We start from the raw sequence: 56,764 nt of genomic DNA, 5'->3' as shown, positions 1-56,764 counted from the left end.
CTGCTGACCTGCTTTTCCGGCTGGGTCAAATACTACTTTGATGTTACCAGTAGCTCCTGGGGCAACCGGCTCCTTAGGCCACTCAGGCACGGTACAACCGCAAGAAGCGGTGGCGTTCTCAATCACTAACGGCGATTTACCTGTGTTGGTGAACGTGAAGGTGTGCTCTACTTTTTTATCCTGCTTGATGGTACCAAAGTCAAACTCCGTTTCTTTGAACGTCATCACAGGCTTAGGCGCGTTAGGGTTCACCTGCTCGGCGCTGGCTACGTTAGGGTTGGTGGCCGGGTCATTGGTGGCAACCGTGCTTACAGGGGCAGTCTGCTCTGTAGTAGTGGTGGTAGATGTTTCAGTTTCCTGCTTTTTCTCACAACCGGCGGTCCAGAAACCGGCGCTCAGAAGCATTGCGATTACAAATTGCTTTTTCATATTACTAAGTGATTACAAGTTTGAAATAATGTGCTGCGCGAACTCTGAGGTAGAGGCCGTACCACCCAAATCACGGGTGCAGCAGTTTTTGTCTAATAAAGTCTTCTCTAAGGCGTCCTCAATGCTGTCTGCCTCTTTCTGCAAGCCCATGTGCTGAAGCATCATGATGCCTGAGCGCAACAGAGCCGTTGGGTTGGCCAAGCCTTGACCCGCAATGTCTGGGGCAGAGCCGTGCACCGCCTCAAAAATGGCCATGTCATCGCCTACGTTGGCACCAGATACCACGCCCAGACCGCCTACCAAACCGGCACACAGGTCAGACAGGATATCCCCGAACAAGTTAGTGGTCACCACCACTTGGAACTGCTCTGGCTTGGTCACCAGCTGCATGCACATGTTGTCAATGATCTTGTCATCCCACACCACGTTCGGGAATTCTTTAGACACATCAGCAGCGGCCTCCAGCATCAACCTACCGGCAGACTTTAAGATGTTGGCTTTGTGGGCCACGGTCACCTTTAATTTGTTCTTGTCTGCGTAAGCAAAGGCGGCGCGCACAATCTTGTGGCAACCCACTACCGTCACGCGGGCAACAGAGTCAGAGATACCCAGGCGCTCATCATACATCTCCAGACCGGCGTACAGCCCTTCCGTGTTTTCTCTGAACAAGACCAGATTCACGTTCTCAAAGCGGGTTTTTACACCTGCTGTGGTTTTGGCAGGACGCACGTTTGAGTACAAATCAAACTTCTGGCGCAGTTGCACATTTATGCTTTTGAAGCCTTTGCCCACCGGCGTGGTGATAGGGCCTTTCAAAGCGATTCTGGTACGCTCTAGGGAGTCAATCAACGTCTGCGGAATCAACTCACCCATGCTGTCAAAGGTGGTCTGTCCGGCGTTTTCTTCTTCCCAGGTAATAGGAACTTGTGCGGCTTTAAAGATCGCCTTTACGGCTTCTGTGATCTCAGGACCTATCCCGTCGCCGGGAATAAGGGTAACGGTTGTCATGGTCAAAGGCTTATACTTCTTTCTTACTGTTTATTTCGTTGATGAGCGTGTCCACGTCCTGCAAAAGGCGCTCTGCTTTGTCGCGGGCGTCTTTGATGACGCGCTGTCCTTCTGTCTTGGCGGCAGAGCCTTGCTCCTCGCGCCCGGCAATCAGGTCATTGGAAAGCTCCAGCAGGCGGGCACGGTATTTTTCTAGTTGAAAGCTGAGCTTGTCGCGGGTTTCGCGGCCTTTCTCAGGTGCAAATAAAATCCCCAGGATGGCACCCGTGGCGATTCCGGTGGAAAAGGCAATGATGGAGGTTGTTTTTTTGCCCATAGTAGTGGTTCTGGTTACAGGTTTTCTATAAAAGGGCGCTTGCGCGTTTTTGGCTTATTTTCAGAAAAATAGCTTAAAAACGGGTTGAATGCAAAGCCCGCTCCTCTTTGAACGCAAAAAACTGGTTCTTATTTGTTGTCTAGCAAACCACGACCCGATTTACGGATATCACCGCTGGCCGTTAACTGCTGTGACAGCTTGTCTAACACGCCGTTTACAAACTGCTTGCTCTTGGGCGTGCTGTATACTTTGGAGATCTCAATATACTCGTTGATAGTTACTTTCACGGGGATGCTTCTAAAGATATGCATCTCGCAAAGCGCCATTTTCAAGATGATTTTGTCCATCAATGCTACGCGCTCTACGTCCCAGTTCTGCACGCTCTCAGAGATCATGGCCTCATACTTGGCGTCATCCCGCAGGGTTTCATGGTACAATTCCTCAAAGAAGGCTTTGTCATCATCCCAGCTGGCAGAAAGGTCCAATAAGGCCAAGTGCTCATCTGTGCCTTCTTCTAGCATCTTAATGGACTTGTTCACCAGGCTCTTCACCACAGACTTGTTCTCTACCCAGTTCAGGTCCTGCTCCTCAAAGAGAGCTTGCAGGGGTTCGCTTTTGAAGATGATTTCCTTGTACAGATGCTTCAACAGCTCATGGTCCTGCTCATAGGTAGGCTCCACCAGCTCCAGATAGGCCAGCACTTGCTCGTCTTTCTTGATGCCGTTGCGGTAGATTTGGGTAATCACGTCCAGGTTGCCGGCCCAGCTCACGTTTCTTCTGATCACGCGCTGCTCCAGGAACTTGTTGTCCAGCAATTTGGCCAGGGCTTTGTTCTTCAACAAGCCACGCATGTCCGTGTCGGTGCGTTCTGTGAAACGGGTGGCGGCTTTCTTTTCTTCGCCCTCAATCAGATGCGTCACTTCCTGCATCACCAAAAGGGTCAGCAAATAGCGGTCATAGATTTCCTCGGCGGCAGACAGCATCTGGTTCCCGAAGAACTTGAGGTCTTTCTTAAGCGTGTTCTGGTAGAAGTTCACCGCGTCTTGGGCGGCGTTCAGGATTTCCTTGTCTTTCTCCTCGGTGTCAAACTTCTTGGTCTCATACCACTCCTTGAAGAGCAGTGTGGCGATTTGCTTTTTGCCTTCCAGCAGGTTTCTGTCTTGCGGCTCAATGGCCATCAAGTCTGGCGCGAACGTGTCTGCGATGCGATCCAGGGCCAGCAAATAGTCAGACCCTTCTGCCTGTACGTAGGCGTAAATGGCTTGCATGGCTTTGATGCGGAGTATTCTGCGGTTGAGCATGAGGATAAGGAAAGAACGTGGTGAACGTGAAAATAAGCGTAAAAGTTGGCAGGCACCCATTGGCCCGCTGCCAAGGCTTGGCGATAACCGCCAATTCTGCCGCAAAGGTCCGAACTAAGAGAGGAAGAAGCAAATGGTACTTCTTTTTAATTCTGAGTCTTCGGGAGAAAGCTTACAGAGTTCCCATTTATCATGGTTGATAGTGAGGCGCTTTTTGCCTGTTTTCTGGGAAATAGGCAAAAAACGGTTGTTGGCGCAGACGCTCGCAGGTCTTCCCAGACGCTACGAGTTTTAGAGTCACCGCAGATGGTTTGGCTGCCAAAGCAATGCGCAGGAGACAAGGCGGTGCCGTTGTCTCTACATGAACCTCAGAAATTCATGTGCGCCAGCGAGAAAAGGCATTGCAACTTCTCAACCAGCAGTCCGCCGGCCATTGACCGAGGGGAAGGAGCCTGGTCAATTTAAGTCTCTTTCCCCGAGGGAGAAAGTAACCACCTTTGGAGTAGCAGAGGCGTAAGCCCACAATGCAACGAGTCACTTCTCACGGTGCACCACTTTGAGCCCCCGCCCTGTCTGAGCGGTCAGCGAGTTCGGGGGCTCTTGATTCTTTTGGTTACTTTTCTCATCAAGGAGAAAAGTGACAAACGCGGGTAGAAAGTAATGAAAGTTGATGTTGGTAGTAAGGTGTTGGGAGTAAATAGCGCAATGCAATCCCCAGCAAAAGTAAACATCCCTCTACGCCCCCCTCAAGGGGAGAATCAACATTTGGTTAAGGAAGTTGAGGTGGAAAGAAAGAATCAAATAAAGTACGTCATCCCCCTACCCCCTTCAAAGGGGGACTATAAATCTATTGAAAAGAAAAAAGCGTTTTTGACCTGTTTCTCAGAAACGAAGCCAAAAACGCTTTCAATATATCATCGCCTGCAAGGGCGAAGGTAAGATTAGTAAGTTCTCTTGATTTTAGCCATGTCGTCAATACGCTTCTGGGCCAGCTCTGTGGCGGCTTTCTGCGTGTGCGTGCCGTCTGCCTCAGCCTTCGCGAAGATGTTCAACGTGGTGTTGTAGATCTGCTCTGTCTGCTGCATAGACCACTCGCGGTTCAGCTTTTTCACTTCTGAGTACACGTTGATGATACCACCCGCGTTGATCAAGAAGTCTGGTGCGTAGATCATGCCCTTCTGTACCAAAGCCGGGCCGTGCACGTTCTCATCCTGCAACTGGTTGTTGGCGCAGCCGGCAATGATCTGGCACTTCAGTCTAGAAAGTGTGTTGTCATTGATGGTAGCCCCCATGGCGCAAGGCGAATAGATGTCCACATCCAGGTCATAGATTTCATCCAAGCCCACTACGGTAGCACCGGTGGCCGAAGAAATACGCTGTAAACGCTCTTGGTCAATATCTGTGATGAACAACTGGGCACCTTCTTTTACCAGGTAGTCAATCAAATAACCACCTACGTGGCCAGTACCCTGTACAGAGATCTTCTTACCAGCTAGGCTGTCGTTGCCCCAGGCTTTCTTGGCCGAGGCTTTCATGCCCATGTAGGTACCGTAAGCCGTTACCGGAGACGGGTCACCGCTACCGCCTTGCGACTCTGGCAAACCAGCTACATGCTTGGTCTCCATGGCAATGTAACCCATGTCCAGGGTGGTCATGCCCATGTCCTCGGCGGTGATGTATTTACCGTTCAGGTTGTTCACAAAACGCCCGAACTTGCGCATCATAGCTTCGTTCTTGTCCTTCTTGGAGTCCCCGATGATGACAGCCTTACCACCGCCCAGGTTCAAACCAGAGATGGCAGACTTGAAGGTCATGCCGCGTGAAAGGCGCAAAACGTCGCGTAAAGCTTCGGCCTCAGAGGCATACGACCACATGCGGGTACCGCCCAACGCAGGCCCCAATACCGTGTTGTGGATACCAATGATGGCTTTCAGGCCGGTATCATGGTCATGGCAGAACACCACTTGCTCATGATCAAACTGGCCCATCTGGCTAAAAACCGAAGATTCCTGGCCCCCTGATATTTCTTTTATTTCAACCATAATTGTGAATAAAATGATTTACTTCCATAACCTGCGGAAAACGGCTCCCAGATTTAGTACTTTTGCCGCAAAAGTAGGCATATCTTTTTACTACAACAAGGAAAACCCTAACATCTGTTAGCCTCGTAGTAAAACTTAAAATTATACCGTGAAATCACTCCGCTACCTCAATAAATATTTGCTCAAGTACAAATTCCGGTTTTTCTGGGGAATTGTGTTTGTGATTGTCTCCAACGTCTTTGCCATCATTCCGGCGCAGGTGGTTCGGCACGCCTTTGACCTGGTGCGCGAGGGCATCAACCTGCACCAGCTCCACGAGGGCTTCGGCCAGCAGGAAACGGTGTATGACAGCTTTGCGCGCAGTACCTTGTTCTACGGAGCGGTGATTGTAGCCATGGCCCTGCTCAGGGGAGTGTTCCTGTTTCTGATGCGCCAGACCATCATTGTGATGAGCCGCTTGATTGAGAATGACCTCAAGAACGAAATCTTCGCGCATTACCAGACTTTGCCGCTGAGCTTCTACCGCAAGAATAACACCGGCGACCTGATGGCCAGAATCTCTGAGGACGTGGGCCGCGTGCGCATGTACATAGGGCCGGCCATCATGTACGGCATCAACTTGGTGGCTTTGTTCCTGATGGTGATTCCGTACATGCTCTCGGTGAACGTGAAGCTGACGCTGTACACGCTCTTGCCCCTGCCTATTTTGAGCGTGAGCATATACTACGTCAACAACATCATCGAGCGTAAGTCTGACGAGATTCAGAAAAGCCTGAGCGGTATCACCACCTTTGTGCAGGAGGCGTTCTCGGGCATTAGGGTATTGAAGTCCTTTGTGCGCGAGCAGGACTCGCACGCCAACTTCACCAAGGCCAGCGATACCTACCGCGACAAGTCCCTGGAGCTTAACTTCGTCAACTCACTGTTCTTCCCGCTCATTCTGTTTTTGATTGGCTTGAGTACCATCATCACTGTCTGGCTGGGTGGTAAAGAGGTGATTAACGGAAGCATCACACCCGGGGTAATCGCTGAGTTCCTTATTTACGTGAACATGCTCACCTGGCCGGTGACGGCCTTGGGCTGGACTACCAGCTTGGTACAACGCGCCGCCGCTTCTCAGCAACGCATCAATGAGTTTTTGAACACCAAGACAGACATCCTTTCAGGACCGATTGAAGAGAAAGACATTACGGGTTCCATTACCTTTGAAGACGTAGATTTCACCTACCCAGACACTGGCATTTACGCCTTAAAGAAACTGTCCTTCCAGATTAACCCTGGCGAGACGCTGGCCGTGATTGGCAACACCGGCTCGGGGAAAAGCACCATTGCCGCTTTGCTGTGCCGCTTGTATGACGCCACCGGTGGCCGTATTCTGGTGGACGGCGAAGACATTAAACAGTACAATCTTTCTACCCTGCGCAGTCAGATTGGGTACGTGCCGCAGGACGTGTTTTTGTTCTCAGACTCCATCAGAAACAACATCGGGTTTGGGGTAGAGGCGCTGTCTGAGGAGAAGATGCTACAGGCCGCCAAGGACGCCGATGTCTACGAGAACATCATGCGCTTCCCGCAGCAGTTTGACACCGTTTTAGGCGAGCGCGGCATCACCTTGTCTGGCGGCCAGAAACAACGCGTTTCCATCGCTCGTGCTCTGGCCCGTGAGCCTAAGATTCTGATTCTGGACGATTCGCTCTCGGCGGTAGACACCAAAACCGAGAATGCCATCCTGAACAGCCTGCAGCGCGTCATGCACAATCGCACGTCTATCATCATTTCGCACCGCGTGAGCTCTGTGAAATTGGCAGATAAGATTCTAGTGCTGGACGACGGCGTAGTGGTGCAGCACGGCAGCCATGATGAGCTGATGGCCGACACCGACGGATTGTACCGGGCCCTGTATGAACGCCAGCTCCAGACCGAAGACATAGAATAACCCGTCGTTTTTGGCCTGTTTTGGTGAAAACAGGCCAAAAACGAATAAGCCACACCTAACCAATTCTCCTGTAATCCTTTAGAAAAGACTTTGCTTGAAAACTTGTGCCTAGCAGGCATTGCGAATGTGATTTTTTGCTCCTTTCTTTGGCTTTTGTCAGGACTCTTTCTTGAACAATCTACAAAAACCATCTAATCTTGCTTTCTCTATGTATTCAGCTACGTACCGCGTATTTGCGTTGGCATTGACCTGCTTGAGTCTATGCTTTTTAACGGCTTGTCCCTCAGATGATCCAGAGCCTACTCCCGAGGTTGATGACAGTCTGCACCTGGCCTTCAAAACCCCAGACTGGGAACGCAAGATTGACTGCACGCATTTAGATTTGCCTTCTATGCAGCATAATGCCACCACGTATTACACGTTTGCCTCTTCCGCATCCACCAGAAACTCGTTTTTCATCTCCTTCCCCAAAGACAGTTCCGCTATGGTTGCCGCTGGTAACCTGAAGCAGTATTCCATTAAAAATTTTGGAGACGTCTCGGGCCCATTCCAGTTCTCTTTCAAGGTGCCCGTAACCGAAGGCAGCAGCACCTATCTGGTGAGTCAGGAGGGTTTCTCTGCGCAGGAGTTCAATGAGATTACCGCCATCAAGTACGTGGGTGCCTCTGGCTCTGAGGCCATCTTTCAGCTGAAAGGCAAGTACCAGTTGTCTGCTCTTGAGCTGAACAGCAACGGCGTGAAGAAAAACATCTCTGGCACGTACCACTTTAAGGTGAGAACCACCAGAAAGTAAAAGGCGGCGTATCTTCAATTGAACGTTTATGGGTATGCCCGCTGAAAGTACCAGCCAATAATTTTTAAGCCACTCCTACTTTTGCTGCATCCTATTTTTCACTTTCTTTGCAATAGATACTAGTAATCGGGATGTAGCGTAGCCTGGTATCGCGCCAGCATGGGGTGCTGGAGGTCGCAGGTTCAAATCCTGCCATTCCGACTGAACACAGAAAAGCCCTCGGTTCTTTTTAGAGCCGAGGGCTTTTGCATTGATAGAAGTATCGTTTTCGGGCTGTTTCCTGGAAAACAGCCCGAAAACGATAGCTTATGATTTCTTTTTGAGGACTACTTTTTCTGCGTGCTTGGCTACCATGCGGTTGTAGAGTTCGCGCAGGTCGTTGTACTCTTTGGCGTTGAAAACTGGCTTGTTGATGTTGAGCTTGCTCATGATCTGTAGCTTGCCCTCTGTAACCTGCACTATATAGCTGAACTTGGCAGAATTGTCTGGCAAAGACACATTGATGGCTTTGGGCATTTCCTCTACCTCATAGCCAGCTGGCAAGGTATAAGTAAAGACGTACGTTTCATCTACCGGCGTCGCGAAGTCAATGGGGAACAAGCGAGTAGCTGATTTAAACGGATTCTGCTGGGTGGCATGGTTCAACATGGGAGACACGTACAGCAAACTTACCGGTTGCGTCTCTCCTACTCTATGGAGTTTATAGCTGGCCTTCAGGTCTGTGTCGTTCTTTTCCAGGTTCACCAAGCTTATCTCCTGGCGGGTCCACTCTGGGTCTTGAGAAGTCAGCTTTTTGAGATAGCTTTCCTGGCCTTGCTCTCTGATGTGGGCGCGCATTTGGTGGGCGGCCAGCCCTCCGTAAGACTCTTCCATCTTGCCTATTACCTCGCCGGTTGGTTTGATTTCCATGTGGGCAGACACCAGTTGTACGTTGCGCTCATTGTTCTTCAACGCCATCCATTTGCCGGCCGGCAGACTGGTCACCCAGCCCTGTCCGTTGAGGCAGCGGTACGGAAGAACACCAAACGGCAGATTACGTTCTGTGGCATCTAGCAGGTACGTGGTCTCGCCTACCTTCACAGCGGCAATCACATAGTTAAACTTGCTGAGCATGGGCATGTTGACGGCAGGATAGCCGTGACTACGGGTACTCACCAACATGGGCTTGGCATCTATTCCCGCTTCGCGCAGCATGGCTGTCAGCAATAAGTTAATATCTGCCGATGAGCCTGTGCGTGCCTCATGGGCTTTTTTGATGCTCTCAGAAAAGATCCTGTGCTTGCCGTCCCAGGTCATCTGCTTTTTAACGTAGGCCTCAATGCTTTTTACTTTAGACAGCAGGTCTGGGCTGTTAGCCGATGCTTCTTCCACGGCCTTTTTAAAGATGGCGGTGTTTTGCAACTGCATTCCAAACTCCTCTTCCTTCTGAAGCTCAGTGGCTAACCCTTCCCAAGTGCCTGCCATATAGGTAGGCTGCTCATCTGGGTATTGGATTTTTGTCAAGGTGAACTCCAATTGGGACAGGTAGTCACCTACACTGGTCATGTAGGGTTCATCTGTAAAAGCGGGCACGTCTTTCATCACCCAACGGTACTGGGCAATTTTATAGGTGGCAGATCCCCATTTCTCTGAGGTGATCTTATCTGATTGCTGTTGCGAGGTGTAGGCAATGGCCTGGCTAATCACCTTCATGTCTTCTATGTGAAACTTCTGGAACCCGTGCAAAAGGTGAGTGTATTCATAGAAGGGCATCATGTTCACGCGATACTCGCTCCAAGCCACCGGAATAGTGTTCTGGAACGTCCAGTCGCGCAGGTTAGAGATATAATCAGACTTGAGGGTGTAAGCTACCTCAATGACAGAACCTACTTTTACATTAGGCATGGCCAGTTTCTTGACATACCAGTTGATGTCTTCTTTCTCTTCAAAGACAGCTTTCTCATCTAGCTTCACCTTGACGACTTTGCCCCCTTCCAGGTTATAGGTAAAGCCCTTCAAGTCTAGCACCTCTTCTTTGTTGTTAAAGTCTTTGCGGTAAAAGGGAATGCTGATGTTGGCTTGGTCCAGTCCGGCTTTCTTCAAAATCTTAATGCGCAACAGCCGTCTCAACTGCACTTGCGTGCCTTTGGTATACAGAAAGGAAGAGTGGCCATAGTCATACAGCACCACAGCGGCCGCGCTGGTGTCTGGGGCGTATACTTTCATGTTCAACTCCTCGGCGGTGGTCTGCCCCATTTTTAGCGGGTCTTGGCTGAAGCCCAAGCCAGGCAAGCCTGCCAACAAGAGAAGAAGCAGGTATTTATTAAGTAGTGGTCTGATGCTGGTAACCTTTGGTTTCATGGGGAAATTGCTGCTACATAAAAAATCCTCCTCTGGCAGCAAGGGCGCACTAGAGGAGGTACTTTGTCGTTTTCGGGCTATTTTCTAGAAAACAGCCCGAAAACGACCATTAAAGAATTAAGAAGGGGTGGCCGCCAAGACTACCTGCTGCTGGTCTGCCTTGGAGACTTGCTTTAAGAAATTGACCAGTTCCTGGTATTTGCCCGGCGCCTGGCGGCTTTTGTGCATGGTCAATTCCCGCACGTACACCAATCGGCCGCCTTTTATGCTCACTTGTGATTTGTACTCACCAAACACAGAAGAAATCTTTACAGGCTGCGGAACGCTTTCTGGCAGGTAGCCCGCCGGTATCTCATACTCCACGGTGTCTGTGTCATAGAAAGGCTCGCGCCAAACCACATCCTGCTTTCTATTTTCGGTAACAGGCGGCACAAAGGTCCAGCGGTTCATGAGATTGGGGGTGATGAACAGGCGCTTGCCGCTCACCGAAGCCACTCTGGGCAGGTCCAATTGCAACGTCTCCTTCATCTTAGGCGACCTGGATTTCTCAGTCTGGCTCAGGGTAAACTTCTTGATCTCAAAGGCCGGAATATCAGTGTTCTTGTAAAGCCATTTGAGCTGTTCCTCTGGGCTGTAATGATGCGTCATGGTTTTGCGGTGCTCATGCTGGCTGCCAGAGAACAACGTGGTTGCTTCTGCCACTCCACCGCCCTGCGCATTCAGTTTTACCTTTACACTTCTATACTGCCCGTTGTCTTTTGCGTCAAACTGGGGAGTTCTCACCAAGACGCCCCCTTCTGGCTTCACCAACAGCGCATACCTGTCTCCGGTGAAAGTACCGGTGTACCCGGCGTCTTCGGTTTGGCTGGTGCACTCCAGCCACAGGGTGTCTTTGGCAGTGGGCACGCAAAGCACCACATGGTTGAATTGGTTGCTAGGAAAGTCATTGATGATGGGCAACTCGCCTTCGCCTCCTCTTATGACCGCGTAGTAGCTAGTAACACCGGCCGCCTCTAGCAGAGACTTGGTGTAATTACTTAGTGCTTTGCAGTCTCCGTAGCCTTTAGAGTCCACTGTAGTCGCCTCAAAAGGCTGCCAGCCGCCTATCCCCAATTGGATACCCACATAGCGCGTCTTATTCTGCATGTAGTTATAGGCAGCTTCCGCTTTGGCTAGCGGGTCTGACAAAGCCGCTGTAAGGTTCTTGATTTCCTGCTTGGTGGCTTCTGGCAATATGTCCCTCCCTGCATTTAGCTGAGTAAGCCACTTCCCGAAGTCTGACCACGTGTTCATGTTTCCCTTATACCCGTGCACTTCAAAATCTGAGGGCGCCGTCACTACCATAGGAATCAGATCACGGTAGCCCATGCTCATGGGTTCTACCTCTAAGGGCGTGATGTTCTTCATGGTCCAGCTGTAGAGTTTTCTCCCGTTGGTCTGCGCCGTCTCTACTTTTGCCGGCAGGTTGAGCTCCCGGTAGCGCAACGGCATATCTGCGGGCATGGACACTTGAAAATACGAGTGCTCCACAGAGGTTTTATCTGTGCTTATGGCATACCACGTAGGATAGAACAGCAGGTTGTTGGTACTCGTCTGGTATTCAAACTCCACTGTATATGGGTAAGAAGGCAGGGAGAGCTTGACCACTTTCATGCGGTTGTCATCAAACAGAGTCCCTTCGCTCACGGCGCTTACGTCTGTAATGTCAGAGGCTTTCAAGGTTTTCACTTTCTTGCCCATCATGTCATACACCGCGCCCTTGATGTAATCTATCTTGGTGAGCTTATCATACCCCACGGCTAAACTTGCATGGCCATTGCCATTCTCATTTAGGATAGTGACCACCTGCCGCACTTTCTGCGAGGCAGACTGCGGCGAGTGGACGGTAAAAATCACATCATCTGCGCGCACCACCGCGTTGGCGTCTTTTTTAAGCGAGGCGTCAATGGTCAAGGCAGAATACGAAGGCTCTCCGGCACTGGCGGAGGTACAGGAAAGTACCACCACCCCAACAGCTAATATCCAGTTTTTCATAAATTCTGGGAAAACACCCTAAAAACGGTTTTTAGATTTTCTTTTTAAGCACAATCTGCTCTGCGTGCTTGGCTACAATCTGAGAGTAGAATTGTTTAAGCGCCTCATACTCCTGGGCATAGAAGATTGGACGAGAGATGGTCACTTTGCTCATCACCTGTACCTTGTTGCCCGTCTGCTGCAGCATGTAGGTAAACTTACCCCCGTTGTCAGGCAAGGACATCATCACACCCTTAGGCATTTCTTCCACTACATAGCCTTCTGGAATGGTGAAGTTACACACGTACACTTCTTCTGTGCCATGGCCAAAGTCCACTGGGTACTTGCGCTCTGTGTGTTTGAATGGGTTCTCCTGTCTAGCCTTCAAGAGCATAGGGTTCACATAAATGATATCCTTGGCTTGGCCGTCACCGGTGCTGGTGATTTCATATTCCAGGGAAATTGGCTTTTGTATCTGGGCAAGGTCTTTTAAGACAGGCTTCTTGCGTTCAAACTGGTTTTGAGCGTTCACAAGTTTCTCCATGTACTTTGCTTCACCTGCCTCTTTCACGGCGGTGCGCATGTTCACGGCCAACAGGCCACTGCTTGACTCCTGTACTTTTCCGCTCATGATTCCTGTAGGCAAAATGCTCAGTTCTGCGTTCAACAGCTCTGTAGACTTGCCCTGTGGTACCAATGGAATCCAGGAGCCTTGGTCTTTGGCTACCAACCAACCCTGCCCGTTCAAGCAATGCTTAGGCAGTTGGCCCAAAGGCATGAAAGGATCTGTAGCATCCAACAGCAAATCACCTTTCGGCGTTTTCACAAAGGCTACCACATAGTTAAACTTGTTAAGCATGGGTGCATGGGTAGGTACTCTGCCGTGGTCACGCGTGCTCAGCACAATTGGGTAGGACTCCAGGCCAGCGTCACGCAACATAGCCACCAGCATGAGGTTAATGTCTGCAGCGTTTCCAGATTTAATTTCGAAGGCCTTGCGTAAAGTGTTGGTAGCCAGAACACCGCCTTTGCCATTCCACTTTACATTCTTCTTTACGTAGTCATAGATGGTGTTCACCTTCTCCAAGGTATCTTTTACAGACTGCAATGACGCCACTTCATTTTTGAAGTAACCAGTGCGGTTCAATTGCGCGCCAAACCGGTCTTCTAGCAAGAACTCGTCCGTGAGTTTGTTCCAATTACCGGCTACCCGCTTTGCCATCTCATACGGATACCTGATCCACTCCAACTCAAACTCAATTTTAGCGATATAGTCTTGAATAGTGGTAATGTAAGACTCTGCCGTAATAGCAGGCACATCTTTCATGACCCACCTATGGTTCACAGTCCGTACATTTTCACTGCTAGAAGTAGTATTGCTGCTTACGCCAATGTTTCCACCAGATGATTCCCGTTGCGTAGTAGTGACAGTCATGGATCCGGGCAGCACCTCATTCACCACCATTGGCTCATAACCCTGCACGAAATTTTTGTATTCATAATATTCAGGAATGGAGGCACGGTATTCACTATGCACCACCGGTATAGAGCCCTGAAAAGTCCAGTCTCTAAAATTAAAGATGAAGTCTGAGGATATGGCGTAAGATATATCAAGAACAGAGCCCTCCTTTACTGCTGGCAGAGTGAATTTCTTGTTGTACCAGTTCTCACTTTCCTTCTCATCAAAGATGGCGCTGTTGTCCATCTTTACTTTCACTACCTGGTTATTCTCCAGATTATATGTGGTGGCCTTAATATTCAATACCAGCTCTTTACTGCTTGAGGACTGCTGATAGTACGGCACGGTAATATTAGCCATTTCATAACCGGCCTTTTTCAAGACTTTGATACGCATCACCCGCTCAAAATTCAGTTTCATGCTATTATTAACTACGGTAAAGTATGACCTTCCATAGTCTGCCAAGATCACCGCGGCGGCGCTGGTGTCTTTGGCGTAGGAAGTCATCTTAAGTTCTTCTTCGGTCACTTTCCCATATTTCACGGGAGCGTCCTGGGCTTGGACTAGGGCACTGCCTAAAAGACAAAGCACCAACAAGATGCCGCGAAACGGCAAAAGGGTAGAAATACGCATACTAGAGGGTTTAGATAGAATGGTAAAGAGTAATGGTATAAAAGCTAAATAATTGATTGATAACAGTAAAAATGAAATGGTAAGTCTTAAAAGGATTTATTCTTGAATTTAAATCTAGCGTACCCAAAGGATAGGAAACCAGGCGAAGATTAGAAGTGGGATAGGTGTGGAATAACTTACAGACAGAGCACAATGTACACCCTGACCGAAAACTCCTCTAAAATTAATGGAATTCAATAGTAAAATACTAAACCAACGTAATAAAAATGCGCCGTCAGCTTTTGCAGGATACGTTTCATCTCCTTTTGCCTATAGTTGTTTAAGCCACTGCAGCTCCGCCAGGCACCTATTTGGCAGGGCTATCTGAATTAATTATGATGCATAGATTGTAGAGAACCTTGAAGACTAACCACTTGCTTGCCACTTAATAACTAAGTCTTCTGAACTACTTCCCTGCACCAAGCAGTCCCGTTTTCGGCCTATTTTCTGGAAACAGCCTAAAAACGAAGCGTAAACGTAGTCCCCTTCCCCAGTTCTGAACTCACCGTCAACGTGCCTTTGTGTAAGCGCATAATCTGCTTGGACAAACTCAAGCCAATGCCCGAGCCGGTGGATTTGGTGGTGTAAAATGGCAGGAAAATCTGCTCCTGGGCCTCCTCAGAGATTCCCATGCCATTGTCTGAGACCTGCAACACTGTACGGCTGTCTGAGTCTTGGAAGGCTTCCAGCTGTAGGGTTTTGTTGGGTTGGTCGGCCAGGGCGTGGATGGCGTTGCGCACCAGGTTGATGAGCACCTGCTCCAGCAGTTCCCGGTCAGCGAGCACGGTTAAGTTAGTTGGGCGGCAATTGACAATGAACAGGATGTTCTCATGGGCCACCTCCTCCTGGAACAGCAACTGCAACTGCCTGAACATTTCATCTACGCTGAACAACGCTTTTTTAGGCGTGGGCACGCGGGCCAGGCTCCGGAAGTCGTTCACGAAGCGCACCAGGCCCTGGCTGCGCTTCTCAATGGTTTGCAGGGCCATGCCCATGTCTTCGGTTTCTTCGCGCTCCAGACAGATTTGGTTGCCGGGCTGGGCCTCCAGGTAATCCTGTACATCGGCGGCTACGCTTCCGGCCAAAGAGGCTATGGGCGTCACCGAGTTCATGATTTCATGCGTGAGTACGCGAATCAGGTTCTGCCAGGCCTCCATCTCCTTGTCCTCCAGCTCCCGCTGAATGTTCTGGATGGACACCAACCGGAAGTCCTCCCCGCGCAAGACCAAATCCACGGCAAACAGAGAAACAGGCACGCGCTCTTTGCCGTGTGGCAGTTTGAGCACCGCACTCTGACCCGCGGGGAGCGTGAGGAGTTGCTCGGCTAATTGAGATGAAACCGCGCGCAGATGCTCTACATGCTCCAGCCTGGGCACTTGCAACAAGCGCTTGGCGGCGTTGTTCATGAGCTGGACTTCGCCGGATTTCTTAAACGTGAGAATACCTATGCCAATGTGTTGCACCACCGTCTGGAAGTAGTGCGTGGTGGCTTCTTTCTCTGAGCGGATGTCCTTGAATTTCTTGATGACCTCGTTGTAGCTTTTGTAGAGCTCGTCAAACTTCTCTCCCTCTCCCCGGCTGGTGAAGACCTCTGTGAAGTCATCGTATTTGATGGTGTTTAGAAATTTGACTAGGCGGTTGGTGGTGCGCTCCAGAAACACAATGAGCGCCACGGTCTGCGCGGCAATCAATAGGCCCACAAAGACTTGGGTACTTACCAAGGAAGCGTCAAAGCCAATCTTGAAAAACACAAACACGGTGGCCACCAGCAATAGCACGCGGGCCACGATCTGAAACCGGAAGTTCCTAAAGCCCATACTTCTCCAGTCTTCTGTAAAGCGAGGCGCGGGAGAGGCCCAGCTCTTTGGCGGCCTTGGAGATGTTGCCATCATACTTGCTCATGGCCTTGACCACCGTGGCTTTCTCTACTTCGTCCAGGTTGTGCGTCTGCGAAGCAGTTTCTGTATTTAGTATATGCTGTTGTACCTGCAAAAAGAAAAAATCCTGCGGTTGCAACACATGGTTCTCTGAGATGATGGACGCCCGCTCCAGCACGTGTTCCAGCTCCCGAATGTTGCCTGGCCAGTCATAACGCTTGAGCCTGTCAAGCGCCGACTCTGACAGGGATTTGGCCGGCTGTTTGTATTTCTGGGCGTAGCGTTGCAGGAAATGGTCTACCAGCAATGGCAAATCCTCCAGGCGGTTGCGCAACGGCGGTAAGTGCAGTTCTATGGTATTGATGCGGTACAGCAAATCCTGCCTAAACTGTCCCTGTGCCACCATCTGCTGTAAGGGCATGTTGGTGGCGCAAATCAACCGCACGTCAATGGGAATGGGTTGTCCGGTGCCCACGCGTATCACCTCACGGCGTTGCAAAACGGTAAGTAGTTTGGCTTGCATGGCTAGGGACAGGTTGCCAATCTCGTCCAGAAACAGGGTACCGCCGTTAGCCATTTCAAAGCGGCCCACGCGGTCTTCCTTTGCGTCTGTAAATGCGCCTTTCTTGTGTCCGAATAATTCGCTTTCAAATAAAGTCTCTGTCACCGCACCCATGTCTACCGTAATGAACACTTTTTCTGCGCGGGCAGATTCTTGGTGCAGGGCGCGGGCGATGACCTCTTTCCCGGTACCGTTTTCGCCCAGGAGCAAGACATCGGCATCGGTTTTGGCCACGCGGTGCATGAGGTGCAATAGCTGTTGCATGGCCGGGCTTTTACCGGTCACCAAATCCACACTCTGGTTCAATTGAGAGGCCAGCGCCGAATTGGTTTTCTTGAGCGAGGAGATTTCTTTGTAGGAGCTTTTAAGTCTTGATGCTGCAGTGAGGGTGGCAATCAGTTTTTCGTTCTGCCAAGGCTTGAGCACAAAATCAGTGGCGCCTTCTTTGAGGGCGCGCACGGCCATCTCCACATCGCCAAACGCGGTAATCATAATCACCACGGCGCTGGGGTCGCGGGCCAGAATCTCCTTGAGCCAGAAGAAGCCCTCATTGCCGCTGGAAATATCCTCGGTGAAGTTCATGTCAAGCAGAATCAGGTCATAGGTATCATGATTAAGCAGGAACGGAATCTTGCGCGGGTCTTTCTCAATGAGCACCTGCTGGGCGTGCTTTTTCAAAAGCATCTTGGCAGAGAACAGCACGTCCTCGTTGTCATCTATAATCAGGATTTTGCCTAAGGTTGGTTGCACGATGATTGGGCTTGAGTTTGCAGAACGCTACACCTAAACTGTGCCAGAAGATAGAAAATACCCTATATGCCTGCTGGCAAGGTGAATGTACAAAATAAGCCCGCAACGTGTGTCCGACGCTGAACAAAAAAGTGTCCGCTGGTGAACAGTTAAGTTGTCTGCCTGAATGAGGAAAAGAGAAAGCCGTCATTCGTTTTTGGCCTGTTTCTTGGGAAAGAGGACGAAAACGGAGAGCGGCTCTTTGCAAATTACAAGTTGTTACTTCTTTTGGTTAGGCAGGGACTGCCAGAGCACGTTCATTACCCACCACTTGCCGTCTTCCTTCACCAGATGGATGTAGTCAATGCCCCAGACGGCGGTCACCTTGGCAGAGGCGGTTTTGTCGCAGATGTCCAGAATCTGCACAGTTTGCACCGAGTTGGCATTGGCTTGTTTTCCATCCTTGTTCCAACGCTTGGCCAAGCTAATCAAAGCCGGAAACGGCATTTCTAGTTGTTGTGAATAGGTTTGATTGGCCTGCGAAAAAGAGAAGCCTCGCTTCTGCAACTTCGGGTGGACGCTACGGTAGGCGATGGTGGTATCTGCCTTGTAAAACGCCTGAATGTAATCCATGCACGCGGCCTGCACGCCCGCTTTGTCTTGCTCTGTAGAAACGCACTGCGCCCAGCCCAGGGTAGTAGCTAGAAGAAACGTCATTGATAGGAATAGCTTTTTCATAAGGACAGGTTTTCTCTAAAGTAGCAAAAGAGACAGAAGAGTTGCACGGCCTGCATCTGGAAATTAAAAAGCCCGCCAAGGAGATGCTCGTTTTTGGCTTGTTTCTAAGAAATCAGGCCGAAAATAGAGGAGGATAACTTTACTTAGGTTGCGCCGAGGTGGTAGCGTATTGATAAGGCTTGCCAATGAGTTGCACTTCAAACTCGGTGCGGACGCCTTTGAGGCTGAGCATGGTGCTGTCCATGGAATAAGGCGGGTTCTTGAGTAGACTGTACGCCCGCTGTGAAATCACGAAGCTGTTGTTCACTTCCTTGGTGGCGGCCTGCAGTCGGGCGGCAATGTTGACGGGGTAGCCCATCACAGTGAGGTTGTTGTTCAGCCCGATGCCCACATTCCCGTAAATGACCTTGCCCACGTGCACGCCAATGCCCACCTCAAAGTTGTGGTTGAAGTAGGGGCGCATATAGGTGTTGTTGAAGATTTTGACGTCTTCCAGAATCTTGAGGCCCGCCAGCACCGCAGACTCGGTGGCTTTCTTGATTTTAGTATCCATCCCGAAGACCGCGTACAAACCATCGCCGGCGGTGTCTATGATTCTGCCGTCATATTGCTCAATGGCATTGCGCGTGAGGCTGAACATACGGCGCATGATATGGATGACGTCAAAAGGCAAATGCGCCTCAATGAAAGGCGTGAAATTGCGGATGTCAATGAAAAACAAGGCCATTTTCCGGCGCACGCCCGTCACCTCGGTGATGTTGTCTTGCTCTCCGTTGAGGAAGATGAAGCGGTCTGCGTCGTCTTTGATAAGGCGTTGCACCTGCACGTCTGGCCCCGTGACCTGCACTTGGCAGGCCAGGCGCACATTTTTGGGGAAGTGGCGCACCGCCCTGATGGCTAGCTCCGCATCGGTTTCCGGAGTCAGGTGGTCTGCGCCGGCCAGCACCAGCACCCGGCAAGTGGTGCACTGCCCTTTTCCGCCGCAGGCGTGATAGTGCGGAATGCCCGCCGCCAGAGACGCATCCAGCAAAGACTGCCCTTCTGCCACCGACACCAATTTCTCTCCTTTGAAATCAACGTGACAGGACATAACGCACGGGTTAAGTTTTACGATGTTTTACGGCTTTATCAGATATTGGTATTCGGGGTGCTTTTTGAGATAAGATGCCATGTACGGGCACAAGGGCACCAGTTGCAGATTCTCTGCGGCAATGTAGTCCAGCACGTGCCTGGTCATGGCGCCGGCAATGCCTCGGCCTTCCAGTTCCTGGGGCACTTCGGTGTGGAGCACGGTGATGACACCCGGCCGAAGCTTGTAGGTAATAAAAGCCGTGCGCCCTTCCACTTCGGTCTCAAAGCGATGGGCCGCTTCGTTGTTGGTGATGGTCAAGTCCATAAGATTAGCTGACTGTGGCCGGTGACAGAATTTCTTTGGCCAAGTTAATCTCTTCCTGCAGAATGGTGTGCGGACGGCCTTTGTAGATTTTCTGGGTCACCTTCGCGCCCATCTTCTCCATAATGGCCACCGTCTCCTCCACCCTGCTTACGGGCACGTGTGGGTCTGGGTCTCCAGTGGTGATGAGGACCGGCGTCCCGGCGAAATCTCCCTGGTAGTTACTTGTCTCCAGTTGCTGGCCAATCAAGCCGCCGGTAAACAAAAGCAATCCTCCGTAGCGCTTGGCGTGGCGGGTGGCGTATTCAGAGGAAAGACACGCGCCCTGCGAGAAGCCTAGCAGGTAGATGTTTTCGCTCTTCACGCCTTGTGTTAGCAGACCGTTCACCAAGGTGTCCAGTTGCTCTAAGGCGGAGTCTAAGGCCGGTTGATTTTGCTCTGAAGGCGCCATGAAACTGTAGGGATACCAACTGTGCTGGGTGGCCTGCGGGGCGAACAACGCGAACTCCTCTACCGGCAGATGATTGGCCAGTTCCAGAATGCTTTGCGCGGTGGCGCCCCGGCCATGGACCATCACCAGCACTTTGCTGTCTGGGGTCAAAGGCTTGCCGGCAGTGATGACGTTCTTTTGATGCGTGTACATAGCGGTGTAATGTAATAGATGCTAAAGCTAATCTTTCAAGGTGACAAATATGGAATGACGGACCTGGGGCAACAGGTTCCTGGTCTTGTGGCCTTTGCCGGTGGTGTCTTCCATGAGCAGAATCTCGCCGGCCTTGAATTGTTTCTTCTCGCCCAGAGAGGTTTCTATCTCAATTTCGCCGTCCAAGAGAATGATGTACTGCCGGGCCGGCGCGGTATGGAAATCATAGTCATAACCGGGCACCACTTTCCTGAAACTGATGGTCTCTACCTGCTCGGGCTCGGACAGGAAGCCAATGTCACCCGCGTGGCGCAAAGGCTTGGACACCTCGGCAAACCGACTGTCGCCGTTTTGGTCTGCGTACACGCGGGTGATTTTAAAATCTTCCATCTTAGTCGAGTTTCGGCAACACGGCCTCAATTTTTGCCCGGCTGGCTTCGTACTGCGGAGGCAACAACAGGCTGGAACCTAGTTTATCCCACTCCTCGTCAATGCCAAAACCCGGGTTGTCTGTGGCTATCTCAAACAACACCCCGCCCGGCTCTCTGAAGTAAAGCGAATAGAAGTAGTTGCGGTCAATCTTCTCAGTGATATTATGGCCGGCGGCGGCTATCTTCTTTCTAAATTCCATCAAGGTGGCCTCGTCCTTCACCCGGAACGCGATGTGGTGGTTGGTCCCAGCCCCGCCAATGCCTCTGGCCTCATTGGGCAGTTCCACCAAATCAATGATGGCGGCGTGCTCCACGGCGTCCGTAATGTAACGGTAGCGGTTACCGCTTTTCTCCTGCAAGGTGTAACCAAAGATGTCCGTCAAAATAGCGGCGGTCGCTTTGATGTCCTTCAAGGTCAGGGTTACGCTGTGGAAACCTCTGGTGGCCACCTCGGAACTCACCTCATCGGTGGTCCAGGGCGTGCGGTTATCCTGGTTTTTAGGGATGACCAGCTCCAGTTTGAGGCCGTCCGGGTCCAGGAAGGTCAGGTACTTCTCCCCGAACTTCTCCGAAGGTTTGTTGTAGATGACGTTGTGGTCTTCAAAACGCTTCATCCAGAAGTCAAAGCTTCCCTCGGGCACCGAGTAGCCGATATTGGTGGCCATGCCGGTACCGGCGCTTCCACGACGGGAGCCCTCATACGGAAAGAACGTGAGAATGGTGCCCGCGCTTCCTTTTTCATCACCGTAGTACAAGTGGTACGTACCGGGGTCGTCAAAATTGACGGTCTTTTTGAGCAGGCGTAAGCCTAGTGTTTTGGTGTAGAAATCAAGGTTATTTTTGGCCTTGTCGGCGATGGCCGTGATGTGGTGCAGGCCTAATATTCTGTTTTCCATAGTAGTAAATGCTCTTAGTGGTTGATGGGTGTTTCTATGAGCAGAAACCTGCTCTCTTGGGTAAAGATGAACTCCAGTTGCGCAGTGTCCCAGATGCCCAGGGCCTCGCGGTTGGTGAGTTGTTCCCCGTTCACCTCCAGCGTTCCGCTGATGTTGAAGAGGAACACCGCTTTGTTCACCGGGTTGAAGGCATAACTAGCCGTTTGACCGGCCTCAAAGTAGCCCAGCGACAGCTTCGCGTTTTGGTTAATCCAGCAGTGGCCGGTGCCTTCCTCCTGGCTCACGATGCTGACCAGTTGGTTTTTGCGTTGCTCTTCTGGAAAATGCCGGCGCTGGTAGCGGGGTGTGATGTTCTGCAGTTTGGGCTCAATCCAGATTTGCAGGAAATTGACCTGGTCTGCGCCCACGTTGTGTTCTTCATGGCGCAAGCCACTGCCGGCGCTCATAATCTGCACCCAGTCTTGGTGCACCGTCTCTTTGTAGCCCAGTGAGTCAATATGGCTCATGGAGCCGGCCAACATCACAGAGATAATCTCCATGTTGGCGTGCGGGTGCAGCCCGAAGCCGTTTTCTGGTTGCACAAAGTCATCATTGAACGCCCGCAACAAGCCAAACCCAGCCCGCGCCGGATTGTGGTAGCCAGAGAAGCTGAACACAAAATTGCTCTTCAGCCAGCCCAGGTCTTTGACGCCTCTGTCGGCGGGGTTGAATCTTTCTACTTGCATGCGGTCGCTGTTTGGATGGTTGTACGGACGTAGGTTTGGTCTGATGTTCAGGCTTTTCCGTTTTTGGCCTGTTTTCTTAGAAACAGGCCAAAAACGAAGCCCGCTTGGTCTTAGGCTTGCTTCACCAATTGGATTTCAGCTTGCAGTTTAATCTCATCGCTCACTACTACGCTACCGGCCTCAGTTACGGCGTTCCAGGTCAAACCAAACTCCTTCCGGCTGATTTTGCCAGTCACGGTAAATCCGGCTTTGGTCTGGCCGTACGGGTCCACCACAATACCGCCGAACTCTACCTTTACGGTCACGGGTTTGGTGATGCCTTTGATGGTCAGGTCGCCGTGCAACAGGTAATCATCGTCGCTCACGCGCTCGTAGGTAGTGCCTTCAAATTTGATTTGGCCGTGAGTTTCGGCGTCAAAGAAATCAGCGGACTTCAAGTGCGTGTCGCGTTGCTCGTTGTTGGTGCTGATGGAGTTCACATCGGCGGTGAAGGTTACCTTATTGGCGCTGGTGAAGGTCTCATCTGCCGTCTCTGCCTCCACGTTGAAGCTCTGGAAATAACCGGTCACGGTGGTAATCATGAGGTGTTTCACTTTGAACTGAACCTCTGAGTGCATTGGGTCTACTGCCCATTTTGTAGTTGCCATAGTCGTGTGTTTTTATGTAGTTTTAAAAATCTCTTGTTGCTTTCGTCCTGATGAAAGAATAAACAAATGTATGTACATTTATTGTATATACAAGTGTAGGCATTTAAAAGTTTCAAAAGATTTCATTTTGGCTTGCAGAAAAGTGCTTTAAACTTTGGATTAGAATGTTAGCGATAGCCTCACAATGGCAACAAGCTCAAGGTTGGGAGTACTTGAAACTACATTTGTTGTCATCCTGAAAGGACCTTGTGAGCAAACTAGACAGGCCGTGGCCATGAAACAACCAGAATTCTCTTGAAGGATAGATTCTATCTTTTCTCTTGGCAACTGCTGTTACAACTTGCCCACAAGGTCCTTTCAGGATGACAATGGAGAGGGTGACACAAAAAGGAAGGTGACTTTAGAGGGAAAGTGATTGAAGAGGAAGGGTGATAGAAAAGACAATGTATAGCGCTTATTACCTTTTCATTTGAGTAGCTTATCCCAATGGGCAAGACCCAAAAATCCCTCTTCCCGTTTTTGGCCTAATTTCCGGAAAACAAGCCGAAAACGGTTTTCTTAGCTGTTCAATTGACCGGTGATGTGTTCAGGCGTGAACGTGAGAGTGTCCGCTGGCGCACACCCTCACAAAACGCACCTGCGTTTACCGCTGAATTTCAGAGGTTTACAAAAATGGCACAGCTATTGGATAAAAGAGAGTGACCCATTTTAGTCAACCCAAGTACCATGGACCGCATCATTGAGAAAAAACGCTGGACACCCAAGAAAATAGCCTTAATCACCTTGGCCGTGGGCGTGATAGCTTTCTTGACCTACTACCTGGCCATCGCAGACAACAGCTCCAAGCTGAACGTGGAGAGCCAGAAGATTACCATGGCCACCGTGAGCCAGGGTTCCTTTCAGGAATTCATCCCCATTGACGGCACGGTGCACCCCATCAAGACCATTGTGATACCGGCCGTAGAGGGCGGGACCGTAGAGGAGAAATACCTGGAGGGCGGCAAGCCCGTGAAACAAGGCGACCCAATCCTGAAGCTCAACAACAACCGCCTAGTCCTGGACTTCATGAACCAGGAAACGCTCATGAATGACCTCATCAACAACCTGCAGAATTCTAAGCTGAGCCTCCAGCAGAACAAATTCAACCTAAGAAGAAGACTGGCCACGCTGGCCGCGCAGGTAGACGCCGCCAAGGACCTGTACCAGCGCAACATCTCCCTGTATGAGGCCAAGGCCGTTTCTCAGCAGGAGTTCTTCAACTACAAGAGAGACTACGAGCGCCTCAAAGCCGAGTACCAGATTGAGCAAGAAAGCCAAAAGTTTGAGGAGAACAACGCCCGCCAGCAGATAGCGCAACTGGAGACCACCATCTCCCGCACCAGTAGAAACCTGCGGATGATGGAGGACAACCTTAAGAACCTGTACATCAAAGCGCCCATCTCGGGACAGCTGTCCTCCATTCAAGTAGAACTAGGCACGCCGGTGCAGGCGGGGCAAATCATCGGGCAGATAGATGACCTGAGCGGCTTCAAGGTGAAGGCCGAACTGGACCAGCACTACGTGAGCCGCGTGTTTGCCGGCCAGCGCGGGGAGTTCACCTACAACGGCCAGAGCTATCCGCTGGAGATTTCCCTAGTGTACTCAGAGGTGACCAACGGTAAATTTCCCGTGGACATGAAGTTCATCGGCAAGGTGCCCGAAGGTATCAGACGTGGCCAGACTTTACAGATACGGCTACAGCTTTCTGACCCGGCACCGGCGGTGCTGTTGTCACGCGGCGGATTTTACCAAAGCACCGGTGGGGCCTGGGTGTACGTGCTGGATGAGTCGGGTAAGTTTGCCACCAAGCGGGATATTAGGTTAGGCCGCCAGAACCCAGAATACTATGAGGTGTTGGATGGCCTGAAGCCCGGCGAGCAAGTGGTTATTTCCTCATATGACGCTTACAACAACACGGATAGACTGGAACTGAAGTAAACCCGTTTTTGGCCTGTTTTCCGTAAAATAGACCAAAAACGAAGTGAATTATTAGCAAGAGTAATCATCCCCCTACCCCCTTCAAAGGGGGACGAAAAAGAAAGAAAAACGAGTGCAAACGCGCTGTAACAAAGAACCATTAGCAATCAAGAATAGAGCTATGTTAAGAACTGTAAACCTTCAGAAAAAATACACCACTGATGAAGTGGAAACTACGGCACTGGTCAACGTGAACCTGCACGTGCGCAAAGGTGAGTTTGTGGCCATCATGGGACCCTCGGGCTGTGGTAAATCTACTTTGCTCAACATCATCGGTTTGCTGGACAACCCCAGCAGTGGCGAGTTCTACTTTCTGGAGCAGGAAATCTCCAAGTGCAATGAGCGCCAGCGGGCCAACCTACGCAAGAAGCACATTGGGTTTGTGTTCCAGAGCTTCAATTTGATTGATGAGCTGACGGTCTATGAAAACGTGGAACTGCCTTTGATTTACTTAAAGATTGGCAACGCCGAGCGCAAGCAGCGCGTGGAGCAGGCCCTGGAGCAGATGCAGATTGCCCACCGCAGAAACCACTTCCCGCAGCAACTATCAGGTGGTCAGCAACAGCGGGTAGCCATTGCCCGCGCCGTGATTTCTAAACCAGAACTGTTACTGGCGGATGAGCCGACGGGGAATCTGGACTCGGCGCACGGGCAGGAAGTGATGCAGCTTTTGAGCGGTTTGAATGAGCAGGGCACTACCATTGTGATGGTGACCCACTCCCCTTCAGACGCTGACTTTGCGCACCGCATTGTGAACCTGTTTGACGGACAGATTATCTCTGAGAATGTGAAAGAACTGGCTATTCTCTAAACCCTACCAGACATGTTAAAGAACTACTTTTTAGTGGCGGTGCGCACGTTGCACCGGCACCTCGGGTATACTATGCTCAATGTGATTGGGCTGGCACTAGGTATTACCTGCAGTCTGCTTATCTTTTTGGTAGTGCGTTATGAGCTGAGTTTCAATGCCCACCACAGCAAGGCAGAACGCATCTACCGCATCAACGTGGACAAGATGGCCCAGACTGGCCCTACCCATTCGTCGGGGACGCCCTATCCCATGTTGGCCACCTTCAAAACCACGTTACCTGAGCTAAAGCCTGCCACCCATGTGTACAACGAGGAAGGCGGTACGTTTGCCATCACCCCGAAAGACGGCAAAGGCGCCGTTAAAAAATTTAGGGAAGACAAGCAGATCCTGTTTGTAGAGCCAGCGTTCTTTGACCTGTTTGACATTGAGACGGCTGGGGTCAACGGCAAAGAGGCCATCAAGGACCTGCACACGATACTGCTTACTAAAACCTCTGCAGAAAAATTCTTCCCGGGGCAGAACGCGGTAGGCCAAGTCATTCGCATGAACAACCTCATTAATTTGAAGGTGACCGGCGTCATCCCAGACGCACCGGCCACCACAGACTTGCCTTATTCCATGTTGATTGACTATGAGTCATCCAAGAAAATCAACGCCTTCATGAATGACTCCTGGAACAGCACCAACAGCAACCAGCAGGTGTTTTTCGCGATGCCAGAGGGCGCCTCCATTAAACAAGCCGAAGACCGGTTAAATGAGGTGGTTGCCAAATACAGGCCGCGCCAGCCGGGTGAAAACGAACGCTATACTTTCCAGCCGTTGACAACCGTCCATTTTGATGAACGCTATGGCAATTTCACAGGGAGGACCGTAAGCAAAACCACGCTCTGGAGCCTTAGCCTCATTGGCTTGTTCCTTATTCTGGTGGCCTCTATCAACTTTGTGAACCTGGCAACGGCGCAGGCGTTGCGCCGGGCCAAAGAAGTGGGCATGCGCAAGGTGCTGGGCGCTAGCAGAACCCAATTGATGACGCAGTTTCTGGGAGAGACAGCCCTTATCACCTTATTGGCTGTCTTTCTCTCCATTGTGCTGGCTGAGCTCTTGATCCCCTTCTTAAATGAGCTCCTGGAAATCCAGATAGAGCTCCACATGGGCAACAGCCCAGATGTGCTTGGGTTCCTGCTATTGGTGTTGCTGGCCGTTACGTTTTTTGCAGGCTTCTACCCTGCCTTGGTCTTGTCTGGCTTCCAGCCTATCTCGGCGCTAAAGAGCAAAGTGGCCACGGCGCGCACGGCAGGTCTCTCCTTGCGCCAGGTGTTGGTGGTGTTGCAGTTCACCATCTGCCAGGTATTGATTATCTGCACAATCATTGTGCACAACCAGATGGAGTATTTCAGGTCTGCCTCTCTTGGCTTTGACAAGGAAGCCATTGTGACCATGCTGGTGCCTTCTGGCAAAGCCAAGGATTTGATGGCGCTGCGTCCGCAGCTAGAGGCGCACCCGGCTATTAAATCCACTTCTTTCGCCCTGGCCCCGCCTTCGTCTAACATTGACATGAACATGTCCCTGCGCTATGATGACTTCTCCATCAACCGCAATTTTGACGTGAACATGAAGCTAGCAGATGAGCACTACCTCAAGACGTTTAATATTCCCTTGATAGCGGGCCGCATGTATGAGAAGAATGACACCATGCAGGAGTTTGTGGTCAATGAAACGTTCCTGAAAAGAGTGGGCGAAACCAATCCGCAGAACGCCATAGGCAAGAAGCTACAGATTAACGGCGGCCAGACCGAAGGACCTATTGTGGGCGTCATCAAAGACTTTCACGTGACCTCGCTGCGCGAAGAGCTTTCTCCGGTGGCCATGAGCACATTCAGTCAGTTTTACTTTTATGTGAACGCTAAAATTGAGGCTAAAAACAGCAAGGCCGCACTGGCGCATTTGCAGAAAGTCTGGTCCACCGCCTACCCAGATGACGTGTTTGATTATGAGTTTCTGGATGATACCATCGCGCAGTTTTATGAGGAGGAGGCGCGCCAGTCCTACCTGTTCAAAATCTTCTCCGTCATTGCCATCTTGATTGGTTGCTTGGGCTTGTATGGGCTGGTGTCTTTCATGGTGACGCAGCGCACCAAGGAAGTGGGCGTGCGCAAAGTGCTGGGTGCTTCCTCGGCTAGCATTGTGGGTCTGTTCTCTAAAGACTTTACCAAGTTGGTGTTGGTGGCCTTTGTGATTGCCGCGCCGCTATCTTACTACTTCATGGAGAAGTGGTTGCAGGACTTTACCTACCGCATAGACATCAGTTACTGGGTGTTTTTAGCCGCCGGCGCACTGACGCTGTTGATTGCCTTGGCCACGGTGAGTGTACAAGCCTTGCGCGCGGCGTTAGCCAACCCGGTACGCGCCTTGAAAACCGAATAACCAAGCCTACATTCGCATGATTTAAAATTCCCTTTCATATCCTCTGGAAGGGAATTTTGCGTTCTAGGCCATATCGTGGTTTAAACAAATTGTAAACATTGGGCGCAAGCCCCATTATTCTCCTCAAACTTCTTACTTTTACAGAACCTCTGTACATTCCGTTTTCGGGCTGTTTTCTGAAAAAGAGGCTAAAAACGACATTGCTTCACTAGCACTTATATTCATCTCTATGAACAAAGAAACTTCTAGCTTTCTAAAAGGCAAGAAAAAACAACTACTGGAAGCCTGGATGGGCAATCAAATAAAAGACGCTGCCTTAAGAGATGATCTTATGAGTGTGTCTGAGTTACAGCAGCAGTCAGATGAATTGTTGACTTCGCTCCTGAAAGCTTTTACAAGCTCGCAGTCAGACAACATTGAGTCTGCCAGCTATGAAAACACGCAGGACCTCATCAATGAGATTTCTATCTCCAGGGCTCGTCAAGGTTTCTCACCGCGTGAGACCAGCGCCTATATCTTGAGTCTGAAAGAGGTGTTGAGCAATGCCTTGGTAGAGCAGTTCGCCTCTGATCCGTCTTCGCTGTACCAGGAGATTATCTCTGTGAACAAAATCATGGACAGCCTGAGCATAGTGGCCATGGAAACCTACATCAAGGGCCGCGAAGAGGTGATCATGCGCCAAACCAATGAAATGAGCGAAATCTCTACGCCGGTTATCCGCGTGTGGGAAGGCATTTTAGCCTTGCCTATCATTGGTACCCTAGACAGCGCCCGCACGCAAGTAGTGATGGAAGCCCTTCTAGAGGAGATTGTAGCCACGGGTAGCCGCATTGCCATCCTTGATATTTCTGGCGTACCCACGGTAGATTCACTGGTGGCACAGCACTTGATCAAGACCGTGAGCGCCGCTCGTTTAATGGGTGCCGAGTGTATCATCAGTGGTATTAGAGCAGAGATTGCCCAGACCATTGTGCACCTAGGTATTGACCTGACCAACATCTACACCAAAGCTTCTCTGGCCAGTGCCTTGAAAATGTCCTTCTCTATGTTGAACATTCAAGTGATGCGCGGTGCACAAGGTAGCCAAGTGGGCGGCAACAAGGGTTTCGGGTTTTAACAGCACGCGTTTATGGAAAGAATTCCTATTCTAAAAATGGGGGCCTTTCTGCTGGTCACCATTCAAGTGGACTTGTATGACCGGCTGGCCCTTACCCTGGAGAACGACCTCATCAACATGGTGAGCAAAACCGAAGCCAAAGGGGTACTGATTGATATTTCTGCCGTAAGTATAGTAGACTCCTTTATGGGCCGCATACTGGGCAACATTGCGTCTATGTCTAAGATTATGGACGCGGCTACGGTGGTGGTGGGCATGCAACCGGCGGTAGCCATTACGCTGGTAGAACTGGGGCTTACCCTTTCTGGTGTACACACTGCTTTGGACGTAGAGCAGGGCATGGAACTATTAAGCACTAAAATAGGCCACCACGATGCAGATGAAGAGGGCCTCTATGATAGTTTTATCTAAGGAGAAGCTTCCCATCCAGAAAGAACAGGATGTGATTCTGTTCAGGAACCGCATCAAAGAAATAGCCACCAAGATAGGCATGAGTCTGGTCAACCAGACCAAGCTCATGACGGCCGCCAGTGAGCTGGTACGCAACATGCTTAGGTACGGCGGCGGCGGCATCACCCATCTAGAAGTGGTGAGCCGCAATAGCATACCTGGCGTGCGCCTGTCGTTCATTGACGAGGGGCCCGGCATACAAGACATAACCTTAGCCATGAAAGATGGTTATTCAACTGGAAAGAGTTTAGGCTTGGGCTTACCGGGCGCCAAACGGCTTGTGAATGAATTTGACATCAAAAGCGAGCCTGGCAAAGGAACCACAGTCACCATAATCCGGTGGAAAAATGGACTTTAATTTTGACGCACACCAACATTTTCTGTTAGCAGACAGGAGCTTCCTCAACATTGTCAGGAGAGACATTGGCAAGGTAGCGGAGACTATTGGCTTTACGGAGGCTGAGATTGGCCGGGTAAACCTAGTGGTCACTGAAATGGCTACTAATTTACTTAAGCACGCCGGCGCAAAAGGCGGCGAGCTGTTGGTAAAACCCATCTGCGAAGAGAATGGAAAATCCTGCGGCATTGAGGTGCTATGCCTGGACAATGGCCCAGGCATGGCAGACCTGCAACGCATGATGGAAGACGGCGTGTCTACCTACGGCAGCATGGGCCAAGGGCTGGGCGCCATTAAACGACAGTCAGATTTCTTTGACATCTACTCTAAGCGTGAGTTGGGCGTTGTTGTCTTATCCCGCATTTACCGCAAAGGCAAAGCACCCAAATCTGCCGCCAGAGCCGAACATAAATTTCAGGTAGGGGCCGTGATGGTGCCCAAGCCCGGGGAGAAAGTGAGCGGAGACGGCTGGAGCATGCGGCTCTCCCAAGACGGTGCTTATTTGTTGATCTTAGATGGCCTGGGCCATGGGGAGAACGCCCATGAGGCGTCCAACCAAGGCATCAAGGCGTTTTTACAGCAACCCAAAGAATCTCCTTCTACCATGCTGCGGGAGATTCATGCCACCATTAAAAAGACCCGCGGCGCAGTGGGCGCCATCGCTAATTGGAACTCAGAGTCAGGCCAGTTGTTATTCTGCGGAGTGGGCAACATAAGCGGGCGTCTGTTCCAACCGGGCGCTACCAAAAACCTGCTTTCTTACAACGGCACGCTGGGCATGGCAGTCCCTACCACCATCCATGACCACCAGCATAACTGGAGCGGCCAAACCATGTTAGTGTTACACTCAGACGGCCTTAAAACACGTTGGGATTTCACTAAATATCCAGAACTCACGCGCCATGATCCAACACTGATAGCGGCCGTGCTGTATAAAGACAATACCCGCACCTTAGATGACTCGTTGGTGATAGTAGTACGCGCCACGGTATAACCTTAGCAATGAATCAACCCATCATTTCCATTAAACTGCAGAACGAACTGGACGTGGTACTAGCGTACAACCGCGCCATGCAGCTGTCACAGTTCACCGGCTTGCCCGTGGCGGGACAGACCAAGTTTGCCACGGCGGTCTCAGAGATTTGCCGCAACGTGATGGAACATGTGGGCGAAGGCCTCATCCGGTTCAGTGTTTTAGAGAGCAGAGGAATCCTGTTCCTGGAAGCCTACATTACAGACCGGGGCCGGGGCATTCCCAACCTCACTGAGATTCTGGACCGCCGGTTCACCCCTACTGGCAGCAAAGGGCAAGGCATTTACAGTTCGCGTAAACTGGTAGATATATTTCAGGTAGAGAGTGATTTTGAGCGGGGCACGCGGGTGCGTTTGCAGAAGCAGATTCCGGCCAACCACCCACCCATCAATCCGGCCATTCTCAAGGGATGGTCAGACTATTTCAACCTGGAGCCCGAGATCTCTCCCTACGCCGAGATTAAACGCCAGAACATGCAGCTCATTGAGCTTATGGAGCAGCTGCGCGTACGCACTATTGAGGCAGAGTACCAGTTGCAGCAAATCAGGCACCTAAACGAAGAACTGCAGACCTCCAACCAAGAGATCAATGCGCTCTTACTGGAACGTGACCACAAAAACTTGCAGCTACAGCGCGTCAACAAAACTCTGGATGAGTTTGCCCATACCATCACGCATGACTTAAAGGCCCCGCTGCAGAACCTCATCGGGCTCACAGAGGCCATGTCAGATTTCTTGACCGATGACTCTAAAGAAGAGGCAGAGGCCATCTTGCCCATGGTGCAACTGCAGATTACCCGCATGGACCACCTCATTAGAGACGTGCTGGAGTATTCGCTAACGGGCATGCAACAGATACCCCTCAAGCAGATTGATGTACAGGAACTGCTGGACAGCGTGCTTTCTGGTCTGGCCATACCAACAGCCTTTACGGTAGAGGTGGCCAAGGATTTGCCCATATTGGAAGCCGAGGAAATTTACCTGCGCCAGATCTTCAGCAACTTGGTGAGCAATGCCATCAAATACCATGACAAGGAAGTGGGGCATCTGAGCATTTCAGCGAAAGAACAGGCCGGCCGTTGGGAGTTTGTGGTGGCAGATGATGGGCCCGGCATCCTACCTGAGGACCAGGAGAAGATCTTCAATATGTTTGAGACTACCAGTGACGTCAACCACCCGGGCAGCACGGGCATTGGCCTGGCCATTGTCAAGAAGATTGTACAGGAGAAAAACGGCGCCGTTTGGGTAGAGTCTCATGGCAGAGGCACGGCCATGCACTTTACGTGGCCCCTGAACAAGGAGGCCTAAGGACTCAACACACCCTTATAAAAGCAGAAAACCGAGGATCATCTCCCCGGCTTTCTGCTTTTATAAGTCCACTTGTTTTTAGCGGTTGTAGTATTGAGACATGATGTCTTTGATGTCATTCTCTGTAAGCGCTTTAGAGAAATGCTTCTTCACGTGCTCATAGTTCTTAAGGCGCTCCAGGTCATAGAAACTAGCCGAAGACGTCAGCATCAAGATAATCATGCCTTTGCGGCGCTCTTGCTTGTGGTATTCATCTAGGAACTTAAAACCGTCCATTACGGGCATTTTAAGGTCCAAGAAGATCATGTCTGGGTATGGGTTCTGAGAACCTTCCTCTTCTGCCTCGCGCAGGTACTCTAAGGCTTCCACGCCATTCTTCTTAACCAGAATCTCTTTGGCAACCCCCAGCTTGAGCAGTAATCGCTTATTCACAAAGTTGGTTGTATCATCATCGTCTACCAACATGACCAAATCCAACGGCTCGTATTGACTATTCATAGCAAAGATTTATTACTTGGGGAAAGTGATAGCCCACGTATAATAGTGCAAATATAAGAAACTTATATGGGCTTTCTAAGGGCTCCTACTTCTGTGGCAGAAGATGGGTAAACGCTCTTCTATTGCCCAAGGTTTGATACCAAAGGAAAACCCACCCTACCACCTGCCAAACCATCCAGCGGCGCTGTTTTTGGCCTGTTTCCCAGAAATCAGGCCGAAAACGATTCTCTATTATCTTTAATACTCTTAACCACAGGGTAGCCATCCAATCCTCAGAATATAGCTACTTCAACATAGAACAGGCCATTTGCGTATGTACACAGAAGGAACGGCTTGGCAGCCATATTGCCTTGGGCCGTTCCTTCTTCCAATTTAACCGGTAAACCGCCATGGCTATAAATTTACAGCAGATAAGTGCCCGCCTTAATTTTTATATGCGCATTAAGGAATTGGATGTCTACCAGTTGAGCGTGCTCACGCAGACGCCCCCGGCCATGGTGGGGTGCATTGTGCAGGGAGAGGAATATTGCATGGATGACCTGCTGGCTTTTCTTAAGCAACTGCCAGACGTCAACTCCCGCTGGGTGATCTACGGCGAGGGCAACGTCTTTAAAGGCGAGGGAGAGGCACACCCAGAAGCCCACCTCAAGAAAGACCGGGCCGCTTACTTGACAGAGATGCAGAACCTATTGCACCAATTGGAAGAAATTGAGAAACACCAACAGGAGCAGACGCATTTAGACCAGCTCCGGAACCGCATCAGGGAGCTTACCAAACACATCTAGTTTTACCTTATTTCCTGAAAATCAGGCCAAAAACGACAGGGATTATTCTTGTACAGGCGTAGAAGTACGCAAACGGCTCTTGCCATGATCTGTAAGGTCCTGGTAAAGCTGGAAACCAAAAAGGCCCAATGCCAGTACAATAAAACCAAGCATGGCATACTGTCTGGGCGTTTTAACGGTACGTTGCTCTCCTGGAAGCTTCTTTTCTGAGAGCAGTACCGCCATCCACAAACTGCCCCATGCGGCGGCGGCCATGTAGTCATGGGTGAAGGCGTATTGTCCGGTTACTACCAGTAAAAGGACCAGCGCAAGGATCCGTCCAAATTTAGTATTCATTTGAGTTTTGAAAGGCGCGTTTTGCCGGTTTTGTACTGCTTTGTAGAACACCGGACAGGCGTGAGTGTGCAAGTAAGGAAAAAATAGGATGCTGCGTAGGGGTAGCACTATGGAATTTCCGTCTAACTAATACGGAGGACCTTTTTATGAAACACCGAAAGCTTAAATTACCGATGGAGTTGCAATACTGCAACCGGAATAAGTGGGGTTTTGTGGCAGGAGACAATCCGCCGTTGGTGTTGCAGCAGACGTTGCCACCCGTGGCCCCGCTGGCAGAGATCTATAATTTCTGCGGATACACGTTCTCTGAGAACTAAAAATGAAGTCCCAGAAGCTACACGCTGTTTTGCGCTGCTTCTGGGACTTTTACTTTCCCATCTATTTCAAGTCACAGGCGCATTTCCTTCTCAAGAATGCGTGGCAGACAGAGGCACTGCCTTATTTTTAGCGCACAAAAAAGCCTCTTCTATCCTTAAGACAGAAGAGGCTTTTATACTAAGTATGGCTTTTATTTGGATGCCTGCATGTTCACGGCGGTACCGGCATCTCCCTTCTGCACTTTCAGGCTCAGGTATTTTTGCTGGTTGCTTCCTCTAGAGATTACCGTGTATTCACCCTTCTTGTAAATGGTCTGCTTCACGTCTGAGGCCAACAGCTTTTCTTGGCGCGTGAGCTTAAGGGCGGCCGCTTTAATGCTCTTCTGGATGTTGGCAATTAGGCCCGGGCGGAAGACGCTGTATTCAATAGCTTGCTGTCCGGCTGGGTCTACCTCTAGGTAGACAATGGCCGCCAATCCTTCGCCTTTGTCTGCGGCGTTAAAGCAATAGCGTTTTACATCACCGCTTCCGCAGTTGCCGTCATAGATCCAGCCTTTTTTCTCTAAGGTGCCTTTTACTTCTTCTAAAGGCTTAGACTGCAAGTTAACAAGGTCTGTCACGGTAAGCGTCTGTGCTTGGGCTGCCTGTCCCACCACTAACGTCAAGAGCAAAGTTGCTAAGCCCTTCATCACATCTTTGTACAAAGTTTTCATATAACTCTCTTTAAATAAGGTTCACAGACGTTTTATACGGGCAAAACGCAAGGAAGATAATAGTCTGGTGAGTCAGCATAAGGCGGTTTTATGAGCTTTAGGGGCACGCTTTCTTGCCAACAGAACATTACTCTTTGCTCTAGAAACGCCCTGTTAAACGACAGAAGACTATATACACTTTCTACTACGTTTAAATAATGCAATTTCATTCTTTTATTATTACCGTAACTATGGGTGGTGGTTCTTAGTATAAATACCATGTAAGACATCTTGGAAATATGATGCCTTATGAGCTTATGATGGAGAGATTAAGAAGAATACGCTTAGAATTATTTAATTTAAAGACAAAGGCTAGAAAAATCTTCTCAAGATGTTACGAAGATTTGACTATGCTCATCTATTACCATGACATTAAGAAGAAGTTTCAATTATTGATAGTAGCCAGCAACAACCTTTTACTGGCAGATAGAGAGATTTCTAGAGAAGAAGCGTTTAGAATCATGAATACAAGAACCAACTAGAAGCGGCTGTGTACCCTATCATAGGGATGTATATATATCCGGTGCAAACCACACTTACCCCCGAAAGGACTGGCCCCAAGCCAGTCCTTCTTTTTTGCACGCCTGTTTCTAGCCGCCTAATAGAACTTATGACTTAGCAAGAAATCTGCTTCTTGAATATATTAAAACTTAAATTTTCAATCTTATTAAAAGACAAGGCCCTATCTTCGTTTCAAAGAAACTCTCACTATGAAACAGGCTCTATGGCTGATTCTATTTGTCTCTATAAGCATTTATAGTCCGGCTCAATCACTTCGGCATAAACTGCAGGTAGGTGGTACCATTCACTTCAACAGTTCTAACTCCTCTTCAAATACGGTAGGCATTTTCGCACAGGAGGTAACTAGTTCCAAGTTTCAGGCGCAGCCTAGCCTTGGCTTCTTCTTAAGCGACCGCGTAGTGGTGGGACTGCAAGGAAATTACCAACAGGACACTCACTTAGAGGAAAGACAGTCCAATAGCTCGTATAGCTCTCAAGACCCTTCTATGCAAATAGATGAAATAGAGTTGAAGGCTACCAGTTGGAGCGTGGGCCCGTTTATGAGGTATTACCTGCCTTTGAAAGAAAACATCTTCTTGTTTGCGCACGCCGGCTCTGGAATAGGAAATAGGAACCAGGAGTCCTTCAGGACTTTTTCAATGGTCACGCAAGGAAAAAAAGAGGGTTTGGGGAATTCTTATTCAACCAATGATCGTCCTCTGGTATTTGCCAACCTCAAGCCGGGCATCATCTTCTTCCCAATCTCCAAACTAGGTCTGGAGGTGAGTCTAGGCGAAATAGGATATTACAACTACGGGGAAGGCCTTGCAGATAAACTCACGGCTAGTTTAGGATTCTCAAGCCTGCAAGTGGGTGCTACCCTCTTGCTTGGGAAGTAATACTTACCTCTATTTTCTTACTTCTGATCTCTTCACTTGACAGGCACCTTTCTTACATGAAAAAAATACTCTCCCTTCTCATTTTCACGTTTCTTTTCTCACCGCTCTTCTGCTATAGCCAAGGCTTTAAAGGCTCTGTGTTGGTGGGGGGCATGGTAAACTACACCTCCCAGCCCGCAGAAAATCAGCAGGGATTAGATAAGCTAGAAAACAAATACTTTACCGTGCAACCAACAGTAGGATACTTTCTCCATGACAGATGGGCGGTAGGTCCATTGGTGAGCATAGTACAGACCAGCACAGATTATCCTTCTCCAGCGCCCCCTTCTAACTCTCCTCCACAGTTTTATGCAAGAAACTTAAAGTCTACTACCTGGGAACTAGGCGCTTTTACCAGATACTACTTTCCCATCACTCAAAACTTCTTCTTGTTTGGGCAACTGAATGCAGTCTATTCTACCACTAACATAGAAATGGAGGTGCCCGGCTTCTATTCCGCCGCCCAGCTTGACAATTCTTTCTATTCCTCCAGCGTGAGCCCTAACCTCACCTACCTGCCGCTACCATGGCTGGGCCTGGAAATGAGCTTGGGTGAGATGAGGTACCAGCAGGCCAAAGATCATGAGGGCAAAAACTTCACTGTCAACCTGAACCCATCTGCCTTAAAAATTGGCATCTCCTTTTACTTAGCTAGAAATCAAGCCGCACCTGTAGAGTAGGAGTACGCCAGCCTGCCTCTCATCGCTCTTCAAAGTTGAACTACTGCAAATGAAAAGAATATTCCTGCTAGCGTTTTTAAGTTGCCTTTCATTAGTGGCCTTCACCCAGAACTTGGGCAACAAGTTTATTTCTGGCTCCCTCCACTACTCTTCTATAGAGACAGATATGTCTAACGGCTCGTCCCAAGCATTCTACCCCGAGACGACTACTTTTACTTTCTCACCCAAGGTGGGATTTTTTGTCAAGCCTCAATGGGCATTAGGCGTAGGGGTTTCTTATGGTTATAAAAATGAGTTTTCAAATCAGCTCTATTATTATAATAGTAACTCACCCACCACTACTGAAAAGATAACCCATTCCTTTTCTTTAGCGCCGTTCACGCGGTATTATCTTCCAATGGGTACTAAGGTAGCCTTCTTTGGGCAAGCCACTGCCAGTTATACTACGGGTTCCATAAAGTATAGAACAACTGACGCTTCTCCAGCAGAGACAGATTTGAATGGGCTGCATGTGTATGTGACGCCGGGGCTGGTCTTCTTTCCTAGCTCTAAAGTGGGGATCGAGTGCACCTTTGGGGAGATTGGTTACCAGAACACTAAGTCTGAATCTGTCCATGCGCCAAAGTCAACCTACACCACCAAAGGCTTCACCTCAAAGTTAGGGCTGGAGGGCCTTAGCCTTGGAGTCTCTCTGTACATTGGCCGTGCCTCCACTGAAGAGTAGCTATCCTGATAAGAAGCCTGGTGATACGCGCCGGCTTCTTTTTCTGCCTTATCTAGAAGACGCATCACTTTTACCTTGCTTCGCGTACGCCTGCCTATGACGTACATGAAGCGGCCCTTGTCCAGAGTCATCTGGCTTCTCCTGTTCTTGGCATTTTCCTGCACCACCATAGACACAGACAGACAAACCCATACGCTAGCGCCTGCCAATGCCCAGACACCGCTGGTGACTTTGGCCTTGGGTTCCTGCAACTCCACTGAAAGAGACCAACCACTCTGGACAGAGATTCTCAAGAACAACCCCCAGCTCTGGATTTGGCTAGGCGACAACATCTACGGCGACACAGAGGACATGCGCGTCCTCAAGGCTAAATACAACCAACAGAAGCAGCACCCAGATTACCAGAATCTTTACCAGCAGATACCCGTCATAGGCGTTTGGGATGACCATGATTACGGCCGAAACAACGCAGGCAAGGAATATCCATTCAAAGTCCAGAGCGCCCGCCTTTTCTGGGACTTTCTAGATGAGCCCGCCAAAAGCCCCAACAGGAAGCACAAAGGTGTGTACAGCTCCCATACCTATGGCCCCGTCGGCAAGCAGGTCAAAGTACTGTTGCTGGACGGACGCTACAACCGGGACTCACTCATGGGCCAAGAACCCAAGTACGGCGAAAACAAGAAAGGCGACCTGCTAGGCGAAGCCCAATGGCGCTGGCTGGAACGGGAGCTCCGCAACAGCAAGGCGCAGTTTCATTTAATTGGCACCGGACTACAGATTATCCCCAATGACCACGGTTATGAGCGCTGGGGAAACTTCCCTAAGGCCCGCACCAGACTTTTCAACCTAATCGCCAAGACCAAAGCTGCCAATGTCATTTTGCTTTCCGGGGACAGGCACTTTGCAGAGATTTCCAGAATGACCTGGCCAGGCGTGCCTTACCCTATCTTTGAGTTCACCTCCAGCGGCCTTACCCATAGCTGGATGAGTGGCTTCGTCCATGAGGAGAATCAGTACCGGGTAGGCCAGATGCACGACAAACTTAATTTTGGAGTACTGCGGTTTCACTGGGACCAGACTCCTTATCAAGTGGATTTTGAGATACGGGGCAAAAACAACCGATTGCACCAAAAAACGCAAGTGAGATACGCTCGTTCTACCACATTAAATAAGAAGAAACCACCGCTCAAGAAAAAATAACGGAACAAGCATTACGCTTTAAATAATCTATGTGCCTATTGTTAGCATATCCTAAACACAATTACAACTAAACATTTTTATATACAAGGAATGCTTTTACCTTTGACTCCAAGTTTAACTGGGTAAAGTTCCAATGTCGCTTACTTCCTTTATTAGTTTCACCCTTCTTGGATTAAGTAGCCTGTTGGCTTCGCATGAGGCCGACGAAGTAAAAAAAGCCAAAGAAACAGTAAAGAGACCGCTTACTACCATTGCCTTTGGGTCTTGCAACAAAGAAGAACTTCCGCAACCACTCTGGGCCGACATTCTGGACAACAAGCCACAGGTATGGATCTGGCTAGGCGGCAACGTGAGCGAACCCTCAGGAGACAGTGAGCCGCTGCACGCCAAGTACGCTAGATTGTTAGCAGAACCCGGGTATAACGCACTGTGTGAAGCCGCCTCTATCATTGGCACCTGGAACTACAACTTAGACGGCCCCAACTCCTCCTCGCAAGAAGATACCAAACGCTTGTTTCTGGACTTTGTAGGCGAACCAACAGAAAGTCTGCGCCGGCAGCAAGACCTAGTCTACTCTGCCTATACCTACGGCCCTAAAAACAAGCAGGTAAAAATCATCTTACTAGATACCCGCGCGCAAGCAGAGCCTGTTACATCTAAAGGCCAAGCCAAAAAGAAATCCACAGAGGCAGATCTTCTAGGCGAAGCCCAATGGGAATGGCTGGAAAAAGAACTGAAGCAGAACTCGGCGCAACTGACCTTGATTGGGAACAGCACCCAGATCATCCCAGAAGAGCATTCGTTTACCAAATGGGCGAACCACCCGCAGGCACGGGAGCGGTTCTTGAAGCTATTGGCCAGAACCAATTCTAAGGGCGTGGTGCTATTGTCAGGCGAGAGACGTATGGCAGAAATCTCACAACTGGCCGTGAAGGGCTGGAACCAGCCGCTCTATGAAGTGACCAGCAGCGGCCTTACCCTTTCCCACAAAAACAAACCGGTGACAGAGGTCAACAAACACCGCGTAGGTACGGCCGTGGCGAAGCGCAACTTCGGGCTGATCCAGATTGACTGGGCCAACCGTCAAGCCAGATTACAGGTACAAGGCGACCGCAACGAAACCCTCCTAAGCCAGAACATCTCCTTCTAAGCTTTTCCGTTTTTGGCCTGATTCCTAGAAAACAGCCTAAAAACAACAAGAGCGACCTATTAGGGATCGCTCTTGTCAATATGCCTGGGAGTGTTTTGCCTATTCTAACCCAATCTGTATCACCGCCGAATCTTTGGTAGGATAGCGCTCCACAAAGTAGTTCTTCAGCTTGATTTTATTATCCTCGGCATAGTCAAACAGGGATTCGTAGATTTTCTTGGGGGCGATCATCTGGCTGGCGTCCAAGGTTCCTTGCAAGATCGGCTGACCCGCTTTGACCTCGCGTATTTTGTAGCCTGCTGGCAACGTCACCGTGGTATCTGCAATGGCCACGCCAATAAACGCGCGCAGCACCTGGCTCTGCTTTTCTGGGTTGTTGTAATAGATGCCGGCCGGTTCCCCTACTAATTTCTTCTGCTCCACCAATTTCCCCACTTCCTGGAACAGCACGCCCAACTCCTCGGCATCAGCTTTTCCTTCATATAGTTTTCCGGCAATGAAGACCTGTCTAGACGTGGTTTTAGTAATTTCTACCTGCTTGAACCCGCCCACATACGCATACACGGCCACCATGACGGCCACTACTATGAGCATGTAAATCACGAAACGCTTGTTCATTTTTCTATGGAGTGATTGAGAGATTGAATAATTGAGGGAATAGGCTAATGTGCTATCTGTAAAAGTGCTTCATTTTTACTCTGATTTCCGGAAAACAGGCTAAAAACGCTTTACCCTTACACGAAGTTCTTGTACTGCATCTCATGCAACTGCGCGTAGTAGCCGCCAGATTGTAGAAGCTGTTCATGGGTGCCGCTTTCCTTGATTTCGCCGTGGTCCAGGACAATGATTTTATCTGCCTTTTGGATGGTAGACAGGCGGTGCGCGATCACAATAGACGTGCGGCCCTGCATCAATTGTGCAATGGCAAACTGAATCAATTCCTCGGTCTCTGAGTCTACGCTGGAAGTGGCTTCGTCCAGAATAATGATTTTAGGGTCATACACCATGGCGCGCACAAAGGAGATTAACTGCCGCTGACCCACAGAAAGCGTAGCCCCGCGCTCCATCACGTTGTACTGCAAACCGCCCGGCAGGCGCTCAATGAACTTGTCAGCACCCACTAAACGGGCAGCCTCCCAAATCTGGCTTTCAGTGATGTTCTTGTTGCCCAGCGTAATGTTCTCTTGGATGGTGCCCGAGAACAGGAACACATCCTGCAAGACCACGCCAATATGCCGGCGCAGCACATCCAGGTCATACTCTTTGATGTCATGGCCGTCTACCTTAATCACGCCTTTGTTGATTTCATAGAAGCGGCTGAGCAGGTTGATAATAGAAGTCTTACCGGCACCCGTAGCACCCACCAAGGCCACGGTCTGGCCCGGCTGTACCTGGAACGAGATGCCGCGCAACACCCAGTCCTCATCGTTGTAGGCAAACCATACCTGTTCAAACTCCACGCCGCCTTTGATGGTCTCTGGCCGGTATTCGCCTGTGTCTGAAATCAGCTCTTTGCTTTCCAGCAGTTTCATGATACGCTCAGAGCTCACCACACCCAGTTGCAGGGTGTTGAACCTATCGGCAATCTGCCGGATGGGCCTGAAGAACATGGCAATGTACATGATAAAGGCGATGAGCGTGCCAAGCGTGACATGGTCCTGCACCACGCCCTTCGCGCCGTACCAAACCAAAAGGCCTGTACCGGCCGCACCAATCACCTCGGCCACCGGGAAGTACACCGAATAGTACAGCACTGACTTGACGTTGGCTCTAGTATGCTCTTTGTTAATGGCCTCAAACTTCTTCATCTCGCGGGCCTCGTTGTTGAAAATCTGCACCACCATCATGCCCGTGATGTGCTCCTGCACGAAGGCGTTCAGCTTAGCCACCGCGCCGCGCACCTCCTGGAAAGACGCCTTCACCTTCTCCTTAAATACATAGGTACTCAGAATCAAGAGCGGGAACATGGAAAGGCTCACCAAGGTCAGTTCCCAGTCCAGCCAGAACATGTACGCCAGGATGAAGACCAGCTGTAACACGTCGCCAATCATGGCGGCCAAGCCTTCAGAGAAGACGTCTGAGAGGGTTTCTACGTCGCTGACATTACGGGTGACTAGCGTGCCTATGGGCGTGCGGTCATAGAACTTAAGTCTTAGTTTGAGGATGTGCTCATAGAGTTTCACCCGGATGTCACGCACCACGTACTGCCCCAGCCAACCCGCAAAATAGGTGTGCAGGTAGGACACCAGCGTGTGCAGAATCAAGAGGACCACCAGCCAGATGAACATGCGGTTCACGCCTTGCCAGTTGTACTGCAGAATCTGCTTGTCCACCATCTCCTGAATGAGGAACGGGCGCACCGTGGCCAGCACGGCAGAGGCCACCGTCAGGAAAATCACGAAATAAAATACCTTGTTGTAGGGCTTCACAAACCGGAAAATCTTCCTGAGCACCTCCCAGTCAAAGGCACTTCCTGTCTTACTGCCGCCTATTTCACTCATGTGGTCTTGTGCTAAAGTTGATGGGCTCCTGAGAACGTGGTACGGAAAACAAACCCTTGCAGGTACCTGATAGTTTTCCGCCGCTTCCGTTTTTGGCCTGATTCCCGGAAAACAAGACGAAAACGCTAGTATCTGAGCCTCGGGCAAAAGTACTCAATAAAGCGCACTTCGTGCGCAGTCCTGAGTCGCGAGTCTTGAGTTATGAGTCTGGAATACGTTTTTGGGCTACTTTCTGGGAATCAGGCCAAAAACGGTTATTCCTCTTGATTGGGCAAAGCTTCAAGTGCTTGTAACCGTTCCGCTTCCTGGTCAAACAAAGCCTGTTGTTGGTCAAAATAGCCTTCAGGGTAGTCTACGCGGTGCAGGAAAAGACCTTCTGAGGGAGCAGCCCCGCTGGACAGGCTTCTATCCTGTTTTTCAATGATTTCCCTGAACCGATTAACGCTCAATTTCCCTTTGCCCACATCCAGCAAGGTGCCTACAATCAGGCGCACCATGCCGCGCAAAAACCGGTTGGCTTGAATGGTGAAGACCAGTTTGTTTTCCTGCTCTTGCCAGAAGGCCCGAGTGATGGTACAGCGGTAATGCTTGGTGTCTCCTTTTACTTTAGAGAAGGCGGTGAAGTCCTCCAGTTCCAGCAAAGCCTGCGCAGCCAGGTTCATCAGCTCCACGTCAGGCTTGCGCGACAAGAAATAGGCATGCCGCACCAGAAACGGGTTTTTCTCCAGCGTGATGTGGTACTCATACGTTCTGGAGATGGCGTCAAAGCGGGTGTGCGCCTCGGGCCCTACTTGCTTGGCCTGTCGCACCGCAATGTCTGGCGGAAGAAGGCGGTTGAGCTTGTAGACGATTTCTTCTGGCGTGAGCACCAGCGGCAAATCCACGTGCACCCACTGCTGGCCCGCATGCACACCGGTGTCGGTACGGCCACTGCCAATGCTTTCTACCTGCGGCACCCTAAAGACCTTAGAAATGGCATCATCCAATACCTCCTGCACCGTAAGGGCATTGGGTTGCGTCTGCCAGCCATGGAACCGCGTGCCATCATAGGCCACATCTAAGAAATACCGCATGCCGCAAAGATAACTGAAATAGTCCTGAGTCTTGCCTCGCGAGTCCTGAGTCATAATAGATTCCCGCCCGCAGGGCGATGAAGGCATTGCAACCGCACCAACAGCCATCCGCCAGCCCTTGACCGAGGGAAAAGGGACCGTTCGATTTAGGTCCTTTTTCACGAGGGAGAAAGCAGTGGCCTCTCCAGTAGCAACGGTGTAAGACCGCCATGAAACAGATAGCTTTAGCCAAGTGCACATTAATGAACCACCGCCTGTTTGAGCGTTCAGCGAGTTCGGTGGTTCTTGATTCTTTTGGTTACTTTTCTCATCAAGGAGAAAAGTGACAAACCTGAATAGAAAGTAAGATAAGAGAAATTGGGAAAGACGGGATTGGGAGGCAGAGGCTTTAAGGGCAGTCATGGTTGTTGGTGAGAACACCAACAACGGCGGGACTCAGATAAAGAAGTCATCCCCCTACCCCCTTCAAAGGGGGACGAAGAAGCTCCTTTCTTCAGACCAGCGTTTTTGGCTTACTTTTAGGAAAACAAGCTAAAATCGACATCACGGGCACAAAAAAACGGCCTCCCTGTGGGAAGCCGCCTTTTCACCTTAACCTAATCAAAAACCATTATTCACTATCTGTTGAAAGAAATCAAAGACATGTTGCCTCTAGATGCTTCCCAGTTCTGCTGACGATTGTCGCGGTCCTGCTCATAGCGGGCCTGCAAAGCGTCTCTTTCTCTTTCATAATTCGCTTTCATACGCGCCTTCTCTTGCTCATAATCTGTTCTAGACAAGCTGTTATCATCAGCCCGGTAGCGGTCACGCAACTCATGCTGACGGCGGTTGTATTCGTCCTTCAGGCGGTCCTTGTCTCTGTTATATTGCGTCTTGGCACGGGCCATCTCTTGTTGGTAAGAAGCCTCATCGCCGCGCTTGCTTTTCTTAACGTCTTTTTTGGCGGCCTTCTCAAACGCTTTGCGGTTTTGCTCAGCGGCTTTCTGCTGTTGCTTGTCTTTCTTAGCATCGGTCACGCCAGCAGCCATCGCCATATTCCCGAAGGACAAAACACTAATCATTGCGAGTAAAAAATACCGTTTCATATCCGTGATTTTTAAGTTCTGACTGGTAGAATGCAACGTCCGTGCCAGAATCGTTTTGTTTTTAGGCCAATTCTCAGAAAATAGGGCAAAAACAACATTAACTCACTAAAAATCAGATACAAAAAAATTAACCTTGCCTCAAAAAGCAGAAGCAAGGTTAATTTATAATCTCTAATCATTTTCTAAAATAAGCGACTACACTACTTACAGTATCTTAGAGCAGAATATTTATATGTTAATATTCATCCTCCAATTCTGTGATGATAAGATCAGGAGATTGAATAGAATACCTAAACTTAATTGAGTCTCCCTCTAATATGTGCTTAGGGTTGTCATCCCAGCCGCCTGAGAATTCATAGGATTTATTGCCAATACGATATTTCACATCTACACTGTGTCCCTTATAATACTTTATATCCTTTATAAGGCCTTTTGAATAAGTATAGTCTGAATTGACTGTATCTATTCTTTTTTTAATCTCGGTTTCAGAGTAGTGCACTAATAAATAAAAGGCTCCCGCAAGAAAAGCAAAAATGACTATGTTAGTCACTATCATTTGTCCTTTCTTAGTCATCACCAATTATCTGCTTTGTCATATTTAAAGCCTATTCGCATTTTTCATAAAGCACCGCCAGGCCTTGGCCAACGCCAATGCACATGGTAGCCAAGCCGTATTTAGCATCTGGACGACGCTTCATTTCATGCAGAAGCGTAGCCGTGACGCGGGTGCCACTGGCGCCCAGCGGGTGCCCGATGGCAATGGAACCGCCGTTCACGTTCACTTTTGCCGGGTCCAGGCCCAGCTCCTGCGAGCAGGCGAGTGCTTGCGACGCGAAGGCCTCATTCAACTCCACCAAGTCCAGGTCTTTCACCTCCAGCCCGGCGCGCTCCAAAACTTTGCGGGTAGCCGGCACCGGCCCGATGCCCATGTGCGCAGGGTCCACCCCGGCCACCGCGGCGGCCACGATTCTGGCCATGGGCTTGAGGTTGTGCTTGCGCATGTAGTCACCGCTCACAATCAAGGCCGCGGCAGCACCGTCATTGATGCCCGAGGCGTTTCCGGCAGTCACCGAGCCGCCTTCTTTGACAAAGGCTGGCTTAAGTTCGGCAAGTTTTTCCAGCGGGGAAAGGCGCGGGTGCTCATCGGTGTCAAACACCAGAGCCTCGCCTTTCTTCTGCGGAATGGTCACGGGCACAATCTCGTCCTTGAACTTGCCGGCCTTGGCGGCTTCCTGGTAACGGGTCTGCGACTGCACAGCAAAGGTATCCTGGTCTTCGCGGGAGATGTTCCACTGCTTGGCCACGTTCTCGGCGGTCTCGCCCATGGAGTACGGGTGGTACAGCTTGGACAAGGCCGGATTCACGAAGCGCCAGCCAATGGTGGTGTCATGAATCTCAGAGGTACGGCTCCAGGCCGAGTCTGCCTTGGCCATCACGAACGGGGCGCGGGTCATGCTCTCCACGCCGCCGGCAATGTAAACCTCGCCCTCGCCGGCTTTAATAGCCCGACTGGCGTCAGCAATGGACTGCAAGCCTGAGGCGCACAGTCTATTCACGGTCACGCCGCCCACCTCTTGCGGCAAGCCCGCCAACAGCCCCGACATGCGGGCCACGTTGCGGTTGTCCTCCCCGGCTTGGTTGGCCGCGCCAAAAATAACATCCTCAATATCCTTAGGCGACACCTCTGGATTGCGGGCCATCAGTTCTTTGATAACCATTGCGCCCAGGTCGTCTGGCCGAACGGTACTCAACGAACCGCCAAATTTGCCTACCGGCGTCCGGATGATGTCTATGATATAAGCGTCTTGAGCCATGATTGACAAGTTTTATGTAGCTTTGTGTTACTGACTGCAAGTTAACTAACCCTGTTATGATACAAAGAATTCAAAGCGTGTTTCTGTTCCTAATTGTGATTGCCATGGTAGGCATGTTCTTCGTGCCTATCTGGGCCAAGACGAACCCGGCTAATGGTGTGGAATATGTGTTAGACGCCTACCACTTGGGCCCTGAAACCGCCACCGAAGGAGCCGCTTCTAAGAGCGCCATTTTCATTGCTATTCTGGCCGCTGCTGCTGCATTGATTGCCTTGTATGAGGTTTTCCAGTACAAGAGCCGCCTTACCCAAATCAAACTGGGCCTTTTGAACTCGGTGGTCTTGGCCGCTTTGGTGGGCGTGGTATTCTACTTCTCCTTCTATGTAGGCGAAGACCTAGTAGCCACCAAAGAATCTGGAGAGCGCCTCTCTGGTTTTTACATCCCTTTCGTGGCCATGGTCATGAACGCCCTGGCCAACCGCTTCATCAAACGCGATGAGGACTTGGTACGGTCAATGGATAGATTGCGCTAATTCTGTTGGATGCTAGATACTAGACGCTAGATATTAGACATTACTTCCATAAAGACTTAAGACGTCAGATACTCCCTATGTGTCTGACGTTTTTCGTTTTTGGCCTAGTTTGATGAAAACAGGCTAAAAACGAAGCATCAATTTTCTACGCCGTTTGCCTGCTATTTTGCAGTCTTCTTCGTTTGTTTCTCCCTTGTCACCTCTCCTCCTTTATAATTTTTCATCCAACATCAACACTTTTATCGACCACTCCCCCTTTTTTGTCATCCTGAAAGGATCTTGTGGGCAAGCTGTAAAGCGTTTACTAAAAGGGGATATCTAGGTTGATTATAAAAGAAAAGACTCGTTTCATTGCCTATGCCTGTCTAGTTCGCCCACAAGGACCTTTCAGGATGATAAAAGTGGGTAATTATTGAAGCTCCAACTAAACAGAAAAGCCTCTGCACAATGCAGAGGCTTTTCTGTTTTAAACTGTTTAAGTAAGTTGCTAGGATTTAAGTCTTGAACTTTGTGTCTGACGTCTTGTGTCTGACGTCTTGTGTCTGACCAACTACTGCTTATAGATAAAATCCTGCATCTCGCGCTTGTTACTGCTAAATTCTAGGGCATCCAATACTCTAGGGAAGTTGCGGGTGTCGCACACGAAGGTGTAGGCGTATTTCGCTAGTTTTACTTTGCGGTCTTCAAAAGTAAGGGCGTCCATGAGAGCGATGAGGTCTTCGGTCATGATGCCGCCCGCTAGTTTAATTTCGCCCTTGGCAATCTCCAGTTTGCGGTCATCCATGCCTTCTTCTTTCATGAACCGAAGGGCGCGTTCCAGTTCCCGCTCTTGCATCGCGTTCCGGCATACTACATCGTCTGGGTCATAGCTGTTGTCGGGTCTGGGAGTCGGTCTTGGGTCCGGACGGCGGCGCATGGGCTCTTCTCCTACTTTACGCAAGAACAAAGCGTTCCCGCGCGGGCCGCGCACCAGTTCATAGATGCTTTCATAGCCTTCCCGCAAGAACACCTCGGCCCGTATGTTCTGAACCCGGCCTCTTCTGAGTATCCTGATGTCCAGCCAATACCTTCCGGCAGGCAAATCACCTACGTCTACTCTATTGGTGGCTACAGGATTGATGATTCTGCCGCCAACGGTCAGGTAGAACAGTTCGCCGCGCACGCTGGCGATAGAGAGAGCCGCTTCTTGTCTGGGTCTGGCCTCTACCTGCGGCAGGGCTAGCAACAAGCATAAAATCACGAAGGCGTACAAAGGTTTCATGGCTGTAAATCTTTAGGTAAAACTCATGTGAAGCCTTATCCAAGTATTGTGCCAATTCTATATTTAAAAGTAATCCCTTCCTCGCTTTTGGCTTACTTTCTGTAAAAAAGGCCAAAAACGAGGAAGGGATTGGAGGATAATGGTGATTCTAATTTATGAACTTCCCCATTATTTCTTGGTCGTAATCATATCCTACGTCGTTAGGGAAATTTCCTTCTGTGTCTGGATAGATTACTTGTAAATATTTATACTTTTCATCCCCATATATTTTGACGCTTGACAAAACGTATTCTTTCAAGGCCGAAACTGGTACATTAATTAGGTATACAGGAAATCTAACTGTTAAAAAGCTAAGTTTTTCATTGAGCGGAATCCCTTTACCGTCTTTGAAAGCTTCTACATAGTTCTCAATTATTTCAGAACACAATCCCTGTGGTAGAGATGAGATAAAGACTTCTGGAATGTTATAAGTGCTGTAGATTCCTGTTGAATAACAAAAAGAGGGAGAGTCACTTGCAGAAACATATGTCAGATGATATCCATATTCCTTAATGTTCTCATTAAGCTTTTCAAAATACCTTTCAATTTGTTCTTCAGTCATCTGCCTTCAAAACTAATTACCCTTCGTAATAAAACTTGCCGTACGGACTCTTAATCGTCAACTCATTCTTCTCACTCGCTTCTACGCGGCCAATGATTTGGGCGTCAATGTTGAAGGACTTTCCTATGTTCACCAGGTCTTCGGCGATTTCCTGAGGCACGTACAGTTCCAGGCGGTGGCCCATGTTGAAGACCTTGTACATCTCCTGCCAGCTGGTGTTGCTCTGCTCTTGGATGAGTCTGAACAGCGGAGGCACCGGTAACAGGTTGTCTTTGATGATGTGGACCTTCTCTGTGAAGTGCAACACCTTGGTCTGCGCGCCGCCACTGCAATGTACCATGCCGTGCAGTTGGCTTCTATAATCTTTCAAGATAGCCTGCACCAAAGGCGCGTAGGTTCTGGTAGGCGACAACACCAGTTTCCCCACAGTCAGGCCGGTTTCTACATTCACATCGGTAAGTTTGCAAGAGCCTGAGTATACCAAATCAGAAGGCACGGCGGGGTCAAAGCTTTCCGGGTAGGCCTGGGCCAGGTAATTCGCGAAGACGTCATGGCGGGCGCTGGTAAGGCCGTTGCTGCCCATGCCGCCGTTGTACTCGCTCTCATACGTAGCCTGGCCGTAAGACGCGAAGCCTACTATCACATCGCCGGGCTGAATGGTGTGGTTAGAGATGACCTCAGAGCGTTTCATGCGGGCAGTCACGGTGCTGTCCACAATGATGGTGCGTACCAGGTCGCCCACGTCTGCGGTCTCGCCGCCGGTGCTGTAGATTCCAATGCCGTTGTCTCTCAGCATCTGCAAGACTTCCTCGGTGCCGTTGATGATGGCGGCAATCACCTCGCCAGGCACCAGGTTCTTGTTCCGTCCGATGGTAGAGGACAGTAAGATGTTCTCGGTGGCGCCCACGCACAGTAGGTCATCGGTGTTCATGACGATGGCGTCCTGGGCAATGCCTTTCCAAACGGAAAGGTCTCCAGTTTCTTTCCAATACAGGTACGCCAGGGCAGATTTGGTGCCGGCGCCGTCGGCGTGCATGATGTTGCAGTACTCAGGGTCGCCTACCAGCAGGTCTGGGATGATTTTGCAGAAAGCCTTCGGAAAGAGGCCTTTGTCAATGTTCTGGATGGCGTTGTGCACATCTTCTTTAGAGGCAGACACGCCGCGTTGCAGGTACCGGTTTTCCATGGTGGGCTTCTGGGCTGGTGGAAAAGATGAAAGCCGTTTTTGGGCTATTTTGACAGAAACAGGCCAAAAACGAGGCCGTGCCTTTGCTGGGGCAAAAATAAGAAAGCCTTCTGGGTTTGACCGCTTTTATTCTGATTCCCATGAAAATAATCCCGGCGTGAGCTTCACTTCTCTTTAAGCCTTACAGCGTCTTGCTGAAAGAAAGCTTAGGATAAGCCGTGCAGCCAATGCTTTCTTTGAAGTCGCACAGCCCGTAGTTGGGTACGCTATCCTCGGTGGAATAGCCTACGTCAATCACTTGCACTCCTTTGGCTAAGTAGTAGTTCACCAATTGGAAAGACAGGTAGTTCATGGTTCTGTTGGCCGCAAACCCTGGCAAATCTCCCCAATAGATAATCTGCGCTATTCCTTTGGATACCTGAAATACTATCGCTGCCGCGACTGGTTCTCCCGCCAATCGCACTAAAAAGAAATCCGAAGGAATGAGTGACCCAGTCAGGAGTAATTGCTCAAAACCCATGCGCAGAGGCTTGGTTCTGGTGAACCGATTCTGCTTGATAACCTCATACGCCAGCCGCTTTTCTGCCTCGGTCTCGCAGATAGAAAACGAGAAGTCTTTGGTCTCGGCATTGGCTAAGTTCTTCTGGGCGTTTCTTCTAAACGTCTGTTGGTAACTTTCTATAGTTTGCCCTGCCAAATGGATGGAATGGTTCAGCTCCATTTGCATGACTGTAAAGCCGTGGCTGTGCAAAGCGTTATAGGTCTTGCCTAGAAAGCTGGGATTGTAGAACAGCGGCGGAAGCGTGAACTCCATCTTAGAGACACCTTGCGTTAAGCAATCCTTCTGCAATGTGTCAAGTGCTTGGTCCAGATGTTGAATGCGTACATCGTCCTTCACAAAAGAAAAGCCACCGAAGGGCGCTGAGAAAGGAGATTTAAAGGCACCATCCTGCACAACGCCAAGTAAGCCCAACTTATACTTCTTGGTTTTGAACGCGAGGCAGTGTAACTCCAGCCCCAGTCTATCGGCATTGAACTGGTTGAAGTCCACGGAATTGTAGACATGGTAGGGCGCCGGAAAAATCTCTGCGTATGTTTCTGCGCTTAGCCGTTGTAGCTCCATGGGCACTCTAAAAAACGTTTTCGGCCTGCTTTCTGGAAAACAGGCCGAAAACGACATCGTATCAAATCAATTGAAAAATGGGTAAAGGCCTACTCGTCAATGCGGGTTACTTTAAACTCCGTGCGGCGGTTGGCTTGGTGCTGGGCCTCAGTTTTAGCATTCTTCACCACCGGTCTTGACTCGCCGTAGCCTTTGGCCGTGATTCGGTTCTTGTCAATGCCTTTGGAGATGATGTAATCCACGGCACTTTGGGCCCTGCGCTGTGACAAATCTTGGTTGTACAAGTCGTTACCACGGCTGTCTGTATGTGAGCTCAGCTCAATGGTGATTTTAGGATTGTCTACCAAGGTTTGCACCAGTTTGTCTAGCTCAATGGCCGCATCTGGTCTAATGTTGGCTTTGTCAAAGTCATAGAAGATGTTCTCCACCACAATGGCTTTGTTCTTCACAATCTTGGTGAGCGTGAGCGTGGTGGTGAGTCTAATTTCGGTGAGCGGCTGGGTCAGTTGGTCTTGCGGCGGCGTTTTGCCTTGCGTAATCACCGACTGGCGGGCGGCAAAATAACCTTCGCGCTCTGCCAAGACAGAATACACGCTGGCCGTATCTAGTTTAAAGCTGAAAGCCCCACCGGCAGTAGAAACTGTCTCAGCTACCTTTTGCCCCTGGGCGTTTTGAAGCGTGACGCGAATGTTGCCCATGGCCGTGGTAGCGTTGGTCTTGTCATTGCGCTCTACCACGCGGCCGTCCACGAAGAAGTTGACCAGCTTGGGCTGGCGCTTCTCAAACCCATAAATATCATCTCCGCCTAGACCACCGGCGCGGTTAGAAGAGAAAAAGCCTCTGTCCTTGTCAATGTAGAAGATGGCAAAATCATCACCCACAGTATTCAATGGCGCGCCAAGGTTGATGATAGAATCGCCTTTGATTCTGAACAGGTCCAGCCCGCCCAAACCCGGGTGCCCGTCTGAGGCGATATACAAAGTCCCATCTGGCGCTACGTGCGGGAATGATTCATTGCCCGGCGTGTTGATAGGAGCTCCTAAGTTGACAGGACGTGAGAAACGACCGCCTTCGTCTAAGGTAGTGCTCCAGATATCATTGCCTCCCTGTCCGCCGCGGCGGTCTGAGGAGAAATATAAAGTCTTGCCGTCTGGCGAGAATGCCGGTGTGGCATCCCAAGCGGCATCATCGTTGAAACTTAAGATAGTAGGCTCAGACCATTTACCGGTTTTGAACTGGGACACAAACAAATCCACGTCCTGACGGCCATTCTTCTTGCCGCTGTTGCTTCTAGCAAAGACCATGGTGCGGCCTTCATTGGTGAAGGTGGGCGTGGCTTCATGAATGCCTACAGAGTTCACCGGCTCTCCAAAAGAAACAGCGCTGCCCGTGGTATCATTCTGGGTTACAACATATAAATCCTGGAAGCCTTCGCCGTTGCCCTTATAGACTTGGGTCTCACGGGTTGAGGCAAACATCAACTGCCCCTGGTGCACCACCGGACCGAAGTCTGAGGCCGGCGAGTTAGCGGCTTTCAGAGGTTCAATTACTTGATAGGTGGGCGTGTTCAGGATAGCTGGTACCTGCTTGAGGTTTTCTACCTCGCGGCTGGCAATGGCGATAAAGGTCTTGTTAGCGGCCACCGCCAGGTATTGCTGTAGTTGCGCGGCGGCCTCCTCGTATCTACCCACGGCTTTCAGGGCCATGCCGTAGCGGAACAGGGTTTCCTCGCTCTTCTGCCCGGCATCAATGGCGGCTTTGTAAAACGGCTCGGCCTGGGCCAAGCGGTTAGACAAGCGGTAGGCCTCGGCTAGTTTGAAGTTGGCCGTTCTGGCGTTGCGACTGTTCTTTAAAGCGACTTGGTAGTGCTCAATGGCCAATTGGTATTCTCCCTGCTTAAAGTCTTTGTCGCCCTTAGACAGAGACGAGCGGAACGGGCCGCAACTGTTGAGGGCAAAGAACAGGGCCAGTGCCCCAAGCGTTTTGTAGTGTCGCATCATATGGTAAAGATGTTAGGACACAGGCTGAAAATAACGCGCCAGCCAGGTATCTTTTGCGGGAACGGGCCATTGCTGTTGCAAGCCGCCCACGGTAGAAACTAAGGTATCAAAATACAATGAGTCCGGCGACAGGGTGCCATTCTCCACTTCGGCCTTTATCTGCGCCATGGGTACCAATTGTACGGCTCCGCCTTGCTGGAACGCCAACTGCGTCCTGTCAAATAATTGAACGCGAAACTCCTGTTCTAATTGCCGAAGAAAATTCACAGACTTGTCAATAGAACAACCACTAGCCGAGGCCACTTGTTCATTGGTGGCCAACACCACAAACTGCTTCTCCTTTATCTGGAAAGACGCTTGCAAGTCGTTACTGTGACTGCTCCATTCGGTTACAAATTCCTCCAGCTTTTGCTCCATGGCCTTTGCTTCCTGGTCAGAAAGGGGCCGGTCCAGCTGGTAAATCCAGAGGCGGCTATGCGGAGGTAACTGATGAAACGGAACGTACATTTTTTTAAGGTGCTAATTATTTAATGTGCTGATGTGCTAATAAAAGACACTGGGCACAAGATGTAAGACGAAAGACTTTCGTTTTTGGCTTACTTTCTGGAAAACAGGCTTAAAACGAAGCTTACTTTCTACCGCAAGCTTACAGCTTGTGGTTGTTATGGTGGAAGTTTTCAACTTCCTTTTCTCTCTTTGGACGTTGTACGCAAGTTGAAAACTTGCGCCAATGGTTGCTCCAAGTTAGAAACTTGAAGCAGGCCTTTGAGTTTTCGTTTTTGGCCTATTTTCTGAGAAACAGGTTAAAAACGGCTTTGGTTTATTTTAGTCTTGCTACCTGATACGTGCTACTTGCTACTACAAACTAGGCGTTCAAACCTTCGGCTTGGGCTATCAATTCTGCAATATCAAATACTTGTACGTTATCTTCTTGGTTTTGGCTTTTTACGCCATCAGACATCATAGTCATACAGAACGGGCAGGCAGAGGCGATGATGGTGGCACCGGTCCCCAAGGCTTCTTCGGCGCGTTCTACGTTGATGTCTTTCTTGCCTGGCTCTGGCTCTTTCCACATCTGGGCACCACCGGCACCACAGCATAACCCGTTGGCGCGGCTACGCTTCATTTCTACCAAGTCAGCATCTAGAGCGGCCAGCACTTCGCGCGGGGCTTCATAGATGTCGTTGGCACGGCCCAGGTAGCAAGAGTCATGGAACGTGATGCGCTTGCCTTTGAACTCTCCACCTCCCTGAATCTTTACTTTGCCCTCATTGATAAGGTTTTGCAAGAAGGTGGAGTGGTGGATGACTTCGTAGTTTCCGCCCAGGGCTGGGTACTCATTCTTGATGGTGTTGAAGCAATGCGGACAGGCTGTCACAATAGTTTTAATGCCGTACCCGTCTAGCGTGGCAATGTTGGTCATGGCCTGCATCTGGAACAGAAACTCGTTGCCGGCGCGCTTGGCCGGATCACCGGTGCAAGACTCTTCCATGCCCAGTACGGCGTATTTGGTACCCACGTGCTCTAAGATGCGCACAAAGGCACGGGTCACGTTCTTGTAACGGTCATCAAAAGCGCCGGCACAGCCTACCCAAAACAATACTTCTGGAGATTCGCCGCGGGCGGCCAGGTCTGCCATTACCGGTACTTCTATCTGTCTTTTCTCTGACATTTTATTAATGTGCTAATTTCTTAATGTGCTGATGTGCTATTGTTCAGATAGAATTTCAGCAGAGGTTATTTTATGCTTCCTGACAGCAGGAAGGTATTAATACTTAGAAGTGACAAACAGGTTGTCTGCCCAGTTGAAGCGGTCGCTTGGCGAGAAGGCCCACGGCGCGCCGTTGTTCTCAATGTTGTTGAACATGGTGTTCAAAGAAGCCGGCGCCGCCGACTCTTCCAGCACCAGGTAACGGCGCATGTCCATGATAGAAGACAGCTGGTCAATGTTCACTGGGCATGACTCTACGCAGGCATTACAAGTGGTACAGGCCCACAGTTCTTCTGGGGTCACGTAACCACGTAGTAAAGTTTTTTCCTCAGTCACCTTCACGCGCTCAGACTCGATTTTATAGTTGGCCGGGTCGAAGATGAGCGGTGATTCGCCTTTCTCCTCCATGCGGTCACGGGTATCCATCACAATCTTACGCGGCGACAACAACTTACCGGTCAGGTTGGCGGGACATACGCTGGTGCAACGACCGCACTCGGTACAAGAGTAAGAATCCAAGAGTTGTTTCCAGCTCAGGTCTTCTACGTCCTTCACCCCGAACTTCTGCGGCTCAGCACCTTCTGGCATAGCTGGCACTTGGTAGCTTGGGTCCAGCATGGCTTTAATCTCATGCGTGATGCTTTCCACGTTGCTGAACTGACCCTTCGGTTCTACTTTGCTATAGTACACGTTAGGGAACGCAGTCACAATGTGCAAGTGCTTGGAGCTGGGCAGGTAGTTCATGAAGGCCAGGATGCCTATGATGTGGAACCACCAGCCGGTGCGCTCAATCACGTGCAGGGATTCTGGGTTGCTCCCGAACAAGTCCACCAAAGAACCAGTGATGGGGAATGCGCCCGCCAGTTCGGCGCCGCGCAGTTGGTGTAGTTTCTGGTCTGCAATATTGAAGACGAATAGGGCCACCATCAAGACAATCTCAATCATCAGAATGATGTTGGCGTCCATCTTTGGCCAAGCGCGCATCTCTGGGCTAGTGGTCAGACGGGGCACTTTGGTGATGTTGCGGCGCGCCAGGAAAATAACGCAGGCAATAATCACCAAAAACGCCAAAATCTCATTGAAGCCAATCAGGGCGTCATACACGGGACCCATAAAGCCCAACACACGGTGCGTCCCGAAGATGCCATCAATGAAAATCTCCAGCACTTCTATGTTAATCACCAGGAAACCCACATAGACAAACAGGTGCAAAACGGCCGGCAAAGGGCGCTTAAACATTTTTTGTTGCCCGAAGGCAATCAATAAAAGCTTGTTGACGCGCTCTGGCGTGTGGCCCGAAATGACTTTGTCGCGGCCCAGGTTAATGTTGCGCATGATTTTGCGGATCTGCCAGACAAACAGACCGATACCCAGCACGGCCACTATGATAAAGGCGATAGAATTAATCACAGGAAGGAAGTTTAGCGTTGAAATCTGCTTCTACTACGAACGAATTTAGCAAAGTATTCTTAAACCGCGGTAAAAGATTT

The 56,764-nt window shown here is 50.1% G+C and carries 56 protein-coding genes and 1 tRNA gene (1 of these 57 running past the window's edge); 22 read left to right on the top strand and 35 right to left on the bottom strand.

From position 1 onward, the window contains the following. The 4 genes from TH61_RS07095 to nusB all read right to left on the bottom strand — a co-directional run. Nucleotides 1-429: the 5' portion of a DUF1573 domain-containing protein gene (locus TH61_RS07095; protein ID WP_066507783.1), read on the bottom strand. Its footprint begins 120 nt before the window's first position; 429 of the gene's 549 nt are visible here — the first part of the coding sequence; the start codon lies at nt 427-429; its stop codon lies off the left edge, out of view. A gap of 12 nt (nt 430-441) precedes the next feature. Further along, a complete protein-coding gene (locus tag TH61_RS07090; RefSeq protein ID WP_066507777.1) occupies nt 442-1,437 on the bottom strand; it encodes an isocitrate/isopropylmalate dehydrogenase family protein in 996 nt (331 codons plus the stop codon). A gap of 10 nt (nt 1,438-1,447) precedes the next feature. Next, nucleotides 1,448-1,753: a YtxH domain-containing protein gene (locus TH61_RS07085; RefSeq protein ID WP_066507771.1), complete on the bottom strand. Its 306-nt coding sequence runs from the start codon at nt 1,751-1,753 to the stop codon at nt 1,448-1,450. 128 nt (nt 1,754-1,881) lie between these two features. After that, nucleotides 1,882-3,054 (bottom strand): transcription antitermination factor NusB, encoded by a 1,173-nt coding sequence (gene nusB / locus TH61_RS07080; protein WP_066507770.1) that lies wholly within the window; start codon nt 3,052-3,054, stop codon nt 1,882-1,884. A 660-nt stretch (nt 3,055-3,714) separates the two neighbouring features. On the opposite strand from nusB, the gene TH61_RS07075 reads away from it, so the two are divergent. Beyond that, complete coding sequence (locus tag TH61_RS07075; RefSeq protein WP_066507769.1) at nt 3,715-3,993, top strand: hypothetical protein; 279 nt, start codon at nt 3,715-3,717, stop codon at nt 3,991-3,993. Nucleotides 3,994-3,995: 2 nt separating this feature from the next. On the opposite strand, the gene TH61_RS07070 is transcribed toward TH61_RS07075, so the two are convergent. Next, on the bottom strand, nt 3,996-5,096 hold the full coding sequence (locus TH61_RS07070) for a Glu/Leu/Phe/Val dehydrogenase dimerization domain-containing protein (RefSeq protein WP_066507767.1): 1,101 nt from the start codon (nt 5,094-5,096) through the stop codon (nt 3,996-3,998). Nucleotides 5,097-5,244: 148 nt separating this feature from the next. Here TH61_RS07070 and TH61_RS07065 point away from each other — a divergent pair, with 148 nt between their 5' ends. The 3 genes from TH61_RS07065 to TH61_RS07055 all read left to right on the top strand — a co-directional run bounded on the left by TH61_RS07065 (nt 5,245) and on the right by TH61_RS07055 (nt 8,026). After that, nucleotides 5,245-7,032, top strand: a complete 1,788-nt coding sequence (locus tag TH61_RS07065; protein WP_066507765.1) for an ABC transporter ATP-binding protein — start codon at nt 5,245-5,247, stop codon at nt 7,030-7,032. Nucleotides 7,033-7,240: 208 nt separating this feature from the next. Further along, a complete protein-coding gene (locus TH61_RS07060) occupies nt 7,241-7,825 on the top strand; it encodes a hypothetical protein (protein ID WP_066507763.1) in 585 nt (194 codons plus the stop codon). Between the two features lie 127 nt (nt 7,826-7,952). Then, nucleotides 7,953-8,026 (top strand) — tRNA-Pro (locus TH61_RS07055). A gap of 105 nt (nt 8,027-8,131) precedes the next feature. On the opposite strand, the gene TH61_RS07050 is transcribed toward TH61_RS07055, so the two are convergent. The 13 genes from TH61_RS07050 to TH61_RS06990 all read right to left on the bottom strand — a co-directional run bounded on the left by TH61_RS07050 (nt 8,132) and on the right by TH61_RS06990 (nt 22,950). Continuing rightward, a complete protein-coding gene (locus tag TH61_RS07050; protein WP_066507756.1) occupies nt 8,132-10,165 on the bottom strand; it encodes a DUF3857 domain-containing protein in 2,034 nt (677 codons plus the stop codon). Nucleotides 10,166-10,282: 117 nt separating this feature from the next. Continuing rightward, nucleotides 10,283-12,199 (bottom strand): DUF3857 domain-containing protein, encoded by a 1,917-nt coding sequence (locus TH61_RS07045; protein WP_066507754.1) that lies wholly within the window; start codon nt 12,197-12,199, stop codon nt 10,283-10,285. Between the two features lie 31 nt (nt 12,200-12,230). Continuing rightward, nucleotides 12,231-14,270 carry a transglutaminase domain-containing protein gene (locus TH61_RS07040; protein WP_066507752.1) on the bottom strand — a complete coding sequence of 680 codons (2,040 nt, stop codon included), beginning with the start codon at nt 14,268-14,270 and terminating at the stop codon, nt 12,231-12,233. Between the two features lie 497 nt (nt 14,271-14,767). After that, nucleotides 14,768-16,201, bottom strand: coding sequence for a PAS domain-containing sensor histidine kinase (locus tag TH61_RS07035; protein ID WP_082780322.1), 1,434 nt, complete (start codon nt 16,199-16,201; stop codon nt 14,768-14,770). Further along, complete coding sequence (locus tag TH61_RS07030; RefSeq protein ID WP_157600630.1) at nt 16,116-17,501, bottom strand: sigma-54 dependent transcriptional regulator; 1,386 nt, start codon at nt 17,499-17,501, stop codon at nt 16,116-16,118. The genes TH61_RS07035 and TH61_RS07030 overlap by 86 nt, the downstream gene beginning before the upstream one ends. A gap of 255 nt (nt 17,502-17,756) precedes the next feature. After that, nucleotides 17,757-18,215, bottom strand: a complete 459-nt coding sequence (locus TH61_RS07025; protein WP_082780321.1) for a nuclear transport factor 2 family protein — start codon at nt 18,213-18,215, stop codon at nt 17,757-17,759. A gap of 139 nt (nt 18,216-18,354) precedes the next feature. Next, entirely contained in the window at nt 18,355-19,305 is a 951-nt protein-coding gene (locus TH61_RS07020; protein WP_066507741.1) for an adenylate/guanylate cyclase domain-containing protein, read from the bottom strand. Between the two features lie 27 nt (nt 19,306-19,332). Then, on the bottom strand, nt 19,333-19,611 hold the full coding sequence (locus TH61_RS07015) for a GNAT family N-acetyltransferase (RefSeq protein WP_066507740.1): 279 nt from the start codon (nt 19,609-19,611) through the stop codon (nt 19,333-19,335). 4 nt (nt 19,612-19,615) lie between these two features. After that, nucleotides 19,616-20,251 (bottom strand): alpha/beta hydrolase, encoded by a 636-nt coding sequence (locus TH61_RS07010; protein WP_066507739.1) that lies wholly within the window; start codon nt 20,249-20,251, stop codon nt 19,616-19,618. Between the two features lie 27 nt (nt 20,252-20,278). Further along, complete coding sequence (locus TH61_RS07005) at nt 20,279-20,641, bottom strand: hypothetical protein (RefSeq protein WP_066507733.1); 363 nt, start codon at nt 20,639-20,641, stop codon at nt 20,279-20,281. A 1-nt stretch (nt 20,642) separates the two neighbouring features. Then, nucleotides 20,643-21,578, bottom strand: a complete 936-nt coding sequence (locus TH61_RS07000) for a ring-cleaving dioxygenase (protein WP_066507732.1) — start codon at nt 21,576-21,578, stop codon at nt 20,643-20,645. 14 nt (nt 21,579-21,592) lie between these two features. Then, nucleotides 21,593-22,303 carry a pirin family protein gene (locus TH61_RS06995; RefSeq protein WP_066507727.1) on the bottom strand — a complete coding sequence of 237 codons (711 nt, stop codon included), beginning with the start codon at nt 22,301-22,303 and terminating at the stop codon, nt 21,593-21,595. A 110-nt stretch (nt 22,304-22,413) separates the two neighbouring features. Then, nucleotides 22,414-22,950, bottom strand: coding sequence for a YceI family protein (locus TH61_RS06990; protein WP_066507725.1), 537 nt, complete (start codon nt 22,948-22,950; stop codon nt 22,414-22,416). A 726-nt stretch (nt 22,951-23,676) separates the two neighbouring features. On the opposite strand from TH61_RS06990, the gene TH61_RS06985 reads away from it, so the two are divergent. The 8 genes from TH61_RS06985 (at nt 23,677) to TH61_RS06950 (ending at nt 32,505) form a co-directional block, all read left to right on the top strand. Then, nucleotides 23,677-24,927, top strand: coding sequence for an efflux RND transporter periplasmic adaptor subunit (locus tag TH61_RS06985; RefSeq protein WP_066507723.1), 1,251 nt, complete (start codon nt 23,677-23,679; stop codon nt 24,925-24,927). A 160-nt stretch (nt 24,928-25,087) separates the two neighbouring features. Continuing rightward, a complete protein-coding gene (locus tag TH61_RS06980; protein ID WP_066507721.1) occupies nt 25,088-25,777 on the top strand; it encodes an ABC transporter ATP-binding protein in 690 nt (229 codons plus the stop codon). 12 nt (nt 25,778-25,789) lie between these two features. Next, on the top strand, nt 25,790-28,201 hold the full coding sequence (locus TH61_RS06975) for an FtsX-like permease family protein (RefSeq protein ID WP_066507720.1): 2,412 nt from the start codon (nt 25,790-25,792) through the stop codon (nt 28,199-28,201). 229 nt (nt 28,202-28,430) lie between these two features. Next, entirely contained in the window at nt 28,431-29,318 is an 888-nt protein-coding gene (locus TH61_RS06970; protein ID WP_066507714.1) for an STAS domain-containing protein, read from the top strand. Nucleotides 29,319-29,330: 12 nt separating this feature from the next. Next, nucleotides 29,331-29,729, top strand: a complete 399-nt coding sequence (locus TH61_RS06965) for an STAS domain-containing protein (RefSeq protein ID WP_066507711.1) — start codon at nt 29,331-29,333, stop codon at nt 29,727-29,729. Then, the gene (locus TH61_RS06960; protein ID WP_066507708.1) at nt 29,713-30,126 is read left to right on the top strand and encodes an anti-sigma regulatory factor; all 414 of its coding nucleotides are present in this window, start codon (nt 29,713-29,715) and stop codon (nt 30,124-30,126) included. Before TH61_RS06965 ends, TH61_RS06960 begins: the two co-directional genes overlap by 17 nt. Beyond that, nucleotides 30,116-31,159 carry an ATP-binding protein gene (locus TH61_RS06955; protein WP_066507705.1) on the top strand — a complete coding sequence of 348 codons (1,044 nt, stop codon included), beginning with the start codon at nt 30,116-30,118 and terminating at the stop codon, nt 31,157-31,159. The genes TH61_RS06960 and TH61_RS06955 overlap by 11 nt, the downstream gene beginning before the upstream one ends. 8 nt (nt 31,160-31,167) lie before the next feature. After that, nucleotides 31,168-32,505, top strand: coding sequence for an ATP-binding protein (locus TH61_RS06950; RefSeq protein ID WP_066507701.1), 1,338 nt, complete (start codon nt 31,168-31,170; stop codon nt 32,503-32,505). Between the two features lie 78 nt (nt 32,506-32,583). Here TH61_RS06950 and TH61_RS06945 read toward each other — a convergent pair whose 3' ends face one another. After that, the gene (locus TH61_RS06945; RefSeq protein ID WP_066507698.1) at nt 32,584-33,003 is read right to left on the bottom strand and encodes a response regulator; all 420 of its coding nucleotides are present in this window, start codon (nt 33,001-33,003) and stop codon (nt 32,584-32,586) included. Between the two features lie 389 nt (nt 33,004-33,392). Between TH61_RS06945 and TH61_RS06940 the strand changes: the two genes are divergently transcribed. Beyond that, the gene (locus tag TH61_RS06940) at nt 33,393-33,788 is read left to right on the top strand and encodes a hypothetical protein (RefSeq protein WP_157600628.1); all 396 of its coding nucleotides are present in this window, start codon (nt 33,393-33,395) and stop codon (nt 33,786-33,788) included. Between the two features lie 42 nt (nt 33,789-33,830). Here the strand turns inward: TH61_RS06940 and TH61_RS06935 are convergent, their stop codons facing one another. Next, the gene (locus TH61_RS06935) at nt 33,831-34,124 is read right to left on the bottom strand and encodes a hypothetical protein (protein ID WP_157600625.1); all 294 of its coding nucleotides are present in this window, start codon (nt 34,122-34,124) and stop codon (nt 33,831-33,833) included. A 146-nt stretch (nt 34,125-34,270) separates the two neighbouring features. On the opposite strand from TH61_RS06935, the gene TH61_RS18135 reads away from it, so the two are divergent. Continuing rightward, nucleotides 34,271-34,441 carry a hypothetical protein gene (locus TH61_RS18135; protein WP_157600623.1) on the top strand — a complete coding sequence of 57 codons (171 nt, stop codon included), beginning with the start codon at nt 34,271-34,273 and terminating at the stop codon, nt 34,439-34,441. Nucleotides 34,442-34,632: 191 nt separating this feature from the next. Here the strand turns inward: TH61_RS18135 and TH61_RS06930 are convergent, their stop codons facing one another. After that, nucleotides 34,633-35,154 carry a hypothetical protein gene (locus TH61_RS06930; protein ID WP_066507692.1) on the bottom strand — a complete coding sequence of 174 codons (522 nt, stop codon included), beginning with the start codon at nt 35,152-35,154 and terminating at the stop codon, nt 34,633-34,635. 389 nt (nt 35,155-35,543) lie between these two features. Between TH61_RS06930 and TH61_RS18420 the strand changes: the two genes are divergently transcribed. The 6 genes from TH61_RS18420 (at nt 35,544) to TH61_RS06905 (ending at nt 40,386) form a co-directional block, all read left to right on the top strand. Next, on the top strand, nt 35,544-35,675 hold the full coding sequence (locus TH61_RS18420) for a hypothetical protein (protein WP_255360009.1): 132 nt from the start codon (nt 35,544-35,546) through the stop codon (nt 35,673-35,675). Nucleotides 35,676-35,903: 228 nt separating this feature from the next. Beyond that, a complete protein-coding gene (locus TH61_RS06925) occupies nt 35,904-36,593 on the top strand; it encodes a hypothetical protein (protein ID WP_066507690.1) in 690 nt (229 codons plus the stop codon). 56 nt (nt 36,594-36,649) lie between these two features. Continuing rightward, nucleotides 36,650-37,312: a hypothetical protein gene (locus TH61_RS06920; protein WP_066507689.1), complete on the top strand. Its 663-nt coding sequence runs from the start codon at nt 36,650-36,652 to the stop codon at nt 37,310-37,312. A 49-nt stretch (nt 37,313-37,361) separates the two neighbouring features. Continuing rightward, complete coding sequence (locus TH61_RS06915; RefSeq protein WP_071887804.1) at nt 37,362-38,036, top strand: outer membrane beta-barrel protein; 675 nt, start codon at nt 37,362-37,364, stop codon at nt 38,034-38,036. A 96-nt stretch (nt 38,037-38,132) separates the two neighbouring features. Then, entirely contained in the window at nt 38,133-39,236 is a 1,104-nt protein-coding gene (locus tag TH61_RS06910; protein ID WP_066507680.1) for an alkaline phosphatase D family protein, read from the top strand. A gap of 133 nt (nt 39,237-39,369) precedes the next feature. Beyond that, nucleotides 39,370-40,386: an alkaline phosphatase D family protein gene (locus TH61_RS06905; RefSeq protein ID WP_066507676.1), complete on the top strand. Its 1,017-nt coding sequence runs from the start codon at nt 39,370-39,372 to the stop codon at nt 40,384-40,386. A gap of 99 nt (nt 40,387-40,485) precedes the next feature. Here TH61_RS06905 and TH61_RS06900 read toward each other — a convergent pair whose 3' ends face one another. The 6 genes from TH61_RS06900 to TH61_RS06875 form a co-directional block, all read right to left on the bottom strand. Further along, complete coding sequence (locus TH61_RS06900) at nt 40,486-41,004, bottom strand: GyrI-like domain-containing protein (protein ID WP_066507673.1); 519 nt, start codon at nt 41,002-41,004, stop codon at nt 40,486-40,488. A gap of 116 nt (nt 41,005-41,120) precedes the next feature. Continuing rightward, on the bottom strand, nt 41,121-42,887 hold the full coding sequence (locus TH61_RS06895; RefSeq protein ID WP_066507670.1) for an ABC transporter ATP-binding protein: 1,767 nt from the start codon (nt 42,885-42,887) through the stop codon (nt 41,121-41,123). Nucleotides 42,888-43,141: 254 nt separating this feature from the next. Next, a complete protein-coding gene (gene truA / locus TH61_RS06890; RefSeq protein WP_066507667.1) occupies nt 43,142-43,960 on the bottom strand; it encodes a tRNA pseudouridine(38-40) synthase TruA in 819 nt (272 codons plus the stop codon). 617 nt (nt 43,961-44,577) lie between these two features. Continuing rightward, on the bottom strand, nt 44,578-45,045 hold the full coding sequence (locus TH61_RS06885) for a hypothetical protein (RefSeq protein WP_157600621.1): 468 nt from the start codon (nt 45,043-45,045) through the stop codon (nt 44,578-44,580). 235 nt (nt 45,046-45,280) lie between these two features. Then, nucleotides 45,281-45,619, bottom strand: coding sequence for a hypothetical protein (locus TH61_RS06880; RefSeq protein WP_066507661.1), 339 nt, complete (start codon nt 45,617-45,619; stop codon nt 45,281-45,283). Between the two features lie 31 nt (nt 45,620-45,650). Beyond that, the gene (locus TH61_RS06875) at nt 45,651-46,859 is read right to left on the bottom strand and encodes a 3-oxoadipyl-CoA thiolase (protein WP_066507659.1); all 1,209 of its coding nucleotides are present in this window, start codon (nt 46,857-46,859) and stop codon (nt 45,651-45,653) included. 56 nt (nt 46,860-46,915) lie between these two features. On the opposite strand from TH61_RS06875, the gene TH61_RS06870 reads away from it, so the two are divergent. Next, nucleotides 46,916-47,392, top strand: a complete 477-nt coding sequence (locus TH61_RS06870; protein WP_066507657.1) for a DUF4293 domain-containing protein — start codon at nt 46,916-46,918, stop codon at nt 47,390-47,392. A gap of 550 nt (nt 47,393-47,942) precedes the next feature. Here the strand turns inward: TH61_RS06870 and TH61_RS06865 are convergent. The 3 genes from TH61_RS06865 to TH61_RS06855 form a co-directional block, all read right to left on the bottom strand. Further along, nucleotides 47,943-48,653 (bottom strand): DUF4476 domain-containing protein, encoded by a 711-nt coding sequence (locus TH61_RS06865; RefSeq protein ID WP_066507654.1) that lies wholly within the window; start codon nt 48,651-48,653, stop codon nt 47,943-47,945. A gap of 148 nt (nt 48,654-48,801) precedes the next feature. Further along, entirely contained in the window at nt 48,802-49,254 is a 453-nt protein-coding gene (locus TH61_RS06860) for a DUF4262 domain-containing protein (protein ID WP_066507651.1), read from the bottom strand. Nucleotides 49,255-49,270: 16 nt separating this feature from the next. After that, nucleotides 49,271-50,440, bottom strand: coding sequence for an AIR synthase related protein (locus TH61_RS06855; protein WP_066507649.1), 1,170 nt, complete (start codon nt 50,438-50,440; stop codon nt 49,271-49,273). Here TH61_RS06855 and TH61_RS06850 point away from each other — a divergent pair. Beyond that, the gene (locus tag TH61_RS06850; protein ID WP_066507648.1) at nt 50,439-50,618 is read left to right on the top strand and encodes a hypothetical protein; all 180 of its coding nucleotides are present in this window, start codon (nt 50,439-50,441) and stop codon (nt 50,616-50,618) included. The two genes, TH61_RS06855 and TH61_RS06850, sit on opposite strands and share 2 nt — an antisense overlap. Before the next feature lie 3 nt (nt 50,619-50,621). On the opposite strand, the gene TH61_RS06845 is transcribed toward TH61_RS06850, so the two are convergent. The 5 genes from TH61_RS06845 to TH61_RS06825 all read right to left on the bottom strand — a co-directional run bounded on the left by TH61_RS06845 (nt 50,622) and on the right by TH61_RS06825 (nt 56,684). Further along, nucleotides 50,622-51,563, bottom strand: coding sequence for a hypothetical protein (locus tag TH61_RS06845; RefSeq protein ID WP_066507647.1), 942 nt, complete (start codon nt 51,561-51,563; stop codon nt 50,622-50,624). 89 nt (nt 51,564-51,652) lie between these two features. Next, nucleotides 51,653-53,563, bottom strand: coding sequence for an OmpA family protein (locus TH61_RS06840; RefSeq protein WP_066507646.1), 1,911 nt, complete (start codon nt 53,561-53,563; stop codon nt 51,653-51,655). A 12-nt stretch (nt 53,564-53,575) separates the two neighbouring features. Further along, entirely contained in the window at nt 53,576-54,070 is a 495-nt protein-coding gene (locus tag TH61_RS06835; protein ID WP_066507645.1) for a hypothetical protein, read from the bottom strand. A gap of 358 nt (nt 54,071-54,428) precedes the next feature. Next, the gene (locus tag TH61_RS06830) at nt 54,429-55,202 is read right to left on the bottom strand and encodes a (Fe-S)-binding protein (protein ID WP_066512607.1); all 774 of its coding nucleotides are present in this window, start codon (nt 55,200-55,202) and stop codon (nt 54,429-54,431) included. A gap of 129 nt (nt 55,203-55,331) precedes the next feature. Next, complete coding sequence (locus tag TH61_RS06825) at nt 55,332-56,684, bottom strand: (Fe-S)-binding protein (RefSeq protein WP_066507642.1); 1,353 nt, start codon at nt 56,682-56,684, stop codon at nt 55,332-55,334. Nucleotides 56,685-56,764 lie beyond the last annotated feature (80 nt).

The organism is Rufibacter sp. DG15C, assembly GCF_001577755.1.
GTDB lineage: Bacteria > Bacteroidota > Bacteroidia > Cytophagales > Hymenobacteraceae > Nibribacter.
Note: the sequence above shows the minus strand (reverse complement) of the source record. Positions and strands in the feature narration are given on the sequence as shown.

Coding starts and splice junctions, on each gene's coding strand:
- TH61_RS06920 (WP_066507689.1), top strand. CDS start 36,650: ATGAAAAAAATACTCTCCCTTCTCATTTTCACGTTTCTTTTCTCACCG.
- TH61_RS06940 (WP_157600628.1), top strand. CDS start 33,393: ATGGCTATAAATTTACAGCAGATAAGTGCCCGCCTTAATTTTTATATG.
- TH61_RS07075 (WP_066507769.1), top strand. CDS start 3,715: ATGAAAGTTGATGTTGGTAGTAAGGTGTTGGGAGTAAATAGCGCAATG.
- TH61_RS06985 (WP_066507723.1), top strand. CDS start 23,677: ATGGACCGCATCATTGAGAAAAAACGCTGGACACCCAAGAAAATAGCC.
- TH61_RS06870 (WP_066507657.1), top strand. CDS start 46,916: ATGATACAAAGAATTCAAAGCGTGTTTCTGTTCCTAATTGTGATTGCC.
- TH61_RS07005 (WP_066507733.1), bottom strand. CDS start 20,641: ATGGAAGATTTTAAAATCACCCGCGTGTACGCAGACCAAAACGGCGAC.
- TH61_RS06875 (WP_066507659.1), bottom strand. CDS start 46,859: ATGGCTCAAGACGCTTATATCATAGACATCATCCGGACGCCGGTAGGC.
- TH61_RS06860 (WP_066507651.1), bottom strand. CDS start 49,254: ATGACTGAAGAACAAATTGAAAGGTATTTTGAAAAGCTTAATGAGAAC.
- TH61_RS06910 (WP_066507680.1), top strand. CDS start 38,133: ATGACGTACATGAAGCGGCCCTTGTCCAGAGTCATCTGGCTTCTCCTG.
- TH61_RS06915 (WP_071887804.1), top strand. CDS start 37,362: ATGAAAAGAATATTCCTGCTAGCGTTTTTAAGTTGCCTTTCATTAGTG.
- TH61_RS06995 (WP_066507727.1), bottom strand. CDS start 22,303: ATGCAAGTAGAAAGATTCAACCCCGCCGACAGAGGCGTCAAAGACCTG.
- TH61_RS06905 (WP_066507676.1), top strand. CDS start 39,370: ATGTCGCTTACTTCCTTTATTAGTTTCACCCTTCTTGGATTAAGTAGC.
- TH61_RS18420 (WP_255360009.1), top strand. CDS start 35,544: ATGCTCATCTATTACCATGACATTAAGAAGAAGTTTCAATTATTGATA.
- TH61_RS06990 (WP_066507725.1), bottom strand. CDS start 22,950: ATGGCAACTACAAAATGGGCAGTAGACCCAATGCACTCAGAGGTTCAG.
- TH61_RS07085 (WP_066507771.1), bottom strand. CDS start 1,753: ATGGGCAAAAAAACAACCTCCATCATTGCCTTTTCCACCGGAATCGCC.
- TH61_RS06835 (WP_066507645.1), bottom strand. CDS start 54,070: ATGTACGTTCCGTTTCATCAGTTACCTCCGCATAGCCGCCTCTGGATT.
- TH61_RS06930 (WP_066507692.1), bottom strand. CDS start 35,154: ATGAAAACTTTGTACAAAGATGTGATGAAGGGCTTAGCAACTTTGCTC.
- TH61_RS06965 (WP_066507711.1), top strand. CDS start 29,331: ATGGAAAGAATTCCTATTCTAAAAATGGGGGCCTTTCTGCTGGTCACC.
- TH61_RS07070 (WP_066507767.1), bottom strand. CDS start 5,096: ATGGTTGAAATAAAAGAAATATCAGGGGGCCAGGAATCTTCGGTTTTT.
- TH61_RS06955 (WP_066507705.1), top strand. CDS start 30,116: ATGGACTTTAATTTTGACGCACACCAACATTTTCTGTTAGCAGACAGG.
- TH61_RS07090 (WP_066507777.1), bottom strand. CDS start 1,437: ATGACAACCGTTACCCTTATTCCCGGCGACGGGATAGGTCCTGAGATC.
- TH61_RS07010 (WP_066507739.1), bottom strand. CDS start 20,251: ATGTACACGCATCAAAAGAACGTCATCACTGCCGGCAAGCCTTTGACC.
- truA (WP_066507667.1), bottom strand. CDS start 43,960: ATGCGGTATTTCTTAGATGTGGCCTATGATGGCACGCGGTTCCATGGC.
- TH61_RS07025 (WP_082780321.1), bottom strand. CDS start 18,215: ATGAAAAAGCTATTCCTATCAATGACGTTTCTTCTAGCTACTACCCTG.
- TH61_RS06880 (WP_066507661.1), bottom strand. CDS start 45,619: ATGACTAAGAAAGGACAAATGATAGTGACTAACATAGTCATTTTTGCT.
- TH61_RS06935 (WP_157600625.1), bottom strand. CDS start 34,124: ATGAATACTAAATTTGGACGGATCCTTGCGCTGGTCCTTTTACTGGTA.
- TH61_RS07040 (WP_066507752.1), bottom strand. CDS start 14,270: ATGCGTATTTCTACCCTTTTGCCGTTTCGCGGCATCTTGTTGGTGCTT.
- TH61_RS07015 (WP_066507740.1), bottom strand. CDS start 19,611: ATGGACTTGACCATCACCAACAACGAAGCGGCCCATCGCTTTGAGACC.
- TH61_RS06925 (WP_066507690.1), top strand. CDS start 35,904: ATGAAACAGGCTCTATGGCTGATTCTATTTGTCTCTATAAGCATTTAT.
- TH61_RS06855 (WP_066507649.1), bottom strand. CDS start 50,440: ATGGAAAACCGGTACCTGCAACGCGGCGTGTCTGCCTCTAAAGAAGAT.
- TH61_RS07060 (WP_066507763.1), top strand. CDS start 7,241: ATGTATTCAGCTACGTACCGCGTATTTGCGTTGGCATTGACCTGCTTG.
- TH61_RS07035 (WP_082780322.1), bottom strand. CDS start 16,201: ATGATGGCAACATCTCCAAGGCCGCCAAAGAGCTGGGCCTCTCCCGCG.
- TH61_RS07000 (WP_066507732.1), bottom strand. CDS start 21,578: ATGGAAAACAGAATATTAGGCCTGCACCACATCACGGCCATCGCCGAC.
- TH61_RS06885 (WP_157600621.1), bottom strand. CDS start 45,045: ATGAAACGGTATTTTTTACTCGCAATGATTAGTGTTTTGTCCTTCGGG.
- TH61_RS06970 (WP_066507714.1), top strand. CDS start 28,431: ATGAACAAAGAAACTTCTAGCTTTCTAAAAGGCAAGAAAAAACAACTA.
- TH61_RS07045 (WP_066507754.1), bottom strand. CDS start 12,199: ATGAAAAACTGGATATTAGCTGTTGGGGTGGTGGTACTTTCCTGTACC.
- TH61_RS07020 (WP_066507741.1), bottom strand. CDS start 19,305: ATGTCCTGTCACGTTGATTTCAAAGGAGAGAAATTGGTGTCGGTGGCA.
- TH61_RS06830 (WP_066512607.1), bottom strand. CDS start 55,202: ATGGCAGACCTGGCCGCCCGCGGCGAATCTCCAGAAGTATTGTTTTGG.
- TH61_RS06945 (WP_066507698.1), bottom strand. CDS start 33,003: ATGAATAGTCAATACGAGCCGTTGGATTTGGTCATGTTGGTAGACGAT.
- TH61_RS18135 (WP_157600623.1), top strand. CDS start 34,271: ATGAAACACCGAAAGCTTAAATTACCGATGGAGTTGCAATACTGCAAC.
- TH61_RS06850 (WP_066507648.1), top strand. CDS start 50,439: ATGGTGGGCTTCTGGGCTGGTGGAAAAGATGAAAGCCGTTTTTGGGCT.
- TH61_RS06950 (WP_066507701.1), top strand. CDS start 31,168: ATGAATCAACCCATCATTTCCATTAAACTGCAGAACGAACTGGACGTG.
- TH61_RS06975 (WP_066507720.1), top strand. CDS start 25,790: ATGTTAAAGAACTACTTTTTAGTGGCGGTGCGCACGTTGCACCGGCAC.
- TH61_RS07050 (WP_066507756.1), bottom strand. CDS start 10,165: ATGAAACCAAAGGTTACCAGCATCAGACCACTACTTAATAAATACCTG.
- TH61_RS06980 (WP_066507721.1), top strand. CDS start 25,088: ATGTTAAGAACTGTAAACCTTCAGAAAAAATACACCACTGATGAAGTG.
- TH61_RS06960 (WP_066507708.1), top strand. CDS start 29,713: ATGATAGTTTTATCTAAGGAGAAGCTTCCCATCCAGAAAGAACAGGAT.
- TH61_RS06865 (WP_066507654.1), bottom strand. CDS start 48,653: ATGAAACCTTTGTACGCCTTCGTGATTTTATGCTTGTTGCTAGCCCTG.
- TH61_RS06845 (WP_066507647.1), bottom strand. CDS start 51,563: ATGGAGCTACAACGGCTAAGCGCAGAAACATACGCAGAGATTTTTCCG.
- TH61_RS06900 (WP_066507673.1), bottom strand. CDS start 41,004: ATGAACAAGCGTTTCGTGATTTACATGCTCATAGTAGTGGCCGTCATG.
- TH61_RS06895 (WP_066507670.1), bottom strand. CDS start 42,887: ATGAGTGAAATAGGCGGCAGTAAGACAGGAAGTGCCTTTGACTGGGAG.
- TH61_RS06840 (WP_066507646.1), bottom strand. CDS start 53,563: ATGATGCGACACTACAAAACGCTTGGGGCACTGGCCCTGTTCTTTGCC.
- nusB (WP_066507770.1), bottom strand. CDS start 3,054: ATGCTCAACCGCAGAATACTCCGCATCAAAGCCATGCAAGCCATTTAC.